Origin of the sequence: Halobacterium salinarum DSM 3754, from assembly GCF_008124605.1 — an archaeon.
Lineage (GTDB): Archaea > Halobacteriota > Halobacteria > Halobacteriales > Halobacteriaceae > Halobacterium > Halobacterium salinarum.
Genome location: NZ_VRYN01000002.1, coordinates 1 through 55526 on the forward strand (window position 1 = coordinate 1; position 55526 = coordinate 55526).

Annotated in this window: 53 protein-coding genes and 3 tRNA genes (1 of these 56 running past the window's edge); 26 read left to right on the top strand and 30 right to left on the bottom strand. The window is 68.2% G+C overall.

Going from position 1 to position 55526, the window contains the following annotated elements; genetic code table 11:
* Positions 1-92: 92 nt before the first annotated feature.
* The 4 genes from APQ99_RS12530 to dmsR form a co-directional block, all read right to left on the bottom strand.
* Positions 93-266 (bottom strand): hypothetical protein, encoded by a 174-nt coding sequence (locus APQ99_RS12530; protein ID WP_168731177.1) that lies wholly within the window; start codon positions 264-266, stop codon positions 93-95.
* 62 nt (positions 267-328) lie between these two features.
* Positions 329-2239, bottom strand: coding sequence for a molybdopterin-dependent oxidoreductase (locus APQ99_RS05060; protein ID WP_136361154.1), 1911 nt, complete (start codon positions 2237-2239; stop codon positions 329-331).
* Positions 2232-2471: a 4Fe-4S ferredoxin N-terminal domain-containing protein gene (locus tag APQ99_RS05065; RefSeq protein WP_010902579.1), complete on the bottom strand. Its 240-nt coding sequence runs from the start codon at positions 2469-2471 to the stop codon at positions 2232-2234. The genes APQ99_RS05060 and APQ99_RS05065 overlap by 8 nt, the downstream gene beginning before the upstream one ends.
* 80 nt (positions 2472-2551) lie before the next feature.
* Positions 2552-3226, bottom strand: coding sequence for a dimethyl sulfoxide reductase transcriptional activator DmsR (gene dmsR / locus APQ99_RS05070; RefSeq protein ID WP_136361153.1), 675 nt, complete (start codon positions 3224-3226; stop codon positions 2552-2554).
* 145 nt (positions 3227-3371) lie between these two features.
* Between dmsR and mobB the strand changes: the two genes are divergently transcribed.
* The 6 genes from mobB to APQ99_RS05100 all read left to right on the top strand — a co-directional run bounded on the left by mobB (position 3372) and on the right by APQ99_RS05100 (position 9221).
* Complete coding sequence (gene mobB, locus APQ99_RS05075) at positions 3372-3818, top strand: molybdopterin-guanine dinucleotide biosynthesis protein B (RefSeq protein ID WP_136361152.1); 447 nt, start codon at positions 3372-3374, stop codon at positions 3816-3818.
* A gap of 79 nt (positions 3819-3897) precedes the next feature.
* Positions 3898-4599: a molybdenum cofactor guanylyltransferase gene (locus APQ99_RS05080; protein ID WP_136361151.1), complete on the top strand. Its 702-nt coding sequence runs from the start codon at positions 3898-3900 to the stop codon at positions 4597-4599.
* Between the two features lie 63 nt (positions 4600-4662).
* Positions 4663-6315 carry a type II/IV secretion system ATPase subunit gene (locus APQ99_RS05085; RefSeq protein ID WP_012289232.1) on the top strand — a complete coding sequence of 551 codons (1653 nt, stop codon included), beginning with the start codon at positions 4663-4665 and terminating at the stop codon, positions 6313-6315.
* Positions 6316-6320: 5 nt separating this feature from the next.
* Positions 6321-8447, top strand: coding sequence for a type II secretion system F family protein (locus APQ99_RS05090; protein ID WP_244289016.1), 2127 nt, complete (start codon positions 6321-6323; stop codon positions 8445-8447).
* Positions 8444-9097 carry a class I SAM-dependent methyltransferase gene (locus APQ99_RS05095; RefSeq protein ID WP_136361150.1) on the top strand — a complete coding sequence of 218 codons (654 nt, stop codon included), beginning with the start codon at positions 8444-8446 and terminating at the stop codon, positions 9095-9097. Before APQ99_RS05090 ends, APQ99_RS05095 begins: the two co-directional genes overlap by 4 nt.
* A gap of 53 nt (positions 9098-9150) precedes the next feature.
* Positions 9151-9221, top strand: a tRNA-Gly gene (locus APQ99_RS05100).
* Between the two features lie 129 nt (positions 9222-9350).
* Here the strand turns inward: APQ99_RS05100 and APQ99_RS05105 are convergent.
* The 4 genes from APQ99_RS05105 to APQ99_RS05120 form a co-directional block, all read right to left on the bottom strand.
* Positions 9351-11036: a PKD domain-containing protein gene (locus APQ99_RS05105; protein ID WP_136361149.1), complete on the bottom strand. Its 1686-nt coding sequence runs from the start codon at positions 11034-11036 to the stop codon at positions 9351-9353.
* Complete coding sequence (locus tag APQ99_RS05110) at positions 11033-12751, bottom strand: glycosyl hydrolase family 18 protein (protein ID WP_136361677.1); 1719 nt, start codon at positions 12749-12751, stop codon at positions 11033-11035. Before APQ99_RS05110 ends, APQ99_RS05105 begins: the two co-directional genes overlap by 4 nt.
* A gap of 92 nt (positions 12752-12843) precedes the next feature.
* Positions 12844-14484: a glycosyl hydrolase family 18 protein gene (locus APQ99_RS05115; protein ID WP_136361148.1), complete on the bottom strand. Its 1641-nt coding sequence runs from the start codon at positions 14482-14484 to the stop codon at positions 12844-12846.
* Between the two features lie 193 nt (positions 14485-14677).
* A complete protein-coding gene (locus tag APQ99_RS05120; protein WP_012289230.1) occupies positions 14678-15688 on the bottom strand; it encodes an NADP-dependent oxidoreductase in 1011 nt (336 codons plus the stop codon).
* 136 nt (positions 15689-15824) lie between these two features.
* Here APQ99_RS05120 and APQ99_RS05125 point away from each other — a divergent pair, with 136 nt between their 5' ends.
* The gene (locus tag APQ99_RS05125; protein ID WP_136361147.1) at positions 15825-16457 is read left to right on the top strand and encodes an SDR family oxidoreductase; all 633 of its coding nucleotides are present in this window, start codon (positions 15825-15827) and stop codon (positions 16455-16457) included.
* Positions 16458-16476: 19 nt separating this feature from the next.
* On the opposite strand, the gene APQ99_RS05130 is transcribed toward APQ99_RS05125, so the two are convergent.
* Both APQ99_RS05130 and htr18 read right to left on the bottom strand, forming a co-directional pair.
* Positions 16477-17727 carry an ABC transporter substrate-binding protein gene (locus APQ99_RS05130; RefSeq protein WP_010902567.1) on the bottom strand — a complete coding sequence of 417 codons (1251 nt, stop codon included), beginning with the start codon at positions 17725-17727 and terminating at the stop codon, positions 16477-16479.
* A complete protein-coding gene (gene htr18, locus APQ99_RS05135) occupies positions 17724-20174 on the bottom strand; it encodes a chemotaxis signal transducer protein Htr18 (protein ID WP_136361146.1) in 2451 nt (816 codons plus the stop codon). Before htr18 ends, APQ99_RS05130 begins: the two co-directional genes overlap by 4 nt.
* 290 nt (positions 20175-20464) lie before the next feature.
* Between htr18 and APQ99_RS05140 the strand changes: the two genes are divergently transcribed.
* Entirely contained in the window at positions 20465-20788 is a 324-nt protein-coding gene (locus APQ99_RS05140) for a DUF7853 family protein (RefSeq protein WP_227970920.1), read from the top strand.
* Here APQ99_RS05140 and APQ99_RS05145 read toward each other — a convergent pair whose 3' ends face one another.
* Positions 20789-21346, bottom strand: coding sequence for a hypothetical protein (locus tag APQ99_RS05145; RefSeq protein ID WP_148265493.1), 558 nt, complete (start codon positions 21344-21346; stop codon positions 20789-20791).
* A gap of 112 nt (positions 21347-21458) precedes the next feature.
* Between APQ99_RS05145 and APQ99_RS05150 the strand changes: the two genes are divergently transcribed.
* Together APQ99_RS05150 and htr4 are read left to right on the top strand one after the other, a co-directional pair.
* Complete coding sequence (locus APQ99_RS05150) at positions 21459-22820, top strand: NAD-dependent succinate-semialdehyde dehydrogenase (RefSeq protein ID WP_136361144.1); 1362 nt, start codon at positions 21459-21461, stop codon at positions 22818-22820.
* Positions 22821-22975: 155 nt separating this feature from the next.
* Positions 22976-25312 carry a chemotaxis signal transducer protein Htr4 gene (htr4, locus tag APQ99_RS05155; RefSeq protein ID WP_136361143.1) on the top strand — a complete coding sequence of 779 codons (2337 nt, stop codon included), beginning with the start codon at positions 22976-22978 and terminating at the stop codon, positions 25310-25312.
* Positions 25313-25337: 25 nt separating this feature from the next.
* Here the strand turns inward: htr4 and APQ99_RS05160 are convergent, their stop codons facing one another.
* Positions 25338-26150 carry an HD domain-containing protein gene (locus APQ99_RS05160; protein WP_136361142.1) on the bottom strand — a complete coding sequence of 271 codons (813 nt, stop codon included), beginning with the start codon at positions 26148-26150 and terminating at the stop codon, positions 25338-25340.
* Positions 26151-26356: 206 nt separating this feature from the next.
* On the opposite strand from APQ99_RS05160, the gene APQ99_RS05165 reads away from it, so the two are divergent.
* Together APQ99_RS05165 and APQ99_RS05170 are read left to right on the top strand one after the other, a co-directional pair.
* Positions 26357-26647 (top strand): twin-arginine translocase TatA/TatE family subunit, encoded by a 291-nt coding sequence (locus APQ99_RS05165; protein WP_136361141.1) that lies wholly within the window; start codon positions 26357-26359, stop codon positions 26645-26647.
* A gap of 39 nt (positions 26648-26686) precedes the next feature.
* Positions 26687-26759: transfer RNA gene (locus tag APQ99_RS05170), tRNA-Arg, on the top strand.
* Positions 26760-26901: 142 nt separating this feature from the next.
* Here APQ99_RS05170 and APQ99_RS05175 read toward each other — a convergent pair.
* The 5 genes from APQ99_RS05175 to APQ99_RS05195 form a co-directional block, all read right to left on the bottom strand.
* Entirely contained in the window at positions 26902-27498 is a 597-nt protein-coding gene (locus APQ99_RS05175) for an ABC transporter permease (protein WP_136361140.1), read from the bottom strand.
* Entirely contained in the window at positions 27495-28196 is a 702-nt protein-coding gene (locus APQ99_RS05180; RefSeq protein WP_136361139.1) for an ABC transporter ATP-binding protein, read from the bottom strand. Before APQ99_RS05180 ends, APQ99_RS05175 begins: the two co-directional genes overlap by 4 nt.
* Before the next feature lie 63 nt (positions 28197-28259).
* The gene (locus APQ99_RS05185; RefSeq protein WP_136361138.1) at positions 28260-29528 is read right to left on the bottom strand and encodes a DUF7405 family protein; all 1269 of its coding nucleotides are present in this window, start codon (positions 29526-29528) and stop codon (positions 28260-28262) included.
* A gap of 59 nt (positions 29529-29587) precedes the next feature.
* Positions 29588-30805: a trans-sulfuration enzyme family protein gene (locus APQ99_RS05190; protein ID WP_010902556.1), complete on the bottom strand. Its 1218-nt coding sequence runs from the start codon at positions 30803-30805 to the stop codon at positions 29588-29590.
* 134 nt (positions 30806-30939) lie between these two features.
* The gene (locus APQ99_RS05195) at positions 30940-31413 is read right to left on the bottom strand and encodes a plastocyanin/azurin family copper-binding protein (protein WP_010902555.1); all 474 of its coding nucleotides are present in this window, start codon (positions 31411-31413) and stop codon (positions 30940-30942) included.
* Positions 31414-31817: 404 nt separating this feature from the next.
* Between APQ99_RS05195 and APQ99_RS05200 the strand changes: the two genes are divergently transcribed.
* Both APQ99_RS05200 and htr6 read left to right on the top strand, forming a co-directional pair.
* Positions 31818-32957 carry a BMP family lipoprotein gene (locus tag APQ99_RS05200; RefSeq protein WP_136361137.1) on the top strand — a complete coding sequence of 380 codons (1140 nt, stop codon included), beginning with the start codon at positions 31818-31820 and terminating at the stop codon, positions 32955-32957.
* Positions 32954-35323, top strand: a complete 2370-nt coding sequence (htr6, locus tag APQ99_RS05205) for a chemotaxis signal transducer protein Htr6 (protein ID WP_136361136.1) — start codon at positions 32954-32956, stop codon at positions 35321-35323. The genes APQ99_RS05200 and htr6 overlap by 4 nt, the downstream gene beginning before the upstream one ends.
* 290 nt (positions 35324-35613) lie before the next feature.
* Here htr6 and APQ99_RS05210 read toward each other — a convergent pair.
* A tRNA-Ala gene (locus APQ99_RS05210) sits at positions 35614-35685 on the bottom strand.
* Between the two features lie 224 nt (positions 35686-35909).
* On the opposite strand from APQ99_RS05210, the gene APQ99_RS05215 reads away from it, so the two are divergent.
* The 4 genes from APQ99_RS05215 to APQ99_RS05230 are packed head-to-tail and all read left to right on the top strand — an operon-like array spanning position 35910 to position 38344.
* Positions 35910-36377 (top strand): 30S ribosomal protein S15, encoded by a 468-nt coding sequence (locus APQ99_RS05215; RefSeq protein ID WP_010902552.1) that lies wholly within the window; start codon positions 35910-35912, stop codon positions 36375-36377.
* Positions 36378-36381: 4 nt separating this feature from the next.
* On the top strand, positions 36382-37485 hold the full coding sequence (locus APQ99_RS05220; protein ID WP_010902551.1) for a hypothetical protein: 1104 nt from the start codon (positions 36382-36384) through the stop codon (positions 37483-37485).
* On the top strand, positions 37482-37727 hold the full coding sequence (locus tag APQ99_RS05225; RefSeq protein WP_012289224.1) for a KEOPS complex subunit Pcc1: 246 nt from the start codon (positions 37482-37484) through the stop codon (positions 37725-37727). Before APQ99_RS05220 ends, APQ99_RS05225 begins: the two co-directional genes overlap by 4 nt.
* A complete protein-coding gene (locus tag APQ99_RS05230) occupies positions 37724-38344 on the top strand; it encodes a 30S ribosomal protein S3ae (RefSeq protein ID WP_136361135.1) in 621 nt (206 codons plus the stop codon). The genes APQ99_RS05225 and APQ99_RS05230 overlap by 4 nt, the downstream gene beginning before the upstream one ends.
* Before the next feature lie 60 nt (positions 38345-38404).
* On the opposite strand, the gene APQ99_RS05235 is transcribed toward APQ99_RS05230, so the two are convergent.
* Positions 38405-38854: a cupredoxin domain-containing protein gene (locus tag APQ99_RS05235; protein ID WP_136361134.1), complete on the bottom strand. Its 450-nt coding sequence runs from the start codon at positions 38852-38854 to the stop codon at positions 38405-38407.
* Positions 38855-38950: 96 nt separating this feature from the next.
* On the opposite strand from APQ99_RS05235, the gene APQ99_RS05240 reads away from it, so the two are divergent.
* The 3 genes from APQ99_RS05240 to APQ99_RS05250 are packed head-to-tail and all read left to right on the top strand — an operon-like array spanning position 38951 to position 42559.
* Positions 38951-39628: a protein sorting system archaetidylserine synthase gene (locus tag APQ99_RS05240; RefSeq protein WP_136361133.1), complete on the top strand. Its 678-nt coding sequence runs from the start codon at positions 38951-38953 to the stop codon at positions 39626-39628.
* A 52-nt stretch (positions 39629-39680) separates the two neighbouring features.
* Positions 39681-40982 (top strand): HEAT repeat domain-containing protein, encoded by a 1302-nt coding sequence (locus tag APQ99_RS05245; RefSeq protein ID WP_136361132.1) that lies wholly within the window; start codon positions 39681-39683, stop codon positions 40980-40982.
* A gap of 32 nt (positions 40983-41014) precedes the next feature.
* Positions 41015-42559, top strand: a complete 1545-nt coding sequence (locus tag APQ99_RS05250) for a phospholipase D-like domain-containing protein (RefSeq protein WP_244289014.1) — start codon at positions 41015-41017, stop codon at positions 42557-42559.
* Here APQ99_RS05250 and APQ99_RS05255 read toward each other — a convergent pair.
* Entirely contained in the window at positions 42556-44448 is a 1893-nt protein-coding gene (locus APQ99_RS05255) for a DHH family phosphoesterase (protein WP_012289222.1), read from the bottom strand. The genes APQ99_RS05250 and APQ99_RS05255 overlap by 4 nt on opposite strands.
* A 107-nt stretch (positions 44449-44555) precedes the next feature.
* Here APQ99_RS05255 and APQ99_RS05260 point away from each other — a divergent pair, with 107 nt between their 5' ends.
* Both APQ99_RS05260 and APQ99_RS05265 read left to right on the top strand, forming a co-directional pair.
* On the top strand, positions 44556-45041 hold the full coding sequence (locus APQ99_RS05260) for a Mov34/MPN/PAD-1 family protein (protein ID WP_010902543.1): 486 nt from the start codon (positions 44556-44558) through the stop codon (positions 45039-45041).
* Positions 45038-45478 (top strand): adenylyltransferase/cytidyltransferase family protein, encoded by a 441-nt coding sequence (locus APQ99_RS05265; RefSeq protein WP_136361131.1) that lies wholly within the window; start codon positions 45038-45040, stop codon positions 45476-45478. The genes APQ99_RS05260 and APQ99_RS05265 overlap by 4 nt, the downstream gene beginning before the upstream one ends.
* Before the next feature lie 19 nt (positions 45479-45497).
* Here the strand turns inward: APQ99_RS05265 and APQ99_RS05270 are convergent, their stop codons facing one another.
* Positions 45498-46637 carry an acyl-CoA dehydrogenase family protein gene (locus APQ99_RS05270; RefSeq protein WP_136361130.1) on the bottom strand — a complete coding sequence of 380 codons (1140 nt, stop codon included), beginning with the start codon at positions 46635-46637 and terminating at the stop codon, positions 45498-45500.
* A 159-nt stretch (positions 46638-46796) separates the two neighbouring features.
* Here APQ99_RS05270 and APQ99_RS05275 point away from each other — a divergent pair, with 159 nt between their 5' ends.
* Positions 46797-47645 carry an RIO1 family regulatory kinase/ATPase domain-containing protein gene (locus tag APQ99_RS05275; RefSeq protein WP_012289221.1) on the top strand — a complete coding sequence of 283 codons (849 nt, stop codon included), beginning with the start codon at positions 46797-46799 and terminating at the stop codon, positions 47643-47645.
* Between the two features lie 75 nt (positions 47646-47720).
* The gene (locus tag APQ99_RS05280) at positions 47721-49232 is read left to right on the top strand and encodes an aldehyde dehydrogenase family protein (protein ID WP_010902539.1); all 1512 of its coding nucleotides are present in this window, start codon (positions 47721-47723) and stop codon (positions 49230-49232) included.
* 252 nt (positions 49233-49484) lie between these two features.
* Here the strand turns inward: APQ99_RS05280 and APQ99_RS05285 are convergent, their stop codons facing one another.
* The 4 genes from APQ99_RS05285 to APQ99_RS05300 all read right to left on the bottom strand — a co-directional run bounded on the left by APQ99_RS05285 (position 49485) and on the right by APQ99_RS05300 (position 51480).
* Positions 49485-49895 carry an SRPBCC family protein gene (locus APQ99_RS05285; RefSeq protein WP_136361129.1) on the bottom strand — a complete coding sequence of 137 codons (411 nt, stop codon included), beginning with the start codon at positions 49893-49895 and terminating at the stop codon, positions 49485-49487.
* Between the two features lie 45 nt (positions 49896-49940).
* Positions 49941-50165, bottom strand: coding sequence for a DUF7123 family protein (locus APQ99_RS05290; protein ID WP_010902537.1), 225 nt, complete (start codon positions 50163-50165; stop codon positions 49941-49943).
* Between the two features lie 40 nt (positions 50166-50205).
* On the bottom strand, positions 50206-50385 hold the full coding sequence (locus APQ99_RS05295) for a DUF7525 family protein (RefSeq protein WP_010902536.1): 180 nt from the start codon (positions 50383-50385) through the stop codon (positions 50206-50208).
* A 66-nt stretch (positions 50386-50451) separates the two neighbouring features.
* Positions 50452-51480, bottom strand: a complete 1029-nt coding sequence (locus APQ99_RS05300; protein WP_010902535.1) for a phosphate signaling complex PhoU family protein — start codon at positions 51478-51480, stop codon at positions 50452-50454.
* 108 nt (positions 51481-51588) lie between these two features.
* On the opposite strand from APQ99_RS05300, the gene APQ99_RS05305 reads away from it, so the two are divergent.
* Positions 51589-51759, top strand: coding sequence for a DUF5786 family protein (locus APQ99_RS05305; RefSeq protein ID WP_012289220.1), 171 nt, complete (start codon positions 51589-51591; stop codon positions 51757-51759).
* 9 nt (positions 51760-51768) lie between these two features.
* Here APQ99_RS05305 and APQ99_RS05310 read toward each other — a convergent pair whose 3' ends face one another.
* The 5 genes from APQ99_RS05310 to APQ99_RS05330 all read right to left on the bottom strand — a co-directional run.
* Positions 51769-52845 (bottom strand): ATP-NAD kinase family protein, encoded by a 1077-nt coding sequence (locus APQ99_RS05310; protein ID WP_136361128.1) that lies wholly within the window; start codon positions 52843-52845, stop codon positions 51769-51771.
* Positions 52846-52935: 90 nt separating this feature from the next.
* Positions 52936-53562: an undecaprenyl-diphosphatase gene (locus APQ99_RS05315; RefSeq protein ID WP_010902532.1), complete on the bottom strand. Its 627-nt coding sequence runs from the start codon at positions 53560-53562 to the stop codon at positions 52936-52938.
* 228 nt (positions 53563-53790) lie between these two features.
* Positions 53791-54486 (bottom strand): competence/damage-inducible protein A, encoded by a 696-nt coding sequence (locus APQ99_RS05320; protein WP_136361127.1) that lies wholly within the window; start codon positions 54484-54486, stop codon positions 53791-53793.
* Between the two features lie 34 nt (positions 54487-54520).
* On the bottom strand, positions 54521-55246 hold the full coding sequence (locus tag APQ99_RS05325) for a DUF5803 family protein (protein WP_010902529.1): 726 nt from the start codon (positions 55244-55246) through the stop codon (positions 54521-54523).
* Positions 55243-55526: the end of a DUF2110 family protein gene (locus tag APQ99_RS05330; RefSeq protein WP_136361126.1), read on the bottom strand. 388 nt of this gene lie beyond the right edge of the window; only the last 284 of its 672 coding nucleotides appear in the window; the start codon falls outside the window, past its right edge; its stop codon occupies positions 55243-55245. The genes APQ99_RS05325 and APQ99_RS05330 overlap by 4 nt, the downstream gene beginning before the upstream one ends.

Consider the following 55526-nt stretch of genomic DNA (forward strand, 5'->3'; position numbering starts at 1 on the left):
CTAGGGTGTCATAGAACGATTCACAAGGGTTAGTTTCAGGCCATATGTATCGAATCACCCGCTAAGTGGGATTGCGGATTGAGCGAATTCGCCTACTCAGTATCCATGAATACACCAATAGTTCCGAGGAATCCGGACGCGAAAACCGTGAGCCCGACAACTGGATTGAAGTAGTGAGCAATAGCGAGACCAAGTAAACTGACCTGTGTACCCAAAATCATCATCTGCGTCCCGAGACGGTTGATATCGGCATCAGACTTCGGCACAGAAAAACAATAAAAAGGAGCCATGTTAAATATTGATAGAGCGTCAGTCTGTACTTAGCGATTCAACGAGAGCGTAGCAGCAGTATGGGAACTGTTCTATGACACCCTCTGTCATAGTCAATTCGGTCGTCGTTTGCAACGATCCGTTTGATGGCCTCTGTTTTGTCATGAACGAACTCGTCGCCGTAGCCAAGTCGTTTTGCCAATTGAACGATTATCCAGTAGTCATCTTTCGCTTCCCAGAGTGGCTCATGTACCGGCTGCCGGTAGTTTACGTGTGGATGGTTCGAACCACTGATGATGTCCTCTCTGGTGAACCAGTGGTTGGCTGGGAGAACGATGTCTGCATGTTGAACAGTTGGTGTGTGGTGCATGTCCGCAACCGCGATGAGATCCAGATTATCCGCCGCGTCAAGCCACCGCTTCCGGTTAGGCATCTGGTTGGCCAGGAAATTCGACGCCTGACTATACATCATCTTGATCTGGTAGGGGTCGCCAGACTCCATTGCCGTGATGATGTCCGACTGTTTTAGCGAGGTGGTTCCTGGCGCGCTATCACCAACTTCAAAGAAGTCTCCCGGGTTGTATCCACTTCCACTCGGATGTGAGGCATGGATCGTCCCGTGACGCCCGTAGTCACCCGTAAGGCTGAGCAGCGTAGCGTATGCCTGACCGAACACGTGTCCATACTTGTACCGGTCCGGGCCATATCCGGATGCAATCCCGCCAGGACCACGTGTGGCGAGCCATTGGACTGCGGTCCGGATATCCGTCGCTTGGAGCCCCGCACGTTCGGCGACCGCTTCAGCCGGGTACTCGGCGGCTTTCCGTTCCAGCGCTGTTAAACCAGTGTGCGTATTCACACCGTTAGTCGTGTATCGTCCGAAGAGCGCGTAGTTACCGTATGTTTCCGGGAGTAGCGGGACGGGTTCGTTGGTTTCTGCATCGATTGCGACTGGTGTCTCGGCGTCGCCGTCAGGGAAGACGTCTGCAGTTTTGACTAAGTCACCCGTGTTTTCGTTGACCAATGCGGGACCTAGCGTTCGCTTGCGGAGGAACGACGAATCATACAGTTCCTGGTCAAGAACAGTATGTATCATCGACATCGCCACGTGGGCGTCCTTGCCCGGTCGGATCGGCAGCCAAAGATCCGCTTTCGAGGCTGTGCCAGTGTACACTGGATCGACAACAACGAGCTTTGCCCCGCTCTCGATGGCGTCTAGCAGTATCGATGCGTCCTGCTGGAGGTTGCTGGCGAAGATGTCCGACCCCCAGACGATGACCGTGTTCGCGTTCTGCCAGTCCTCCCCGAAGTTCGTTTCGGCGTTAAAAAGCCCGGATCCAGTAACTCTTCGAAATCCCAGACCCGTGTTGATATCGATCGACCAGCTCTTCTGAGTCCCACCAAACAGGTCCGAGAGCTGTGACTGCATGGGGCCACTAAGCCCGCTGTCCCCGGATCCCGTCTCGAAGTAGACGCTTTTGGGGCTATATTGGTCACGGATGGTCGTCATCTTCTGGGCGATCTTTTCCAGTGCCTCGTCCCAGCTGATTCGCTCGAACTCCGCCTCATTGCCCCGCTTCGTTGGCTGTGGGTCTTTTAGCGACCAGCTGGAACGCTGCATTGGGTATTTCAGGCGTGTCGAATTGTAAACGCGCTGTGTGTGTGACAGCCCTAGCAGACAACCACGTTTGTACCGCTCATCCGCTGGGATGTTCGGCTGTACTTTCTTTATCTGGCCGTCTCGTACGAACGCTCGAAGAGTGCATTTCCCCCGGCAGTTCGGCGAGCAGGCGGTTTTGACGACCTGATCCTCGCCGAGGAAGCTCGTGACGGCGTCCCCAGCCGTGTCGGAGTCGTCGGCCTCCTGGAGCGTCGACAGCAGACCGCCGCCGCCGCTCAGCCCGACTGCGGCGACCGCGCCCGACTTGAGAACGTCCCGCCGGGTGGCGTTGAGGTCGGTGTCACTCATCGAAGTCCTCCGGTTCCGTGGGGCGGTCGTCGCACCCGAACTCCGCGGTCACTCTGTCGTGGTAGCGCTCGTGGAACGTGGCCTCGGAGAGGTCGCCGTTGGCGACGCGGATCGCGTCCGCGGCCATCTCCTTGCCGAGTTGTGCGTCGTAGCCACAGTCCGCGAGCATCGAGTCGGCCGTTTCCTCCCAGTCCGGAATCGGCTCGTGTGCGTCCGGCGTGTTGGGGGCCATACAGCTAGCCGTAGCGTTCCGGCGGGCATGGTGGTGGTGCTAAATAATTGCGGCCTTTATCTGTGGCAGTCGGGGCGGCGTCACGGCGCGGAGTCGGCTGACTGTTGGGCTTCGGTGAACGCACTCGTGGCGAGCTTGGACTCGACGGCGCTCAACCGCTGTGAAACCGCCGACTTGGAGATGCCAAGCGCCGTCGCGAGATCCGACAGGTCGGCACCCCGCGGCGTGGCGTAGTAGCCTTTGGCGACCGCCGCCGCCGCGGCCTCGCGCTGTTTGTCGGTGAGCTTGAAGAGATCGAGGGTCACGTGCGTGTGTGAGTCGCCCGACTGGTCGTCGGCGGCGAGCCGCGTCAGGTGGGTCAGCGAGACGGTGTTCGCGACCGCCTTGAGATCCGCCACGAGGTCCGTGAGCGTCGTGCGGTCGGCGAGATACGTTTCGACGGTGATGGTGTCGGCGGCGACGGCCGTGATCTGGGGGACGCAACCGTGATCGCTGAACACGCAACACAGGCAGCTCTCGGTGGTCTGGGTTGCGACGTGCATCACGTCGGATCGGTCGGCGTCCGGGCACGCCGGCGCGACAGTGACGTCGGCGTGGCAGTCGTCGCCGGTGTACTGGTGGCGGACGGCAGTGACCTCGCCGTCGATCTCTTCGAGGGGGCATGCGGCCGCATCGGAGAGCGCCACGTCGAGCACGACGCGCAGACGGCGCCGTGATCTGTCGGTGTTCGGCTGGCTGGCTGTGCGCTCTGACATACCGCGTGTTTGCGGGTGGCCGGTAAAGTACCGCGCGGCTGTTCCTACAGGGCTGGAACGACGCCGCGGCCGGCAACTCGGCGCGCACAGACCCACCGGCGCGAACAGCGCAGCGTTCTTGGGCGCTGGGCCGGACCGGTCCCGTATGCAGGTACTCGCCGTCGTGGGACCGTCGGATTCGGGGAAGACGACCGTTGTGGCGCGCCTGGCCGAGCGACTCGCCGCCCGGGGACCCGTCGCCACGGTCAAACACCTCACCCACGAGCCCGACATCGACACCGAGGGAAAGGACACGGCGCGCCATCGGGCCGGCGGCGCGTCCCGGACGATCGGGCTCACCGACGACGGCTCGTGGTTCGGAACCGGTGACAGCCGCGACCTCTCGGCTGTCCTCGGGAGTTTCGCGCCCACACACGACTACGCCCTGGTGGAGGGGTTCAGCGGCAGCGCCCTCCCGAAAGTCGTGCTCGGCGGCCGGGACGCGGCCGCGCCAGTGGCCGTGACCGCGGCGAGCGCCGACGCGCTGGACCTGGACGCGGCTGTGGCCGCGATCACGGATCCGGCGGCGGCCTACGAGCCCCACGAGCAGTAGCGTCGGCCGGCGGCGGGCGCGCTCCAAGGGCGTGGGATTCGGCGGGACGGTTTTCAGCGACCAGTGTGGACCGACACCCATGGTGATGGGCAGCGCGGCCGGGGGGCGGGCGGGGATCGTTCTCGCTGGGGGTCGCTCCACCCGTTTCGGGGATCGCGAGAAGGCGTTGGCCACGCTCGGGGGCCGCCCACTGCTCTGGCACGTCGTTGCGCGCCTCGGGACGGTGGTCGACAGTGTGGTGGTGAACTGCCGGCGCGACCAGCGCGCGGCGTTCCGGGCGGCGGTCACGACCACGGACACCGACGTGGCCTTCGCGGTCGATCCGGATCCCGGGCAGGGTCCGGCGGCGGGACTTTCGACGGCGCTGAACGCGGTTGGGGAGCCGGTCGTGGCGGTCACGGCGTGTGACATGCCGTTCATCGACCCCGCGTTTTTCGCGTGGCTGTGTGACCGGCGCGCCGACGCGGGCTGCGCCGGTGCAGTGCCCGTCGTTGATGGACACCCACAAGTCACGCACAGCGTGCTGGCCGCGGCCCCCACGCGGGTGGCTGTCGACGCCGCGGCGGCGGCCGGGAACCGGAGCCTGAGTGGCGTGGTCGCTCGGCTGCCGGTCACGCACGTTCCGGCGGCGCAGACACGCCACCGGACGGCACGCCACAGCTTCATGGACGTGGATACGCCGGCCGAACTGGCTGCGGCCCGGGAGCGCCACCGCGCCCCACGCGCCGTCGATCGCGCGCACGGCCCCGGTGAGACCGGTGTTTCGAACGCGGGTGACTGAGATGCGTGCCACAGCGCCGGACAGCTTTTTATGGTCACACGACTGAACGCTCCAGTAGGAGCGATGGCTGGGGATCTCTTCGCGGGCCTGGATGGCGGGTTTGATGCGCTACAGCGGCGCGCGAGCCGGATCGTCGAGGTGTTGCGCGGAACCGCCGTCGACGTTCCGCCGTACGACCCACAGGCCCACGGCCCGCTGGTCGAGTTTGACGGGGTGGCGGACTACGAGGAGGTCGACCGGTACTGGGTCAACGCCCCCTACGCGTTCGTGTTCATCGGGTTCGACGCCGAATCCGACACCCACTACTATCACGTCGTGGAGCCACACCTGGATGACTTCGAGCAGACGGTGTTGGACCAGCTCTACGACGACATCCGGGACGCGCTCATCTACGATGCCACCACCGATCCCGACGACCGCGAGGCGGTCCTGATCGCGCAGATGCAACGCCTCCTCTCGGAGTACAGCATCGACGTGACGCCGAACGCGTTCCACCGGCTGTTTTACTACTTACACCGCACCTTCGAGGGGTTCGAGAAGCTCGACCCCGTGATGCAGGACCCCCACATCGAGGACGTGTCGTGCGACGGCTACGGGCTGCCGCTGTTCGTCTACCACACCGACTACACGGACATCGAGACCAACATCACCTACGAGCAACAGGAGTTGGACAGCTTCGTCGTGCGCCTCGCCCAGCAGTCCGGCCGCCACATCTCCATCGGCGATCCGGTCACCGAAACCACCCTGCCGGACGGATCGCGCGCCGAGCTCGCGCTCGGCGAGGAGGTCACCCCGAGGGGGTCGGCGTTCACCATCCGGAAGTACAGCGAGGAGCCGTTCACGCCCGCAACCCTGGTCGACTACGACACGTTCAGCCTCGACCAGATGGCGTACCTCTGGCTGGCCATCGAATCCAACAAGAGCCTGCTTTTCGCGGGCGGTACCGCCTCGGGGAAGACCACGTCGATGAACGCCGTGTCGATGTTCGTGCCGCCGCGGGCGAAGATCCTCACCATCGAGGACACCCGCGAGCTTGCGCTGTACCACGACAACTGGCTGTCGTCGGTGACCCGGGGGGCGGACGGCGGCGGCGGAGACACCATCACGATGTACGATCTGCTGCGGTCGGCGCTCCGCCACCGCCCCGAGTACATCATCGTCGGCGAGGTGCGCGGCGAGGAAGCGATGACGCTGTTCCAGGCGATGAACACGGGCCACACGACGTATTCGACGATGCACGCCGACAGCGTGCAGACGGTCATCAACCGCCTCGAAAACGACCCCATCAACGTCCCGCGGGCGATGATCCAGAGCCTGGATATCCTGTGCGTGCAGACGCTCACGCACGTCGGTGACGAGCGCGTTCGCCGCAGCAGCGTGATCGCGGAGATCGAGGGGATCGACCAGCGCACCGGCGACCTCGATTACTCCACGGCGTTCGAATGGGACCCCACGCGCGACGACTTCGAGCAGCGCGACTCGAACGTCCTCGACGAGATCCAGGACGAGCGCGGGTGGTCGCGAAGCGACCTGCTCCGGGAGCTCAGGAACCGCAAGCGCGTCCTCCAGTATCTCGTCGAGCAGGACGTGACCGACTACCGCCGGTTCACGGCCCTGATCAACGAGTACTACGCGCAGCCCGAGCGCGTGGTCGCCCGCGTCACCGACGCGCTCGATTCGGACGTCGCGGCCGCCGCGCCGGGGGTCGTGGAGTGATCACGGTGGCGGTGTGGCTGCTGCCGCTGGCCGCGGTGCTGGCAGTCGACTGCGTGGTCGGCGCGGCCGCCATCACCGGCGCGAACCGCGTCGATCGCGTGCTCTCCCGGGTGGGGCGTGCGGCGTTCGGTGGGCTGGCCCGAGACCGCGAGCGCGCCAACCCCGAGCAGGTCGCGGCGCTCCAGGGTGCCCACGTCGCCCAGACGTACCGGACGTACGCCGCCCGCACGTACCTGTTCGCGACGCTCGCCGCGCTCACTGCCAGCATCCTGGGCGTGTATCTCGTTGCCGGCGTGCTCGTGTTCCTGGGCGGAGCGTCCGCCGGGGTCCGCAGCCAGTTCCCGGGGCCCGTGCGCGGCCTGTTCGTCGATAGCGTCGCCGCGTTCTCGCCGGGCGTGCTGTTCGGTGCGTTCGTCCTGTCGGGCGCAACGGTCGGCGTCGTCGCGGCCTACGGGACGTACACGGCACGCTGGCTGCGGCCGCGGTATGCGGCCGGCGAGCGCGCGCGCCGGATCGACGCGTCGATGGAGCGCACCGTGGCGTTCATGTACGCGCTGTCGCGCAGCGGCATGCCGCTGTCCGAGGTGTTGCGGATCCTGGCGCGCAACCAGCCCGTGTACGGGGCGGCGGCCGAGGAGATGGCGGTCGCGGTCACGGACATCGACAACTACGGCGCGGACATCATCACGGCCCTCGAACGGGTGGGGACTCGCACGCCGAGCGACGACCTCGCGGAGTTCACCGAGAACCTCGGGAGCATCCTCCAGTCCGGCAGCGACCTGCCGGCGTTCCTCAAACAGGAGTACGAGTATTACGCCGAGGAGGCCGAAGCCACCCAGTCGCAGTTCCTCGAGTTGCTGGCGACGCTGGCAGAGGCGTACGTGACGGTGCTGGTCGCCGGGCCGCTGTTCTTGATCACGATTCTGGTGGTGATCGGGCTCACGCTCGGCGGAACGCTCGGGTTCCTTCGACTGACCGCGTTCGTGCTGGTGCCCGGCGCGACGGCCGGGTTCGCGGTCTACCTGGACTCGATCACGGACGCGACGGTGGGCGGTCCCGGCGACGAGCAGTCCGTGGGCGGCGAGCAGTCCCGGTTCCAGTCGATCCCGTCGCCGTCGGCGGCGCTGTGTCCCGACGGCGGCGCTGACGCGGCCGTGGCACCGCTCGGATCGTCGCCGGAGAACCGCGCTCGGTTCGCGATCTCCGAGCGCCTGCGGCCGGTGTTGTACCGCCTCCGGAACCCCCTCACGGTGGTCCTGGAGACGCCGACGCTGCTGTTCTGGGTGAGCTGTCCGATCGCGGCCGTGTACCTCGGCAGCCAGTGGTGGGCACCACTGAGTGCGGGCGTGTTCGCGCCGGCCGCGTACGACGACGCGCTCGTGCATGCGACCGTGTTCGTCGTCGGGACGTTCGCCGTGGCATACGAGACGGCACGGCGACGGCGGAAAGCGATCGAAGCGGAGGTGCCGGACTTCCTGGATCGGTTCGCGTCCACGAACGAGGCGGGGATGGCCGCCGTCGAGAGCTTCGGGCGCACCGTTGATGGGGATCTGGGCGCGCTCACGCAGGAACTCGAACGCACGTGGGCGGACATCCAGTGGGGGGCCCGCATCGAGCACGCGCTCACGCGGTTCCGGGACCGCGTGAACACGCCGGCCGTCTCGCGGGTCGTGGCGCTGACGACGAACGCGATGGCCGCCAGCGGCAACCTCGGGCCGGTGCTCAGGATCGCCGCCAACGAAGCCACCGCCAGCCGGCGCTTGGAGCGGGACCGCCGCAACGAACTGCTCACGTACGTCGTCGTGATCTACGTGTCGTTTTTCGTGTTCATCGCGATCATCGTCGCCCTCGACACCATCTTCATTCCGAACATCCCCACCGGCGCGGCGACGCAGGCCGGGAGTGGCGCGAGCAGCGCCGTCGATAGCGGTGCGTTCTCGCAGTCGGCCGGCCAGCTCACGGCCGCCAAGAAGGCCGCCTACAGCACGGTGTTTTTCCACACCAGCCTGGTGCAGGCGGTCTGCTCGGGGCTCGTGGCCGGCCAGATGGGGGCCGGATCGGTGAAAGCGGGCGCGAAACACGCCACCGTGATGCTGGTGGTTGCGTACACGACGTTTCTACTCCTGGGATGACAGACACACCACACGCCGCCGACCGCGACGTACAGCGGACGTACAACCGGATCGCCAGCCACTTCGCGAAGACCCGCGAATACCCGTGGCCGGAGGTCGAGTCGTTCCTGGACGAGGAGTGTGCGGCGCCGGCGGTGGCGCTCGACCTCGGCTGCGGGAACGGACGCCACGCCGAGTTGCTCGCCGCGCAGGCCGCCGACGTGGTCTGCGTGGACGCCAGCACGGGGCTGCTCTCGGAGGCCCGCGACCGCGCGGCGGCCAACGGCTTCGACGCGACACTGGTCGCCGGCGACGCCGCCTGCGTTCCCGTTGCGTCGGGCACGGTGGACATCGCGGTGTACGTTGCGACGCTGCACCACCTCCGAGACCGGGACGCTCGCGTGGCCAGCCTCACCGAACTCGCGCGCGTGCTGGCCCCCGAGGGCACCGCGTTGGTGTCCGCCTGGAGCACTGCCCACGACCGCTTCGACGCCACCACCGGCTTCGACACGACCGTGGACTGGACGCTCCCCGGCGGTGAGACGGTGCCGCGGTTCTACCACGTCTACGACCCCGACGAGTTCGACGCCGACCTCGCGGCCAGCGACCTCCGTGTGGTGTCCTCAACCGTCTCCAGTGGCAACTGTTACGCGGTCGTTGCGCCGGCGTGACGCTGGCGGCGAAGGGAAACACCCATAAACGACGGCTGGAAAGCAGTGGGTGCGCGCCGGTAGTCTAGTGGTAGGACCTGAGCCTTCCAAGCTCATGGCCCGGGTTCAAATCCCGGTCGGCGCATTTCTGTCGAACGGAGTGCGACGAAACGCGTCGGGGAATCTGTACCCTGCGAGTCGCAGCCCGCGCAGCGCTGCGAGCCGGAACGCCTCGCATCGGTTCAAATCCCGGTCGGCGCATTCCTCGCGGTCGTCAGTTGCCGACGCGGTTGTACAGCTCGATGGCGTCCACAACGTCGTCGTTGCGGTCCATGTCGGTCTCCAACTCGACGTGGGCGGTGTCCGCGATCATGTCGACGGCGCGCTGGCGTTTCGCTGCCGTGTCGAATTTGTCCGCCAGCGGTTCACCGACGCTGACCTCAAGCGACCAGTACTGGTTGGGGTAGGCGGTGCGCATGTTGTACGGGGAGTCGTGGTACGCCAGCCGGACGGCGTACGCCGACAGCGACGACGCGACGTCCGAGTAGGCGTCGGGCACTCGCTTGTCGGGCAGCGTGATCTCGATGATGTCGCGCTGGGGGTGGCCGTATCCCGGCCGGGGGCGCTGCTCGTTGTTGTACGCGCCCGCGGACATCGTCTTCCCGAAGTTCGAGGGGCCGAGCCACCAGACGACCGCGCCGTCGAGGTGGTACGGCACGGGGCTGGTGTTCTTGAACAGCAACACCTGGTACCAGAACCAGCTGTCGCCGTGGATCTCCGTGGACAGCTCCATGGGCGCGGTGGCGGTGAACCCGTCGCCGCCGAGGGAATCGCCGGTCACCGGGTGGGTGTTGTTCTGGAGCGTGTCGAGGAGCGCGCTGTCGTAGTTGTCGAGATACGTGAAGTCGTCGCTCCACGCCGGATCGGTTTTGGCCTGCAGGTAGACGCGGTCGCGTTCTTCGACTTCGGCGTCCGCCTCGCCGCGGGCGTCCGTCGGCCACTGGGTCTGACAGAACACGTCGGGGTCGTTTGTCGCCGCGACCGGGCCGCCGGTTTCGTCCCAGGCGGCGGCCCGGCCGCTGCCCTGGAAGGTGGGTGGCTCCGTCTCGTCGGGCAACAGCATGAGCCGCGGCAGCAGTTGTGCGATGGCGTGATCCGGGACCTCGGTGTCCGCGCTGCGGAACGACTGCGCCCAGTCGAGGGCCTGGCTGCCGAGCGCGCCGAACGGCAGCGAGCCGTCCCGGACGGTGTTCCGGATGGCGTCCAAGTCCACGTTGAACGCCGCGGCCTTCTCGGCGTCCGTCCAGTTCACCGTGGCGCGCTCGACGCTGGCGACGCCGCCGCCAGCGCCGTTCTCGCCGGGCATGAAATCCAGGAACACGTCCGGAATGTGGCGCTCCTGGTAGGACGGCAGGAACTCCGCGAGCGTCGTGTCCGCGGTGAGCGCGGCGTCTTCGCCGTCGGTGACCGTGATCGTGGTGTCGGCGGACGCGGTGTCGCCGTCCGCACCGGTGACCGTGAGCGACACCGTCACCGAGCCGGCCGCAGCGAACGTGACCGTCGGCGTGGGGCCGGTGACGTCGTCCTGGTCGGGAAGCGTCCACTCGTAGCCGTCGATGTCGCCGGTCGACGCCGAGGCGTCGAGCGTGACTGACTCGCCGACCGACGGTGACGACGGACGCACCGTGATGGCGGCCGCGAGGGAGCCGTCACCATCGCCGTCGTCGACGGGGCGAAGCTGGTTCCACGGCCCCCACTCGTCGCTGCCCGGTTCGTCGCCTTTCGTCCACCACTTGGCCGCCCAGACGTAGCCGTCGAAGGTGACCTCGTCGCCCTCGGTGTACGCCGTGTCGGGATCCCACGCGGGTGGGCTGTCCGATGCCGCCGTTGCCGATGCGCTCGCGCCCAGCAGCGCGCCGACCGTGAGCGCGCCGCGCTGGATGTAGGTGCGTCGGTTCATGGTGTGTGTTGATTGATCGTTTCGAGTAGCGTGCCGTCGTAGTCCTGTGAGAGCTCCCAGATCATCACGCCGCCGAGGTCTTCGGCGACCGCCAACTCGACTTTCGCAGCGATCGAAGTCGGGTCGTCGTAGCTGATGAACACGCCCTCGCTGTCGTTCCAGAGGTAGGGGACCCCGCCCTGCTCGTTGCGCTGTTTGGTCCAGGCGTCGGCGCCCTCGTAGTTCGCGGCGAGGTCGCCGTAGTCGAACGCCCCCGTGTTGGCGTCGTCGGGGCCGCGGAGGTCGTTCCACGTGCCCGGCGGGATCACGTCGTTCTGGTACTTGGGGTCGCCTTGCTGCCACTCCGACAGCGAGAACGTGTCCCAGATGCCGTTCTCAACGTTGCAGCCGCGGCCGTAGAACGGCATCCCCAACACGAGCGTGCCGGGATCGTCGACGGGGTCACCGTGGTCCTCCCACTCCATCCAGTCCACCCAGTAGCCTTGCTCCTTCCAGATCGTGAGTGTCGTTTCCAGGGTGTACTGTTGGGCGTCCCCGGACGGCGGGTAGTCCGGGGGCGTCCCGTAGATCGGCGCGTTCAGCCCGGCGGTGCCGTGCCAGACGCCCGTGAAGTCGTACGCCATCATGTAGATGTCGTCGACCACGGCGGCGACCTCGCGGTGGTTGATCAGCGCGGCGTTCCAGTCCGACCCGCCGTTGGCGACCGAGAGGTCGTACGTGCGGCCGTCCTCGACCTCGGCGTCGTTGAGGCGGTCCCGAACGGTCTCCAGGAGCGCGACGTGGTTCGCGGGTCCCTGGGCGCTGCCGCACTCGCATTTCCCGCGGCGCGGCCCCGGGTGTTCCCAGTCGACGTCGATGCCGTCGAAGTCGTAGGTGCGCATGAGGTCGACGGCGGTGGTGGCGAAGCGCTCCCTGCTGGCCTGGTCGGCGGCGGCGTCCTCGAAGCCCGGGGACAACCCCCAGCCGCCGATCGAGAGCTTCAGCCTGGTGTCGGCGGCCCGGTCCTGCTTGAGGCTGGCGAACGACGCCAGCAGCGACTCGTGGTCCACGTCGCTGTCGGGGAGCACCACGGTGCCGTCGGGCTGCACGTCCAGGAAGGCGTACAGCACGTCGGTGACCTGGTCGAAGGGCACGTCGGCCGGGTAGAAGTCGTAGTCGTCGGTCCCCTTCCAGCTGGGGTAGTAGCCGACGACTTTGAACTCGTCGTCGCCGGGCGACGTGGTGGCGGTGATCTGCTGTGTCGCCGTGTCTGTGGTGCCGTCGCCGGTGGTGACGGTGAGCTCGATGGTGTACTCGCCGGCGGCGTCGTAGGTGTGGGAGGCCGTGACGCCGGCTGCAGTGGTGCCGTCGCCGAACGCCCACTCGTAGCTGTCGACGCTCCCGGTGGTGTCGCTGGCGTCGACGGTCACGGCGGTGCCCGGCTCCACCGTGGTGTCGGTGACCGTGAACGCGGCCGTGGGGCCGCCCGGCGACCCGTCGACGGGGCGGCGTTGGGTCCACGGCCCCCACTCGTCGGCACCGGGTTTGTCGCCTTTCGTCCACCATTTGGCTTCCCAGACGTAGCCGTCGAAGGTCGCCTTATCGCCGTCCGTATAGACGGTGTCGGGATCCCACTCGGGCGGGGTGTCGGCGGCCGATGTTGGTGTGCTCGCCGCGAGCAGCGATGCGATGACTGCTGATGACGTGCGGAGGTAGCTGCGTCTATCGTGGGGCATGCATTGGGGGGTGCGCGCGGAGCCGGTGGCGGCCACCACGGCGGTGGGTCGCCGCCAGCGCGTCCGTGTTCGGGGGGCGATGCATCGTATCGCTACTGCCAGGCGTCCCGGACGGTGTCCAGGAGGACTTCGTTTTTGTCGCCGGAGAACGTCCAGAACATCATCCCGCCGATGTCGTGCTGGGCGGCGTAGGCGGTTTTGGCCTCGACCGACCGGGGGCTGTCGTAGCTCACGAGCACGTTCTTCGACGGCGAGTACAACCACGGCACCTTCGCGGTGTCGTCCCAGAACGTCTCGTAGTCGCTGCTCGGGGCGAGGTTCTGGGTGATGTCCCAGTACTCCTTGATGCCGTTGTCCTGTCCCCACGTTCCGTCCGGCGTGCCGTCGAAGGGCTGGTAGAGGCCGTTGTTGTCGCTGCTGGCGACGTTCCCGAAGCTGCGCCCGTAGAACGGCAGGCCAAGCGACAGCTGGGCGGGGTCGAAGGCCGTATCCAGCCAGAAGGACATCGACGCGTCCACGTAGAACTCGTCGGCGTTCGGCGACGGATCGGCTTCGGTGCCGTACAGCGGTGCTTGGTGGTTGGTGTAGTCGTTGAACGCGCCGTGGTAGTCGTAGGTCATGACGTTCAGGAAGTCAAGCGCCTCGGCGTTGGCCGCGTGGTCCAGCCCGGTGTTCTTCTCCGGGTCGGCGGACAGCGCGGTTGTTAGCTGGTAGCGCTTGCCGTCCTCGTCCTCGGCGACGTCGAGCTTCTCGCGGACGGTCTGGAGGAGTTCCGTGTACCGCTGTTTGTCGCCGTCGCGAACGACGTTGCCGGAGTTCCCGCCGCCGCCGGGGTACTCCCAGTCGATGTCCAGGCCGTCGAAGTTGTGGGTGCGCATGATCTCGATGGCGGTGTCCGCGAACCGCTCGCGGCTGGCCTGCGACTGGGCGGCGTTCGAGAAGTACGTCGAATCGTTCCAGCCGCCGATGGAGAACAGGAACGCCGTGTCGGGGTCGTCGACGAGGTCGTCGAAGCCGGTGTGGTCGTGCCAGGATTTCGGTTCGAGCACGCGCATCGCGGCGTTCTCCTGGATGTAGTCCACGGCCCCGTCCTCGCGGACGGTGAGGAACGCGTAGTTGACGTGTGTGACCTTATCCAGGGGGATGTCGCCCGGGAAGTAGTCGCGGTCCCACTGTGCCCACTGCATGTAGTAGCCGACGACGCGCCCGTCAGCGGGCGCACCGCCGTCGGCGACCAGCAGCGTCGCCGATGTCGTGTCGATGGTGCCGTCGCCGGTGGTGACAGTGAGCTCGATGGTGTACTCGCCGGCGGCGTCGTAGGTGTGGGAGGCCGTGACGCCGGACGCGGTGGTGCCGTCGCCGAACGCCCACTCGTAGCTGTCGACATCGCCGACGGTGTTGCTGGCGTCGACGGTCACGGTGGTTTCGGGCTCGATCACTGATTCGCTGGTGGTGAACGATGCGGTCGGCCCGCCGGGATCGGTGGGGCTGTCGTCGACGGGGCGAAGCTGGTTCCACGGCCCCCACTCGTCGGCACCGGGTTTGTCGCCTTTCGTCCACCATTTGGCTTCCCAGACGTAGCCGTCGAAGGTCGCCTGGTCGCCGTCAGTGTAGACGGTGTCGGGGTCCCATTCGGGTGGGGTGTCGGCGGCCGATGTTGGTGTGCTCGCCGCGAGCAGCGATGCGATGACTGCTGATGACGTGCGGAGGTAGCTGCGTCTATCGTGGGGCATGTGTGAGGCGTGTCGGCCACGCCCGCAGGGGCGGGTCCTGTGCTGCGTGGCCGCGTGTCATCGCTACGCGGGGTCCGCCCTAATCAGTTTTTGCCACACAGTGACTTATAATAAATAATACGTTCGGGCGTTGGGTATAACGCCCGGCTTGACCCAACGAGGGCCGTCGATGCCGACCGGCTGACGGCTGGTGTTACTCCGAGACGCCGACGACCTGCTTGCCGATGTTGTCCCCGGAGAACAGCCCGAGGAACGCGTCCGGCGCGTTTTCGAGCCCGGAGACGACCGTCTCACGGTGCTCGATGTCGCCGGCCGCGACCCACTGCCCGAGCTGTTCGCTGGCTTCGCCGAACCGGGTGGCGAAGTCCCCAACGAGCAGCCCCTGGACTTTCGCGCGGGGCGCGATGAGCTGGGGGAGCTTCCGCGGTCCCGTCGGCACGTCCTCGTTGTTGTAGTGTGCGATCTGCCCACAGACGGCGACGCGCGCGTCGACGTTCAGTTTCGTGAACACCGCGTCGCTGATCGGGCCGCCGACGTTGTCGAAGTAGACGTCGACCCCGTCGGGGGCGGCGTCATCGAGGGCGGCGCTGTAGTCGTCGACCTGCTTGTAGTTGATCCCGGCGTCGAAGCCGAGGTCCTCGGTGAGCCAGTCGACTTTCTCCTCGGAGCCGGCGAACCCGACCACGCGGCAGCCGTTGTGCTTCGCGATCTGGCCGACCACGGAGCCGACTGCGCCCGCCGCGCCGGAGACGACCACCGTGTCCCCGGGCTTCGGGGCGCCGACCTCAAGCAGGCCGAAGTAGGCGGTGCGGCCGGGCATCCCGAGCACGCCGAGGTACGCCGGCAGATCCGCGACCGACGGGTCGACCGGCGCGACGTTGGCGGCGTCGAGGAGGCTGTAGTCCGCCCAGGTGCCGTTGCCGGACACCAGGTCGCCGGCCTCGTAGGCGTCGCTCTCGCTTTCCACGACTTCCCCAACGACGCCGCCGCTGAGGGGTTCGCCGACCGTCCACGGGTCCGCGTACGAATCGGAGTCCCGCATCCGACCGCGCATGTACGGGTCGACGGAGAGATACCGAACGCGCACCAGCAGTTCGCCGTGGCGGGGCTCGGGAACGTCGCGCTCGCGGAGTTCGAAGCTGTCCATGTCGGGTTCGCCTTCGGGTCGCTCGGCGAACACCCACTCGCGGGAAGTGTCTCGCATACAATCATCAACAACCCCCAGGGGGAGGGTAGTTACGCTTCCAGCAGCGCCTTCCGGTGTGCGCGAGCGCGCACCGAGAACAGGCACGCCTGGCAGGCACCCGTAGGTATTCACCGCAGCACGGTCATGCATCCGTATGGACGTACTCGTTGCTGGCGCGCACGGACGTGTCGGCCAACACCTCACGGAACGACTCGCTGACGACGGCCACCACGTCCGCGGAATGATTCGGGACCCCGCACAGACCGACACCATCGACGGGCTGGGTGCCACCCCCGTCGTCGCGGATCTGACCGACGACGTGGCGGACGCGGTCGCGGGCTGCGACGGCGTGGTGTTTGCGGCCGGGTCCCGCGGGGAGGCGCTCGACGCGGTCGACCGGGACGGCGCGATTCGGCTGCTGTCGGCGGCCGAAGACGCCGCCGTCGACCGCTTCGTGATGCTCAGCTCGATGGGAGCCGACGACCCGTCCCGGGGCCCGGACGACCTCCGATCGTACCTGGCGGCGAAAGCCGACGCCGACGCCCGCCTCCGGGAGAGCCCCGTAGCGCACACGATCGTGCGCCCGGGCAGCCTGACCACCGACGCGGGCACCGGGCGTGTGACGGTCGCGGACACACTGGACCCGGCGGCCGGCTCGATCCCCTGTGCCGACGTGGCGCAGACGCTGGCGGCGGCGCTCACCGCGCCGGCGGCCCGCGACACGACGTTCGAAGTGCTGGCCGGCGACACCCCCGTCGCGGAGGCGGTTGCGTCCGTGGGCGATTGAGCACCGCGCCGACGGGCGCTCAGCCGGTCGCTTCGGCTTTGGCGTCCTCCCAGACGGAGACGAGCCGGTCCAAGTCGGGCACGCCGGTGTAGAACCGCGACTTGTCGATGATGTCCTGGAGGTCGTCGATCCGCAACACCGTCCGCTGTCGCCGGTTGAGCCGGTCGATCGAGGACTGATGGGGCACCACGTTGGTTCCGCCGACCGTCGGCCACATCAGGTTCTTCGCGGTGATGCCGTGTTGCATGTACGCCAAGTAGTTGGTGGACACGCTGGGGTGGCTGCCTTTCAGCATCGTCGTGGTCTCCACCCAGATCACGCCGCCCTCGTCGGGAACCCTGGCTTCGTACTCGAAGCGCCCGCCGCGCCGGAGGCTGCCGTTGATCCAGTTCCCGGAGACGAACGCGATGTCGATGTCGCCGGCCGCCAGCGCCGTGTTCAGCGACCCCACGTCGGCGTAGACGCCGGCCGCGTTCTCGAACAGCGCGACCGTCGCCTCCCGGATCCGCTCGACCTCGGCGTCGGTGTGGGTCGCGTACGGGTCGATGCCCTCCCGCAGCATCACGATCTGCACCCCCCAGAACGGGAGGTCGTAGACGCCGACGTCGTACTCGTCGGCCCACGCCGCGTCGTAGCTGCGGGCGTCCGACTCGCTGACGACGTCGGTGTTGAGCGCGAACGACGCCCACCCGAACCGCTGGGGGACGCCGTACAGCTGGCCGTCGGCGTCGAAGTTGTAGTCCTCATCGAGGAACGCGAACTCGTAGCCGTTCTCGCGCTGGAACAGGTCGGTGTACTTGTCGAACGTGTACGGTTTCCACGCCTCGTAGTCGAGGGGACGAATCAGGCCGGCTTCAGCCAGGTCCGGGAGCCACGCCATGTCGAACGTGGCGTGATCGAACTCCCGCCAGGCCCCGTCGTCTAAGCGGTTGAACGCGTCCAGGTTGGACGTGAACAGGTCGACCCCGGTCTGGCAGTCGAACTTCTTCTCGAAGGGACGCTGGACGTTGGCGGCCTCGTAGCCGCTCCACGTGAGGTGGCGGATCGTCTCGCCGGACGACTGGGTGTTGTCGGCGCTGTACAGCCTGTCGTCGGGTGCGGCCGGCACCGCTGCCAGCTCCGCGTCCCGCCACGCGCCGTCGTCGCCGGTGCTCGCGTCCCCGCCGTCGTCGAGTCCGCCCATGCAGCCGGCAAGCGCCGTCGTGGCGGCCGCACTGAGCGCGGCCGTTTTGACGTACTGGCGCCGGGAGAGATCAGTGTGGTCTGTCATGTGTCGTGGTGTGTCGCGTCTCGTGAGTGGTCAGTGCTGGCGGATCGAACGAACGCGCCAGTGGTGTTCTCCGCGCCGCCGTCGGCCACGGCGTGGTCCTCCCGAACGGTGAAATCCGAGAGCAACTCGTAGAGGTCCGTGGACTGATCGGAGAGGTCTTGGATCCGGTTGGTGACCTCCGTGAGGGAGGCCGTCTGTTCTTCTGCCGCGGCGGCGGCGTCCTCGGCTCTGGCGGTGGTGTCGTCGCTGATCGAGCCGACCTCGTCGACCATCGTCACGACCTCCTCGGTGGTCGTTGCCTGTTCGTCGGTCGCGGTGTTGATCGTCTGCACGCCACCGTTGGCCTCCTCGATGCGTTCGACGATCGTGTCGATCGTCTCGACGGTGTCCGTGACTGTCGACTTCCCCTCCGAGAGCCGGTCGCCCATCTCCTGCATGTCCGTGACCGCGTCGGTGGTCGAGTCCTGAACGTCGGCGATCAGCGACTCGATCTCCTGGGTGGCTTCGGTCGTCTCCTTGGACAGGGATTTGATCTCGTCGGCGACGACCGCGAACCCTTCGCCGGCCTCGCCCGCGCGGGCTGCCTCGATCGACGCGTTGAGCGCGAGCATGCTGGTCTGCTCGGCGATGTCGTCGATGAGCGTGACGATCTCCCCGATCTCGGTCATCTCGTCGTCTAGGGCTTCCATCTCGGCGATGGTGCGTTTGGCCTGCTCGTCGACGGCGTTCATCTCCTCGATGGCGTCCTGGGACCGGGCCCGACCCGACTGGCCGACGGAGACGGCGTCGTTGGATTTGGCCGCGACCTCGTCCGAGGAGGACGCGATCTCCTCGATGGTGGCAGAGAGGTCCGTCATTTCGTCGGACACGTCCTGCACGATGCCGTTCTGCTGGCGGGCGTCCGCGGACATCTCCTGGACGGACTCGCTGACCTGGCCGCTGGCGCGCTTGACCTCCTCGGCGCTCGTGGTGATGTGGTCGCTTGACTCGGCGACGTCCTTCGAGAAGCGCTGGATCCGGTGTATCGTGCCTTCCAGCTCCTCCAAGAGGCTGTTGAGGGCAGTCGCGATGGCCGCCATGGACTCGTGGTCGGTGTCCGTCTCAAGGCGCTGCGTGAGGTCGCCATCGGCGGCGTGTTCGACGGTTTCCCGGATGTCTTGGGCCTGTGATTCGAGGGCTGCCGCGAGCGCTTCGGCGTCTTCGCGGGACTGTTCGGCTTCCTTGCGGGACTGCTCGGCGGTCTCCTGGGCGTCTTCGAGGTCCGCGATCGCGGTTTCGAGATCCCAGTGCATCGTCTCCAGGGATTCGCCCAGGCGGCCGGGGACCGATTTGTCGAGCGCGTCCGCGTCGAAGTCCTGCTCGGCGAGGGCGTCGGCCTGCCCCGCCACGGTCTGGAGGTACTCTTGGATGTCGCGGAACGAGCGCTTGAGATCCCCGACTTCGTCGATGCGAGTCGTCTCTTCGATCGCGGTGTCGATGTCCCCGGCCGCGATCGCCTCCGCGCAGTCGGACATGTCCGTGAGCGCGGTCAGCGCGTCCCGACCGATCACGAGCACGAGCGCGCCGAGGCCGGCGACCGCGGTGACGATGAGCACGACGATGTTACGCTGTACGTCGCCTTCGAGCGCGTACGCGTTCGACGTGGGGGCGTGCTTGAGGAGCACCCAGTCGGTGCCTTCGACTTTCGCGTGGCCCACGAGCAACCCGTCCCGGGTTTCGATGCCGCTGTTCGTGGTGAGTCCCGTTGCGATGACTGGTGCGTCCCGGCCGGCACCGTACGCGCTGCTGATCGCCGACTCGTCGGCCGCGATCTGGACCGTTCCCTTGATGTCGACGACCTGCGTGTAGCTGCCGTCGATGTTCCGGCTGAACGCCTCGCCGCGGGTCTCGACGCTGTGGAAGACGAACACGGCGTTGTCGGAGCCGGGCTGCTTGCTGGCGAACGCCATGACGGGGGTGCCGCGGTAGTTGAACACGCTCGATGTGATGACGTCACCGCCCCCGTAGAAGCTGAGGCCTTCGCCGCGCCAGGGGATGGAGTACGACGTGTACGTGTCGCCCTCGACGGCGGCGTCGGTCGAGGCCCGGATGGTGTCCGTCGAGAGGTTCACGTAGTGGAGCGCTGCGGCGGTCTCTGTGAGCCCCGAGATCCGCGTGGAGAGGACCTCTGATTTGTCGGCTTGGGGGGCGGACTGGATTGCGTTGTCCTGTGAGAGGTACTGCGTTGCCGATCGCTGGCGACCGATCCATTCTTCGAGTGCTTCGGCTTCCTGTTCGGTGCTTGTGAGCAGTTCCGTGTCGCGTTGCTCGGTGACTTGTGTGGAGACTGCTTGTGTCGTGAATACGCCGACGCCGACGAGGACGAGCATGATGGTGACGATGACCACTGCCGCTTTTCGCAGCAGACTCGTCCGTATCGCTGTCGGAACGTACGTGCCCAGCGCCATAGTTGTGTTATGTGTTCACACACGTAAAGACCCTTCTCCGGGATCAGCAGAACCTGTCCGCTACCGCCGACTGAGGCCATAAAAAGCCGTTGCCGTGGTCAGTGCTCGACGTGATCTGGCCCACTGACGAACCACTGTGTCGGGGTGCACCTGGCTGGTAGCCCGCCATCCGTGCGCTTTCGGCGAGACACTCACCGGATGGTAACGTGGTTTCGTACGGTATGCCATATGTTTACATACCTCATGCCCCATGTATGTACTGTCGGCACCCCAACTGGAGGTCACGCACAATGTCCACCGAATCCAACGACACATCCGAGACGGCGTTCGAGTTCAGCCTTCCCGAGCAGTGGGCGCTTCACAGTGCTGTCCGCAGCCACACCAAAGACGCCCTCGACGAGAGCAGCAGACTCCCGTACCCGGCGGTCGAACTCGCCATCCTCGGGCGCATCGAGGACGGCGAGTTCACGTTCACGGCCTTCGAGTGCAGGCGACTCGCTGCCCTCCTCTCGCAGTACGCCACGCACGACCAGACGCCACGGATCGACCACGACCCCGCGCGCGCCATCGCCGGGCAGCTGCGCGACCACTGCCAGCCGCCGCGCCACCGGTGATCACGACTGCGCGTCGTCGCCGCTGCACGCGAAAATTTCTTCGCGATCAGCCAGAAACGACGACACACCATCGAACGCGTCGATCTCCGAGAGGTGGGCGTACGCCCCGCGGTGGTCGTGCAGCAACTCGAGCTCCGCCAGCCGGCGCTGCACCGGCGTGATCACGTCGGCGAGACGCTTGTGGCCGGGGTTGTGATCTACCGTGTCGCCGGCCGGCTCGAACGCAACGCGCTCGGTCGCCGTGATGTAGACCGTGCCGTCGCGGTGGCTGCCCCGCACCGCGTAGGTGAACGGGTTGCTGCCCAACGGGCGTCGGTACACCGCCCGGAGCCGGTAGTCCGTCGCGCCGTCAACGCTGACGTGGCCGTTGAAGCGGAGCCGCAACACCGCCTCCGTCAGCTCGTACTCGAATCGCAGCTTCGCCACGGCGGCGTCCTCCCCGAAATACGTCTTCACGCGGTTCGCGCTGTACAGCTGCTCGCCCCCGCGCTGGTACGGGCGCGACACTGCAGCCGCCGCCGCGCCGATCCGGTGGCGAGTCAACCCCCCTTGAGTCACGACCCCGGATATGCGTGACGGGGATAAAAGTTTGGCGTCGAAACGGAGGCCGCCCACCCTGGGTGGTGGCTGGTGCAGAAGGCGCAAACCCGTCGGGAAACAACGCCACCACATGGACGACATCAACCCCGCAACCGGGGCCCGGATCGACACCTACGAGACGGACACTGCTGCCGACATCGAGGCCGCGCTCGCCCGCGCCGCGGACGCCGCCGACGACTGGCGGGACCGCCCGATCCGGGAGCGCGAGCGCCACGTCGCGGCCGCAGGGGACGTGCTCCGGGAGAACACACAGACGTACGCCGAGTTGATCACCGCGGAGATGGGGAAGCCGATCACGCAGGCCCGCGCGGAGATCGAGAAGTGTGCGGCGGTCTGTGACCATTACGCGACGCACGCCAGCGCGTACCTCCAGCCCGACGGCCACCCGAGCCCCGCCGGCGCGGACGTGCAGACCGTCTACGAGCCCCTCGGGCCGGTGCTGGCGGTGATGCCGTGGAACTTCCCGTTCTGGCAGGTGTTCCGGTTCGCCGCGCCGGCGCTCGCGGCGGGCAACGTCGCGCTCCTGAAACACGCCTCGAACGTGCCCGGGTGTGCGGAAGCCATCGCGGACGTCTTCGAGGCGGCGGGGCTGCCGGCGGGCGTGTTCCAGACGCTGCTCGTCGGCGCGGACGCCGTCGAGGACGTGATTCGGGACGACCGGGTGCGCGCCGCGACGCTCACCGGGAGCGAGCCCGCAGGCAGCGCGGTCGCCGCGACCGCCGGCGAGACACTCAAGAAGACCGTGCTCGAACTCGGGGGCAGTGACCCGTTCGTGGTGCTCGACGACGCCGACGTGGCGGCGGCCGCGGCCAGCGGCGCGTGGGCGCGCACCCTCAACAGCGGGCAGTCCTGCATCGCGGCCAAGCGGTTCATCGTTCACACGGACGTCTACGAGGCGTTCCGCGACGCGTTCGTCTCCGAGATCGACTCACTCACCGTGGGCGATCCGACGCGCGAGGAGACCGATGTCGGCCCGCAGGCCAGCGCCGCTGGGCTGGACACCATCCACGAGCAGGTGCGGGCGTCCGTGGACGCGGGCGCGACCGTGGTGACCGGCGGCCAGCCCAGTGACCGCGAGGGCGCGTTCTACGAGCCGACGGTGCTCACCGACGTGCCGGCGGGCTGTCCCGCCGACACCGAGGAGCTGTTCGGGCCGGTGGCGGCGGTCTTCGAGGTGCCCGACGAGGCGGCGGCGATCGCGAAGGCCAACGCCACGGCGTTTGGACTCGGGGCCAGCGTGTGGACGGCCGACCGGGATCGCGGCCGCCGGGTCGCCCGCGCCATGGACGCCGGCTGCGCGTACGTGAACCAGCCGGTGACCTCCGACCCCCGAGTTCCGTTCGGCGGGATCGGACGCTCCGGGTACGGCCGCGAGCTGGCCGGTGCGGGCATCCGGGCGTTCGTCAACCGGAAGACGCTGTGGGTGGAGTGAGTCGCCGGTCCGGGCCCGGCGCGCAAATGGCCACAACAATCATGAAGACGACGTGGCCCCGTGAGTCATGCGCTTATCCGTGCGCCGTCAGGCGTTTTCAGGCGTGAGACTCCTGGGTGTGGTTTTATATACGAGACGCGTTTGACCGGAGAGTAATGTCGATACGATCGTTTGCGCATCGAATACTGCGGCGGGCGCTGCCCGGGTTCGTTCGCCGGAGCTATCTCGCGAAGTTCGGTGTCGCGCTTCTCGCGGTGGTCGTCTGTATCAGCGCCGCGGGCGGCGTGATGTATCTGAACACCTCCGAACACCTCCAACAGAGCTCGCGGACCGAACTCAAGAAGGCCGCCGAGCTCAGCTCGTCGGCGGTGGATAACTGGCACGACGAACGCACGAACAACGCCAGGATGCTCGCTCAGTACGGCGTCTTTGACAACGACAACGTCACCGAGGTCCAGCAGTTCTTCACCGACGAGCAACACCACCTGCCAAGCGACGTGCGTGACATCCACTACGTGAGCCTGACCGACGCCCGGATCATCACGAGCACCGACTCGGGGCTTCGAAACGCGTCCTTTGGCTCCGAGGCGGCCCCGTGGAGCCGCCAGCAGCTCACCCCGGGCGACGACGGCGTGTTCGTCTCCCAGCCGTACGTGAACGACGGGATCACGGAGGTCGCGTACGTCGCACGCGTCTCCAGCACCCCGGGCCGGCGCACCGCGGTCGTGATGACGGCGAGTCTGGCGGCGATCTCGTCGAGCTTCTGGGATCCGACGCCCCACAGCTTCACGCAGCTCGTCGACGGCACCGGTTCGGTGATCGCCGACGACAGCAAGCGCGCCACCCGGCAACCGTACGTCGAAAACGCCACGTCGCCGATCGTCGGGGCGAGGGCTGTTGGCTTCCAGCCGGCGGCCCAGGCGGTCAAAGAGATGGACCAGGCCCACGAGACCGCGTACGCACCCGTCGACGGCACCCCGTGGGTGGTGACCCTGCACGTGCCGACCAGCGAAGCCTACGGCCTCGCGTCGAACATGGCGGAGAACGTGTTGCTGATCTTGGGGATCGCGCTTGCTGGCCTGGTGTTCATCGCGCTCACGCTCGGTCGCGGCACCGTGCGCGCGCTGAACGACCTAGAGGCGAAGGCCGCCGCCCTGGAGCGCGGCGAGTACGACACGGACCTGGACGTCGCCCGTGTGGACGAGTTGGGGCGGCTGTTCGAGGCGTTCGCTAGCCTCCGGGACACCGTTCAGGCGCGGATTCGGGACGCCAACGGGCAACAGGCGGACGCGGAGGCGGCGCGGTCGGAAGCCGAGGCCGCACAGGCCGACGCGGAAGCCGCGCAAGCCGAGGCGGAGGCCGCACGCGAGGAGTCCGAGGCGCAGGCGCGCCGCCTGGAGACGACCGCCGAGGCGTTCTCGGAGACGATGCGTGCGTACGCCGCCGGCGACCTGACGGTGCGCCTGGATGCGGACGTCGAGCAGGCGGCGATGGCGGACATCGCGGCGGCGTTCAACGAGATGGCGGCGGACATGGAGGCGACGATCGCGGACGTGGTGGCGTTCGCCGACGAGGTCGCGACCGCCAGCACCGACGCCTCCGACAGCGCGGCAGCCGTCGAGCAGACCGGCCGCGACGTCTCCGACGCCGTCGGTCGGATCCGCGACCGGGCGGCCGACCAGCGCGACCAACTGGAAGCCGTGGCCAGCGAAACCGACGAGATGTCGGCCACCATCGAGGAGGTCGCGGCGAGCGCCGACCAGGTCGCGGAAACCTCCCAGCGCGCGGCCGCGCTGGGCGACGACGGCCAGGCGGCGGCACAGGACGCGGTCGCGCAACTCGAAGAGATCGAGGACGAGACGCAGGCGGCGGCGACCGCGGTCGACGACTTGGAGGCGAAGATGAGCGAGATCGAGACGATCGTAGCGGCGATCACGGACATCGCCGAGCAGACGAACATGCTGGCGCTGAACGCCAACATCGAGGCCGCCCGCGCCGACCAGGACGGTGACGGCTTCGCCGTGGTCGCCGACGAGGTCAAGGACCTCGCCGACGAGTCGAAGGCGTCGGCCGCCGAAATCGAGGCGCTCGTCGCGGAGGTGCGCGCACAGACCGAGACCAGCGTGGCGGCGATGGACCGCATCCAGGAGCGGGTTTCCGACGGCGTCGAAACCGTCTCGGAGACCGAACGGTCGCTGTCGGAGATCGCCGGCCGGATCGCGGAGGCGGACACGGGCGTCCAGGAGATCTCGAACGCGATGGACGACCAGGCGGCGTCGGTGTCGGACGTCACGACCGCAGTGGGTGACGTGGCGGCGCTGGGCGAGGAGACGGCGACGGAGGCCGAATCGACGGCCGACGCGGCGGCCGAGCAGGCAACGACGCTCTCTGACGTGGCGGCCCAAACGGAGACGTTGGCCGAGCACGCGGTCGCCCTGCGCGAGCACGCCGCCCAGTTCGAAGTGGCCGCCGACAACGAGCGCGCGGAGTGACTCGGCGGGACGCTCAGGCAGCCGCCTACAGCTCGATGCGTTCGACGAGCGCGTCGCCCTCGCCCGTCGAGTTCAACGCGACGATGCGCACGTCGTCTTCGATGCCCGAGCGGTGGAGTTTCTCCTTCAGGAGGTTGTCCACCTGGTAGACGCCGGCGGCGTTCTGCATCTCGATCTCCACGAGCACCGGCGCGTCGTCGCCCTCCTGGAGGGCGACCCGGCTGATCGCCTGGCTGGACAGCGTGTTGATGCCGCGGCCGCCGCGCTCGTAGGGCAACCGCGACCGGCCGTGCTCCATGTCGAGGCCGTCGGCAACCCGGATGACACCGGCCTCGGTCGTCAACGGGGTTTCTTCGGTGTGGTGGCAGAGGATCGCGTGCAGCACCTCGCCTTTCACCCGGACGGCGTCGGCGGGGTCGTAGAACTCCGGCAGGATGCGGTCCAGGACGTCCGCGGCCAGCGGGATCGAGTAGTAGGCGTGGTCGTCGCGGTGGACGACGTGCCCGATGTCGTGGAGCGTGGCCGCCAGCGCCACGATCACCGGCTCGTCGGCTTCCGACAGCCCCTGGTCGGTGGCCCCGTTGAACGGGACGCCGCCGCGCTTCAGGAGGGCGTACAGCCGCAGCGCGCGGTTGCGCACGATCTCGATGTGTTTCGCGCCGTGGTCGTTGTACCCCTTCCGGGTGACCGGGTTGACGTTCTGGGCGGTGAGGTACGCCGTCACCGCCTCGTCGTCGAGCACGTACTCCAGAACATCGTTCAGGCGACCGTCCGGGAACGCGTGGGACTGCGCCGGATCGTACGCTCGCGTCGGATTCGATTGGTCGGGCTGTGTCATCTCCGGCAACGTTGGATGGCTGCCAGGAAAAAGCCGGCGGGGGAATCGGGTGCAGACGCCGGGGGCCGGAGCCACCGACATCCCACGCAAGGAGAACACCACCAGCCGGGGTGGGTTGCGCGCATCCGGGGCCGAATCGGCCCGTGACCACCCGCCTGGAGCGAGCATAAAGCCTATAGTCAAGAGATGGGTATCCGTAGGTAGAGATGCTCACCAGCACCCCACTGTTCATTGGTGGCTTTCCCGGCGGGATGGAGTTAGCGGTCGTCCTGCTCATCGCCATTCTGCTGTTCGGGGCGAACAAGATCCCGAAGCTCGCCCGCTCCAGCGGCGAGGCGATCGGCGAGTTCCAGAAGGGCCGCGAGGAAGTCGAACAGGAGCTCCAGGAGATCAAATCCGAGTCCGCGCCCGACGCGAGCGCGGACGCCACCGCTGACACGACCAGCGACACGACCACGGACGCGACCAGCAGCGCCGACGACACGGCGACCAACTAACGCAACTGATTTTCGCCGTGGGACCCACGCCGGACGTGTGGGCGTGTGGCCAAGCGGACACGGCGAGAGGTTCCTAACCTCTAGATCGCGGGTTCGAGTCCCGCCACGCCCGTGCAGCGAGGAGCGAAGCGACGGGCCAACCGGCATGACCGGATTCGAAGCACGCGGGACGCGCACCTCGGGGTCACGTCCCGCCACGCCCGGTTCTTCGAGTACGCGCTGACCGGTGCCGAAGTCGAGTTCCGGAGCCGCGCTTAGGTCGCTCGGAACGCGGTGGCGGGGTCGGTGCGTGCGGCGCGCCATGCCGGATACAGGCCGGCGACCGCACCGAGAAGCGCCCCGGCGGCGACGGCACCGCTGCCCCACTCCACGAGCACCACGGTAGGCACCCCGGCGGAGGCGGTGACAGCGGCTGTGGCGAGCGCGCCACCCACAACGCCGCCGACACCCCCGAGGCCGCCGCAGAGCGCGGCCTCCACGACGAACAGGTGCGCGATGTCAGCGGGCTGCGCGCCCGCGGCCCGCATGACCGCGATCTCGGGGGCGCGCTCGACGGCCGCCACGAGCATGACGGCGGTGATCGCGACCGCACCCACGCCGGCCCCGAGGACGGCCACCATGGCTGCGAGCACGCCGCCAGGGACACCCCAGACACGGGCGAGTGGAACGTCGGCGGGCGACCCCGCGCCGAGCCAGTGGACGCCGAGCGTGGTGTCGAAGCCCGCCGCCACCCCTACGAGCGTGAGCGCCGTGCCCGTGCTGGCTGCGACGCCGAGCGCCGCCAGCCCCGATCGGCGCGGGTGGCCGCGGATCGCGCGCAGCCCCATGCGAACGCTCTCGAACTGGTTCATGCCGTGTCACCGTCGGGATGCCGGATGGCGCCGTCGTGGAGCGCGAGCCGGCGGTCAGCGTGGTCGGCGACGCGCGCGGTGTGCGTCGCGACGAGCACCGTGGTGTCGGCGTCCTGTTGGTCGGTGATCGCGGCCATGATCTCGCGGCCAGCGTCGGCGTCGAGCGCCGCGGCGGGCTCGTCGACGAGCACCACCGCGGGGTCGGCGACCAGTGCGCGCGCGAGTGCCACCCGGTGGCGGTGGACGCCCGACAGCGTCGCGGCTGGCCGGGTGGCGTGGCTGGCCGGGAGGCCGGCCCGCTCTAGGGCAGTGGTGGCGCGTCGCCTGCGCTGTCGGCCCGGCACCCCCTGGAACAACAGCGGGAGGGCGGCGTTTTCGACGGCACTGCGCCGCGGCAACACGGTGGTGCCCGGGAACACCACGCCGATGGTTTCGGCGCGGAAGTCGGTCCGCGCTGTCGGGTCAAGCTGGGTGACATCGGTGCCGTCGACGACCACGCGGCCGCTCGTGGGGGCGGCCAGGCAGCCCAGGACCGCCAGCAGTGTGGATGCGCCACAGCCCCGCGGCCCGACGACGGCGGTGTACGAGCCACGCGGGAGGCGGAGGGACACGTCGCGGAGGGCGTGGACTGGCTGGCCGCCGCGCTGGTAGGTCTTGTGGACGGCGTCGAGTGCGACCGCTGGGGCGACCTCGCTCATCGGCGGTCACCCGGGCTGCGGTCGGCGCTGGCGTGGGTGCGTCGGGGCACGATCGGGGCGTGATTACGCGTCCGGCTTCGGGAGCGCGCGCTTGGGGCGGGGCGGCACCAGGAAGTTCCCGCGGTTGGTGACCGAGAGGTACTGTCGGATGCCGTTGTTCGCCGTGCGGCCGACGGCGCTGTCCGCGGTGACATCAGCGCCGTTCATCGCCTCGCGCGTGCGGACGAAGTCGCTGATCGCTGACTGCAGCGCGAGGAAGTGCACGCCGGCCTGTCCGCCGTCCGTGGAGTCGAAATCGCGGCGGAGGATGATCGGGCGGCCGTCCTCGCGGACGACCTGGAGCTTCTGGCCGTGGCCAACCATGCCGTCCTCGCGGGCGGACTCCGCCGGCGCCGGTGAGCCGTCCAGTCCGGGGGCAGCACCGAGGTTCTCGCCCGTGCCTTCGATGCGGTCGTCGGCGGCGTGGGCGGGACAGAACATCTTGGCCTCGCGGTCCTCGCGGTCGTCCTGGCCGTACCACTGCTGGAGGTTGAGCGTGATGTGGGAGACGTGCTGGGTGGTGCCGCCCGCGAACGGACCGTCGTCGATCGTGACGCGGTCTTCGGTGGCCTGACTCCCTTCGAAGTCGGATTTGAACCCCATGTAGAGGGGGGCGTCCTCGGAAACGGGGGCGTCCTCGGGAACGCCGCCGGTGTCCTGGTTGTCCGCGGGGAGTCCGGCACCGACGAACCCGGTCCGGCGGTCGACCACGTCGAACACCGACGTGAGCGTGGCGTCGATCGGCTCGTCGTTCGCGGCGTCGCGGTCGCCGCGGAGCGCCGCCTCGGCTTCGAGCACCGCGTCGGCACGGTCGCTTGCGAGATGGAGGATCGCGTCGGGCTCGTCGAGCGTGGGGGATTCGAGTTCCGAAAGCGCGCGCGGGCGGGGCAGATCAACCCCCGTCGGAGTGGCGTCCAGCGCGTCGAAGTACGCCGGCGAGTAGCCGATGGTGAACAACAGCCCTTCGTTCGACCATTCGTAGGCGCGTTCGAGCGCGGTGAGTGCAGCCGTGACTGCCCTGCGGTCGGCGTCGGTGGTGGCCGCTGGGCCGGCAGGAAGTGACAAGTGCAGCAGGACGTGGTGGCGGGGTGGCAACACGTTCCCGGCGTCGTCGCGTGCGGCGTGGTCGTTCCACGCGTGCTGTCGCGTGGGGAGCGTGGTCGGGTCGGCAACGCCCCCGGGGATCGGGTCGTCGGTGCGTCCGAGGCACGCCGACAGCGCGCTCGCGCCGCCGATGGCGACGGCGGCTTTCAGGAACTCGCGCCGCGGGACGCCACGCTGGTCGGAGTTCATACGTCCCGTAGGGGCTGGCGGAGTTAATGGATTCTGGTCGCCGGGGTGGCACGGCGGCGTTAGGCTGTCGGGGTGGTCGATCGGACCGCCTCGAAGCCGCGGTCGAGATCCGCGATGAGGTCCTCGATGGCTTCGATGCCGACGGACACGCGGATCAGCGAATCCGTGATGCCCATGGCTTCGCGGTCGGGCTTCGGGATGGGTTCGTGGGTCATGCCCGCGGGGAGTTCCACCAGTGATTCGACGCCGCCGACGCTGACCGCGAGGTTGAACTCGTCGAGCGCGTCGAGGAAGCGCTTGGCGTCGGCGAGGTCGCCGTCGAGTTCGAACGAGAGGATGCCACCGTAGCCGGACTGCTGGGCGTCCGCGAGGTCGTGTTGCGGGTGGGAGTCGAGGCCGGGGTAGTGAACCGCGGTCACGCGGTCGTGGTCGGCGAGGTATTCGGCGATGGCGAGGGCGTTGGCCTCGTGGTCGCGCATCCGCGGGGCAAGGGTTTTGATGCCGCGCAACACGAGGTAGGCGTCGAACGGCGCGAGCATGTTCCCGAGGCCGACCTGCTGGAGGAACTCGACGCTGTCGGCGAGCGCGTCGTTGTTGGTGACGAGTGCGCCGCCGACGGCGTCGCTGTGGCCGTTGAGGTATTTCGTCGTGGAGTGGGCAACGACGTCCGCGCCGAGCGCCAGGGGCTGTTGGAAGTAGGGGCTGAGGAAGGTGTTGTCGACACCGAACAGGACGCCGGCGTCGTCGGTGATGTCGGCGATGGCGGCGATGTCACAGAGCTTGATGCGTGGGTTTGTGGGGGTCTCCATCCAGACGAAGGCGGTTTCGGGACGGATCGCGTCGGCGACGGCGTCCGGGTCGGTGGCGTCCACGAACGAGACGGCGACACCGAGGTTCCCCTCGAAGAGGGTTTCGAGCATGCGCCGTGTGCCGGCGTAGAGGTCGTCGAAGGCGACGACGTGATCGCCGGGTTCGACGGCGGCGAAGGCGGCGGTGGCGATGGCGGCGGTGCCGGAGCCAAACGCGAAGCCGTGGTCGCCGCCTTCGAGGGCTGCGAGGCGCCGTTCGAGGGCGTGTCTGGTCGGATTGTTGAGGCGCGAGTACAGGAACTGCCCGTCGTCGGGGTCGACGCCCTCCAGGCTGAGGTCGGTGTCCAACTCCTGGACGGCGTACGTCGAGGCGAGGTGGATGGGCGAGACGACATCGCCGTGGCGCGTCTCGCGCGGTGATTCGCCGTGGCTGACGGCGAGGGTTTCGAACGCAGGTGTGTCGTCCATACGGGGTGGTTCGGACTACACGGCAAAAACGTTTCGAACAGTTGATAATTATCCGGCGGCGATGTATTACCCCCAAGAATATCAGGTGGGAAGCAACCCGCACCGCGGTGCGTCACCCGGCCGAGCGGGCTGGCTTACTCCTCGACGACGACGGTTCCGATCATGCCAGATGCGACGTGTGGCATGCAGACGTAGGTGTACTCGCCGGCCGTCTCGAACGTGTGTTCGAGGGTCTCACCGGCGTCGACAACCGCGAACTGGTTCCCGTCTTTGTCCATGGTTCCGAACCCGGATGCGCCATCGGGGATCGAGATCTTGTCGTGCATGTCCGGCCACGCGCTCACGTTGTGACTGGACTCCTCGAACTCCCACGTGACCGTGTCCCCGACGGAGACGGTGAGCTCCGACGGCTCGAACTTGAACCCGCCATCGGGTGCGACCGCGATCGTGTTCCCACCGCTCTGGCTGGCCTCCTCGCCGCCGCCGGCCTCGTTTCCGGTGGCCTCCTCGCCGCTCTCGGAGTCGCTCTCATCGTCGCCGGTGTCGCCGCCACCGGAACAGCCAGCGAGAAGGGTCGCAGTCACCGCTGCGCCGGTAGACTTCAGCATTGTTCGACGGTCAAGTCGGGTGTCACGAGACATCACTACCGACTCAGGACTGGGCACGTTTAAGAAGCGCCACTTCTGCGTGATCCTGGGAGTGGGGCACAGATACAAATCCCGTTTATCCGTGCCGCCCGGCGACCGGCGGCCCGCCGCGGGACGGACGCCGATCACGCAACTGCCCGACCGGACAGCCGGACGACAGAAACCCCACAGAACGTCCCTCGAACCGGCACCTTCATATACCAACTGTGCGTCTCGGTCGCTTCGCGCCCAGTTTTCGACCACACTAAATCGTGGTTTTTCGACAGTTCCAGCTGGTTTCCGGCCCTGTGACGACGTTATCACTCGCGAGAAGCTGGCCCCGACGTTTTTACCAGCGGCTTTTGCTTACTCTGATAGAGGACACCGTGCCCACGCCACACCTCACGAGACGACAACTGCTTGCGGGTGCCAGCACAGCGACCGTCGCCGCGGTCACCGGCTGCCTGGGACGGCGCGGCGGTGGTGAATCGACCGGTGGCGGTGGCGCACCCGCCGAGCAAGCGCGGGCCACCGACGACGCCCCAGCCACCGTCGGAATGGTGTACGCGCTGGGCGGCCTGGACGACCGGTCGTTCAACGACGCGGCGAACCGGGGTGCCCAGCGCGCCCGGCTCGACCACGGGATCGCGTACACGAACCACGAACCCGACAGCATCGCCGAACTCGGGGAGACACAGGCGACGCTCGCCGCGTCGTCGAACCCGGCGTACGATCTGGTCTGCTGTGTCGGGTTCCGGCAAGCCGACGGGCTCGAGAGCGCCGCCGCGGCTGCCCCCGACCAGCAGTTCATGATCGTCGACACCGCCGTCGACGCGTCGAACGTCGCGAGCTACGTCTTCGAAGAGCAGATCGGCTCGTTCCAGGCGGGCCGCCTCGCGGCCCTCCTGACGACACGGGACATCGACGCCGGCGGCGGTGCCACGAACCCGGACGCACGCACGGTGGGGTTCGTCGGCGGGGTCGACGAGCCGCTCACGCACGGGTTCCACGCCGGATTCCAGGCGGGAGTGACACACACCGCCTCCGACATCGACGTGCTCGCGGCGTACATCGGCGACTTCGAGGACGTCGAGGCGGCGCGGACCGCCGCCGCAGCCATGTACGACGCCGGCGCTGACATCGTCTACCACGCCGCCGGCGGTGCCGGCGTGGGCGTGTTGCAGGCCGCCCAGGCCAACGGCCGGTACGCCATCGGCGTCGACTCCGACCAGTCGCGCAGCAATCCACGGTACGCCGACGTCGTCCTCGCGAGCATGGTCAAACGCATCGACACGGCGGTCTACGACGCCATCGAAGCGACCATCGACGGCGACCTGCCGGCGGGCGACGTGGTGTCGCTCGGCCTGGCGACCAACGGGGTCAGCGTCCAATACGGCACCCAGTTGGGGCCGGCGATCCCCGACGCCGTCACGGACGCACTCGGGGAGACACGCGAGGCGCTCGTCGCGGGAGACATCACGGTGCCGACCGAGCGCCCGCAGTCCGCCGGCGGTGGTGGCGTATGAGCGACGGCATCACTGGCGCACTCCGGAACGCCGCCAGTGTCGTCGCGCCTGACGCCATCAGACGCCGGTTCGGCGCGAAGTTCGCCGTCGCGTTCATCGTCGTGTTGGTGGTCATCGCGGGGGCCGGCGTGTTCGCGTTCCAGTCGACGGAGACGACCGTCGAGCACCAGACCACCCGCCAGCTGGCCGAATCCAATCAGCTGGAGGCCGACGCCATCGGGGCCTGGATGGAGCAACAACGGACGCACGCGCGGTCGGTGTCACAGGACGAGGCGCTACGCGACGACCGCCGCGCGGCCCCCTACATCCTGCTCAAAGACCAGTTGCTGCCCGCGGACGTGGTAAGCATGCATCTCGTCAACGAGACGCGGGGAACGGTGGTCGCGAGCACGGAGCTGGCCATCGAGGGCCGGTCGCTCGCAGAACTCGACGCGCCCTGGACGACCGCAGCCGTCCCCGAGGGCCCGGGCAACGACAGTGCGGTGTGGGCGACCGAGCAGTCGTACCGCTCCCCCGTGCTCAACGACGAGCCGGTGATGGCGTTCGCCAGCTCGGTGCCGAAACGCGAGGGCGCACACCTCGTGGTGGTGACCCGCATCCAGCCCCAGGTCGACCGGCTCTCGGACGCGAACTCGACGCGCCGCACCACGATCCTGAACACCGACGACGAGCCCGTACTGGATTCCAACAGTCGATTCGATGCCGGCGCGCTGACCGACAGCATCGCGGCCGTTCGGAACGACACCACGGCGGCCACAACGACGGTGTCGAACGGCCGCGTGTACGCGCTTTCGGCGACGCCACACACCGACTGGGTGACCGTGACGAGCGTCGACACCGGGGAGGCGTTCGCGGTCAGAGACACCGTCGGCCAGACGGTGACCGTGCTGGTGGTGCTTGCAGTCATCTCGCTGGCGATCGTCGGGGTTGCGCTCGGCCGCCACACGGTCACGCCGCTGAAGCGGCTCCGGAACCGCGCCCAGGACATCGAATCCGGGACCTTCGACGTCGACCTCTCGACGCGGCGCATCGACGAAGTCGGACGCCTCTACGGGAGCTTCGACGACATGCGTGTGTCACTCCAGGACCGCATCCAGGAGGCCGAAGCCGCCGTCGAGGAAGCCAACGCAGCGAAAGCCGAAGCCGAGGAGCTGCGCACCGACGCCGAGGACGCCCAGGCGGAGGCCGAGCGCGCGAAGGCAACGGCGGAAGCCGCCAGCGAACGCCTCCAGGAGCGGGCGGCCGACTACAGCGAGGTCATGCAGGCGGTCGCGGACGGCGACCTCACCGAGCGCCTCGACGAGGACGCCGACGAGGAGGCGATGCGGGCGGTCGCCACCGAGTTCAACGCGATGCTCGACGGCCTGGAGGCCACCATCGCCCAGGTCGCGGGGTTCGCCGACGAGGTCGCCGACGAAACCCTGCAGGTCGCCACCGGCGCCGAGGAGATCGAGACGACCAGCCAGACCGTCAGCGAACGCATCCAGGAGATCGCCGACGGCGCCATCCAGCAACACGACGACCTCGAACGCGCGGCCGGCGAGATGGACGAGCTGTCCGCCAGCATCCAGGAGGTCGCGGCGTCCTCCGCGACAGTCGCGGAAACGGCTGCCGACGCCGTCGAGCGCGGCGAAGCCGGCCGCGACGCCGCGGAGTCAGCCATCGACGACATGGCCGAGATAGAGTCACTGTCCGCCGACGCCGTCGATCAGATCCTCGCGCTCCAGGAGCGCATGTCGGACATCGGTGACATCATCGAGTTCATCACGGACATCGCCGAGCAGACGAACATGCTGGCGTTGAACGCCAACATCGAGGCCGCCCGCGCCGACAAGGACGGCGACGGCTTCGCCGTGGTTGCCAACGAGGTCAAGGATCTCGCCGAGGAGACCAAGCAAGCCGCCGCCGATATCGAATCCGAGATCCAGGCTGTGCAGGCCGAGACCGACGAGACGGTGGCGGACATCCGCGCCACCAGCGAGCACATCGACGACGGCGTGTCGACGGTCGAGCGGGCCGCAGCCGCCATCGAGGACACCGTCGACGCGATCGAGGACGCCAACCACGGCATCCAGGAGATCTCGGACGCCACCGAGGACCAGGCCGACGCCACCCAAAGCGTGGTGCGGCGCGTCGACGACGTGGCCGACATCAGCCAGCACGTCACCGAGGACGCCGAGCAGGTGTCGGCCGCCGCCGAAGAGCAGTCCGCGTCGGTTGCGGAGATCGCGCGCAGCGCCGACGACCTCCGCGATCGCGCCGACGCACTGGCCACGACGGTCAACCAGTTCGAGACCCGCGATGACGCCGACGAGCCCGATGCTGACACCACGGTGGACGCGTCCGCCGACGACACCGGCGACTGAACCCCCGGGTCGCGGCACGCGGTGGCACGCGTGAGAGGAACACAACGGGCCGTTCGCCGGGTTGTGATCTGGACTGAGAGAGGGAAGCAACAGTGGGGGGCGCGAGCCGGAGACGGTGATAGCGCGCTGTCCCACCCGCCACCGAAAGGACGGCAAGCAGCTCAGATGGCGCTGACCCACACGGTCCTGTTGCACTCGCTTCCGTGCGGGCGTTGCCCCAAACGCGACGAACGCGTCTCACGGAACGTACCGTGCGGTGTCGGGAACTGAGGACAGCGAAGGAACGGGAGTGGACTCGTCGGGATTTGAACCCGAGGCCTTCCCCGTGCCAGGGGGATGATCTACCACTGATCTACGAGCCCGCGAACGCATCCATTCGTTGCCGGGGGTCGTTGATAAACCCCGCGATTCGAGCGCCTCGGCGGGATGGAAACGTTTTACCAGGCGGACCGTCTCCGACGGTGTAGGGAACGCACGGCCGTAGATCCGACACGCCCGCCGGTTGGTGGGCTTGGGACTGCGGTAGTGTCGCGGCACCAGCTGGTGCCGGCAGCGTCTCGTGTTGTTCCAATCCAGATCGTAAACAATGGCACGAATGCACACACGCCGTCGCGGGTCCAGCGGTTCGGATCGCCCGACGGCAGACGAACCGCCGGAGTGGAGTGACGTAGATGAGGACGCCATCGAGGAGCGCGTCGTGGAGCTCGCCGAGCAGGGCCACGACCCCTCCCAGATCGGCTTGAAGCTGCGCGACGAGGGCGTGCAGGGCACGCCGGTGCCGGACGTGAAGCTGGCGACCGGCAAGAAGGTCACCGAGATCCTCGAAGCTCACGACGCCGAGCCGGAGCTGCCCGAGGACTTCCGGAACCTCCTGGAGAAGGCGGTCCGGCTCCACGAGCACGTGGAAGCCAACGGCCAGGACCACCAGAACAAGCGCGCGCTGCAGAACACGCAGTCGAAGATCCGCCGCCTCGCTGACTACTACCGCGGGGACAAACTCGACGAGGAGTTCGCGTACTCCTACGAGACGGCGCGCGAGATCATCGAGGAGTAACGGCATGGCGACGACGGGACGCAGCAGCAACGACAGCGACGGCGTGCGGGACGTCGCTGGCGTGGTGTCCGGTGCGGAGTTCGTCCGCGTGACAGCGGCGCCGACCGGCGGATGCGTTGTGGCCGCGGGACTGCTTGCCGGCGTCTGTGACGAGGTGGGCGTGCCCTCTCAGGTGCGCGTGGTATCCGAGCCACCGTCGCACAGCGGCGCTGCTGACGGTTCGCAGGCAGCCACGCCGACTGCGTCCCACGTGACCGTGGGCTGTGAGGCGGTGGCTGCCGACGCCTCCGTGACCGGCGTTGCGGACGCGTTCGCGCTCGCTCGCGAGGTCGGGACCCACCCGGATCCCGTCGTCACCGCTGCGGGCGCGGTCGCGGACGGCGTCGAGCCGCCCGCCGACGTGCGGGCGGCAGCCGAGGCGTGGACGCGCCGCCCGGGCGTCGGCGTTCCGACGGCCGACCTGGCCGCCGGGCTGGCGCATTCGACGCTCGTACACGCGTCGTTTTCCGGCGACGAGCAGGCAGCCGGGGCGTTCCTCGCCGAGCTCGGGCTCCCACCGGAGCCCGACGCGGCGGCGCGCCGACGGCTCGCGTCGGCGGTGGCCTTGGACGCCACCGCTGATGCGCCGCCGTGCGCCGCTGACGCGGTCCACGACGCGCTGCGTCCGCGCGCCACCCCGGACGGGATGATGGCGACCGTCGAGGGGTACGCCGACGTGTTGAACGCGGTAGCGTGGGCAGCGCCCGGACACGGGGTCGCCCTGGGGCTCGGCGTTGCCGACCGCACCGCGGTGCTGGCGGCGTGGCAGGCACACGCAGCGCCGTCGCATGCGGCCGTCCGTGCGGCGTCGCTGGCGCGCCACCGCGGCGTCGTGGTTGCGGACGTCCCCACGGCCAGCCCGACCGTTGCACGGCTGCTCCGCGACTATCGGGCCACGGAGCCGGCAGTGCTTGCGGTGGGCACGGAGACCGCTGCGCTCGCGACGACCGATGCCGACGCGCACGCCGTACTGCCGGGCAGTGTCGGGACCCGTCGGCGCGCCGTCACCACGCTCGGGGACAGCAGCGACGCGGACGCAGTGATCGAGACCGTGCGGGGTGGACTGTGACGCGCACGGCGACGATCCGCACCGCCGTCGACACCCCGGCGTTGGTCGCTGCCTGCGTGCGCCCCGACAACACCGCGGAGATGACCACCACGGTCGACGACACCGGCGACACCGTCGTGACGCGCATCGAGCGCGCGGACACCGCAGGCATGCAGTCCACCGTCGACGACTACGTCGTGAACCTCACCGTTGCGGCGACGGTTGCACAGACAGCAAACCAACACACCACACATCAATCATGAGCGAACGTTCAGTTTCCAAGCAGGACCAGGAGAAGCGGTGGTACACCGTGCTCGCGCCCGAGGAGTTCGACCGCGCGGAGCTCGGTGAGACCCTGGCAGAGGAGCCAGATCAAGTATACGACCGAACCATTCAGGCCGCACTGTCGGACATCCGGGACGGCGGTGACAACAACATCAAGCTGACCTTCCAGATCGACGACGTGGGCAGCGACAGCGCGTCCACGCAGTTCGTGCAGGCCGAGCTGACGCGGGACTACCAGCGCAGCCTCGTGCGCCGCGGGTCGTCGAAGGTCGCAGTGACGGTCACGGTGTTGACGACCGACGACTACCGCGTGCGCATCCAGCCGGTGGCGTACACCACCAAGCAGGCCGACCAGAGCCAGCAGCACGCGATCCGGCGGACGATGATCGACCTCGTGGAGGAGGCCGGCGAGGAGCGCACCTTCGAGGCGCTTTTGAACTCCATCATCGAGGGACGGCTGTCGTCGGCGATCTACGACGAGGCGAACACGATCTACCCGCTTCGCCGCGTGGAAGTCGAGAAGGCGACCCTGGAAGCCCACCCCGAGGAGGTCCACGAGGAAGAGGAGACGGCAGTGGACTTCAGCGGCGAGTAACTCGCGGTCGCCGATCACACACACCTGGTTTTTTCGCGCGTCGACGCGTCGCCCAAGCGTTCAGTCGTCGACGATGAGTTTCCCGCGCATGCCGGCACCCTCGTGGGGGATGCAGAAGTAGTAGTACTCACCGGGAACAGTGAGCGTGACCTCGTAGGTGGCGCCGGGTGAGATGTTGCCGCCGCCCTCGACGTTGTCCTGCCAGGCGCGCCTGGCGTCCGGCTCAGTGTCGAAGCCGCCGGACGCGAAGTACGACGCCCCCTCGGGCAGTCCGCTCCCATAGGCGGTGACGGTGTGGTTCCGGGAGCCCGTGTTCGCCCACGTGACCGTGTCACCGGCGGTCAGCTGGTGGGTGGCCATGTCTTCGTCCTCGACGGGCTCCTGTGGGACGAACCCGTTCGACACCATGCCGATGTCGTAGTCGGACTTCGAGACCGATGGGCCGATGCAGCCAGCCAACACGCCCACTGAAAGGGTGGTTCCGCCGGCGAGAAACGCCCGACGATGCATGTCACATGGTTGGGCTGTGGCGTATTTATTTGCCGCGGTCGCGGGTGGGTCGCGGATGTAAACACGTAAGGACGGGCCACGTGTTTGGCGAGTCGTATGCAACCGCGCTTCGTCGGTCGGTTAGGGGTGGCCGACGCCGTGACCACGGCGAACGCGGCGCTGGGGTTTCTCGCGGTCGTCACGGCACCCAGCAACCCCCGGCTCGCCGCCCGGATCGTGCTGGTGGCGGCGATCGCCGACGGCCTCGATGGGGTTGTGGCGCGCCGCCTCGGCTCGACGCCGGCGGGCAAACACCTCGATTCGCTTGCCGACGTGGCGTCGTTCGGCGTTGCGCCGGCGTGCATCGTGGTCGCCGCCACGGGGAACACCTGGCAGGCGGGGGCACCGGTGGGGATCGGGGCGCTCGTCGTCGGGGCGGGGTTCGTCGCCAGCGCGGTCGTCCGGCTGGGCCTGTACACGGCCTACGACACCGGCCACGAGCACACGGAGGGCGTGCAGACAACGCTTGCCGCCACGCTGTTGGCGGCGGGCGTGCTCGCGGGCGTCGAGCAGCCGACGGTCATCGTTGGGGCTGCGGGGGTGCTGGCTGTGTTGATGGTGTCGACGATCGAGTACCCAGATCTGTTGGTTCGGGACGCGCTCGCGATGGGCGTCGTGCAGGCGGGCGCGGTGGTTGCGCCGGCGGCGCTGGCGGGCGCGTTCCCGAAGGCGTTGCTCGGGTGGGCGGGCGCGTACCTGGTGTTCGCACCGCGGTTCTACTGGCGAGCGGCGTAGCCAGCGCCCCCGAAGGGAAACGCTCATAGGCGCGCTGGCGGAACGCACGTGTATGAGCGACGGGGACGAGGAACCCGCGGAGACGACCGAGGAGGCCGGTGAGGCGGCGGACACGACTGCCGTTGATCCGGACACGCTTGAGTCCCGGCTGGACGACGCCGAGGCGGCGCTTGAGGCGGCCAGCACCGAGTCCGACCTCGACGACATCGAGGCCAGCCTCGACGCTGTCGCGGCCGACATCGAGGCCGCCGAGCTCCCCGAACCGGACGACGACGACGAGGAGAGCCGCGAAGCGGCACTCACCGATCACCTCGCCGAGGTTCGCGACGGTGTCGACGACCAGCGCGGCCCGTACACCAGCGACGCCGCCGAGACCGTCGACGCCGCGCAGTCCACGATCGCGGAGACGCGGTGGACCGACCAGGGCGAAGACGACCTCGCGGCCGTCGTCGCCCAGTTCCGTGAGGCGGCCGGCGACGCCCTGGGGGAGACGTTCGACGAGACCGGTGATCTCGGTGCCGACCTTGCGGCGGTCAGTGAGCGGATCTCGGCGGCGGGGTTGGACGCCGACGCGGACGCGGACACCATCGAATCCCTGGTCGCGGCCACCGACAGCCTGGACGAGGGCGTCGCGGACGCCCAGGAGTGGGACGACCTCTCAGTCCGCCAGAAGCTCCGCGCGGAGGGGTATTATGAGGTGATGGGTGACAAGCACAAGGACTTCCCGCCGGAGTGGACCGCCCTCAAGCAGTGGGAGCAACGCGGGAACGTCGAGATGATCCTGCTGTGCATGGAGCATTTGGACGACTCGGAGTTCATGCAGCGCCACTGTCTGGACGCGCTGTTGCACGTCGCGAAGCCGGCGGCACTCGACGCGGTCGGGCAACTGGCTGCCCGCCGGGACCCGAAAGCCATCGAGGTCGTGGGGAAGATCGGCGTCGAAGACGGCCTCGAACACATCGAGGAGTACGTGGCTGAGGACGGCAGCCCGAACCTCAGGACGACCGCGCTGAAGGCGGTCGGGGAGATCGGCAGTCGTGAGTCCACGCAGGTCGTCGCCGACCAGCTCGTCGCCGAGCGGGCCGACGTTCGCAGCCAGGCCGCCCGCGCGCTCGGACTGATCGGCGACACGCGCGCGATCGCGCCCCTCGTGGACATCCTGGAGAGCGACGACTCCGAGACGGTGCGGGCGTCGGCGGCCTGGGCGCTCGTCCAGATCGGCACCGAGGCCGCGCTGGAGGCGGCCGCCGAGTACGCCGACGACCGGGCGTACGTCGTCGAGCAGGAAGCCACGAAGGCCGTGACCGCGCTTGACCATCGTGACGCTGCCGACGCTTCGACGGGGAGCGCGTAAGTTCAAGTAGGGACGCGCGGCCAGCAGGGCGTGTGTTCGCTCGATTGGCCGTGGCCGCGCTGCTCGCATCGACGACCATTGTGGGAGTGGCACCGAACCCGGCCAGCGACGGCGACGCCGGCGAGTTCGTGGTCGTCTCCTTCGGGACGCCCACGAACACGACCGGGTGGACGATCACCGACAGCCACCACCGCGCCGCGTTCCCGAACCGGACGCTCTCCGGAACCGTGGCGGTCTCAACCGCGCCGGCCACGACGAGGTCCCGGACGCCCCATCCGGTCGTCGAGGTGACCGGGTCGTTGTCGCTGTCGAACGCCGGCGACCGGGTCACGATCCGCACGCGACACAACCGGACCGTCGACGCGCTGTCGTACGGGCGTGCGCCCACGGCGGAGCGCTGGGACGGCGACACGTGGACGCCGCTGGGGGCGACGGATTTCCCGCCGGTCACCGCGACGAACGTCTCGCTGTCGGCGTTCGTGCTCCCCGACGACCCCGGGCAGCCGGTGGCCGCGATCGCCGACGCCGACCGGCGGCTCTACCTGGCCGGCTACACGATCACGTCGACGCGCGTCACGGACGCGCTGGTGGCCGCCGCGAACGCCGGCGTGGACGTGCGGGTGCTCGTCGGCGGCAGCGTCGCCGGTGGCGTGCCCCGCGCCGAGATCACCCAGGCAGACCGGCTCAGTGCGGCGGGGGTAGACGTGCGCGTGCTTGGGGGTGAGCGCGCCCGCTATCGGTTCCACCACGCCAAGTACGTGGTCGCCGACGACCGCGCGGTCGTGCTCTCGGAGAACTGGAAGCCGTCCGGGAGCGGCGGCCACGCCAACCGCGGGTGGGGCGTGTCGGTGGCCGACGCTCGGCTGGCCGCCCACCTCGCGGCCGTGTTCCGCGCCGACACCGGGTGGCCGGACGCACGGCCGTGGGCGGCGGCTCGGGACACCCTCACCGCCCGGAACCGGTCCGTGGCCTCCGGCGAGTTCGCCACCCGGTTCCCGCCGGTCACGACCCAGGCTGACCGCGCGGTGGTGCACGTTGCACCGGACAACGCCCGCCAGGGCGTGCACGCGCTGCTCGACAACGCCACCGAGTCGGTGGTCGTCGAGCAGCCGCGCCTCGATCCACACGGCGAGTTCACGACCGCGCTCGTTGACGCGGCCAAGCGTGGGGTCCGGGTGCGCGTGCTGCTGTCGGGGCGGTGGTACAACGAAGCCCAGAACCGCAACACGACCCGGCGACTGAACGCTGTTGCTGACGCCCACGAGCTGGATCTGGCGGCGGCGATCGTCGAGCCGCGGTCGCGCTTCGAGAAGGTGCACGTGAAGGGCGCGGTCGTCGACGGCGAGCGCGCGGTCGTCGGCAGCCTGAACTGGAACACGCAGGCCGCCACGAAGAACCGGGAGGTGGTCGTGGTGATCGACGATCCCGCCGTCGCAACGTACTACGGGCGGGCGTTTCGCGCCGACTGGCGGGGCGGCGCGTGGCGGCTCCCGGTCGGCGTCGCGGTGGCGTGTTGTGTCGCCGTCACTGCCGGCCTGCTCGCGGCGGCCGCCCGCATCGAATTCGAGGCGGGTTAGCGCTGTGGGGCGCTCCGGAGGTCGGCGTCGAGTTCGGCGTCGGCCATCTTCTCGATGAGCGCGTCCAGCACCGCATCACGCATCCCGGGGACGAACCGGATCGAGCCGACGACCAGGTGGCCGCCGCCGGAGACGCCGGCCCCGGGGAGTTCGGCGTTGAGTTCTTCGACCATCGTGGGGATGTCCAGGCGCACCCCGTCCGACCGGAGCACCGCGAAGTCCGGGCCGTAGCCGATGGTGATCACCGGCTCCCCGGTTTCCTCGACCTTGCGGTCGTGGATCTCGCCGGTTGTTTTCCCCGGCGCGGGGTACGTAAAGCGGTGGGCGTGGTTCTCCACGTCGATCCGGTAGAGGTTCGCGCCGCTGGCGACGCGCTCGTGTTCGACGTGGCTCCGCGTGGCGTCCAGTTGCTCGGCGACGGCTTCGCTGGCGAGCCGGTCGAGGAACGGCACGAGTTCGCGGTGGCGCTGCGCGTCGCCGTCCACGTTCAGGATGTCCGCGATGACCTGGGTGCCGTGGTCGTACCGGAGCATGTACGCCTCGTAATCGAGGGCCTCGCTCATCTGCTGGAGGAACGACTCGTCGTAGCCGGCGTCCCGGGCGAGGTCCAAGTAGTCGGTCATGGCGTCGGCCTTCGAGCGGTCCGAGAGGCCGGCAACCGCGGGCACGTGTTCGAGGTCGCTCGTGATCCCGGGGTAGATCATGCGCGCGAGCTCCACACACAGCATCCCGGTGGTGATGCGGTAGTCCTCGCCGTGCAGGTAGGGGTTGACGTGTTCGTCGACCAGCGGGTCGACGGCCCCCGGATCGGGGTGGTGGTGGTCGACGACGACGATCGGGATGTCGTAGTTGTCCAGGGTCTTGTATGCGGGTGTGTCCTCTTCGGTGCTGCCGTTGTCAAGCATCAACAACAGCGGGAGCTTCTGGCCGTGGCGGGCGCGATCCTCCAGCGCGAAGTTGAGGTCGCGGGTGGCGTCCTCCATCTCGTAGTAGGGGGCCTTGCTGGGGAGGCGCTTGAGGAGGTGGCGGGCGGCGTCCTCGTCCTGGTGGGTGTCCTCGATGAACTGCCGGAGGGCGTACTGCACCGGGAGGCTGGCGCACATGCCGTCGCCGTCTGCGTGGTGGCGCATCCGGATGGGACGGCCCTCCAAGACCGCGCGGCGGAGTGTCCGCGCGACCGACCGGAGGTCCGGCAGGAGCTGTTCGAGCGCCGGCCAGTCGACGAGCGCGTCGACATCGACGGGGTCTGCTTGTTCGGCCAGCGCCGCGTCGAGGCGGCGCGCGACGTCGGCGCTGTCGCCGCCCGACAGCACCTCGAAAGCGTCCACTTCGAGTTGGGTGGTTCCCTCGCGGTCGTCGGCGTCGCCGCTGACGTGGACGATGTCGCCGACCTCGACGCCGGGGTGGGCGCGCACGCCGGCGTCCTCGAAGGCGGTGCAGGGGATGGCGCTGGTTTCGTCGCGCACCCGGAACACCGTGGGGCCGGCGGTCTGCTTGATCTGGACGACCTCGCCCTCGATGTGGACGGTGTCTCCGATCCGGGACCCGACGGCGTCGGCGGTGGTGCGCTCGTAGGCGTGGCTGCGCTGTTCGGTCCGGTACTCCTCGGGGTCGACGAACTCGAAGCTCAGGTCGCCGTTGTCGCGGACGGCCGACAGGTGCACGATCACGTCGTCGTCGACCGCCAGGTCGGGATCGCCGGAGTACGTCGATTCGTGGATCAGTCCGGAGACGTGCTCGGAGAGGTCGACGAACGCGCCGTACTCCACGACACCGTTGACGGTGGCGTGGTAGTATTCGCCGGCTTCGACCTCCTGGGTGGTGCAGGAGGCGTCGAGACGGACGACGGTTGGCGCAGCGGCCTCATCGCCCACAGTGGCGTCAGTCATCTTGTCTAGGGATTGGCGGCGGCAGTTTTAACTCCTGCGAGGTTCGGCCTCGGCTGTGCCGGCAGCGAGTCGGAACCCTCAACTTCAGCGGGCGCGGACACCACGGTATGTTGTTCGGTGGCCGGCCGTCCGTACTCGGCATCGCCGAGGACGCCCTGGAGTTCGCCCGGGAGGCGGCCCAGGACTCTCACCCCGACGAGTACCTCGGGCTGTTGCGGGCGACGCCCGCGTCGGCGTTCGATCTGGACGCCGACGACGGATACGTCGTGACCGACGTGCTCGTGATCCCGGGCACCGAAACCAACCCCGTGAGCGCCACGTTCGGGTCGACACAGGTGCCCAACGACATGCGCAACGTCGGCAGCATCCACTCCCACCCCAACGGCGTGCTCGCGCCGTCGGACGCCGACCGGTCGATGTTCGGGAAGGGGCAACTCCACATCATCCTCGGCCACCCCTACGGGCCGGACTGCTGGCGGGCGTTCGACAGCGAGGGCGAACCCCGCACGACGACGGTGCTCGACGTCGACTTGCCGGACCCCGAGTCGTTTTTCGACTTCACACAGGCCGACATCGACGAGGAGTTAGAATGACACGCGTCGTCGCGCAGGGAACGTTCGACCTGATTCACCCCGGCCACGTTCATTACCTGGAGGACGCGGCCGCGATGGGCGACGAACTGCACGTCATCCTCGCGCGCCGCGAGAACGTCACGCACAAGGACCCGCCGGTGTTGCCGAACCGCCAGCGCCGCGACGTGGTGGCCGCGCTCGACCCCGTCGACCACGCCCGGATCGGCCACCCCGAGGACATCTTCGCGCCGATCGAAGCCATCGACCCGGACGTGATCGCGCTGGGGTTCGACCAGCACCACGACGCGGCCGCCATCGAAGCCGAACTCGCCGACCGCGGCCTCGACTGCGCGGTCGAACGCGCGTCCCCCCGCGAGGCGCGCTACGACGACGAGGTGCTGTCCTCGGGCGACATCGTCGATCGGGTGCTCGCCCAGCGCGGCGACTCGGATCCGTGAACGGCCGGGCAGCGTGCGCTCACAGCCCGAGCTCGCGGCCGATGACGAGGTGCTGGATCTCGCTGGTGCCCTCGCCGATCTCCATCAGCTTGGCGTCCCGGAAGAACCGCTGGGGGGCGAAGTCCGTGGTGTAGCCGTAGCCGCCCAGCGTCTGGACGGCGTCCTCGGCGACCTCGCGGGCGGCCTCGCTGGCGTCGAGCTTGGCGAGCGCGGACTCACGGGTGACCGACTCGCCGGCGTCGTATTTGCTGGCGGCGCGGCGTGTCAGGAGCCGGGCCCGCTCGATCTTGCGGTGCATGTCGACCAGCGTGTTGCGGACGGCGTCGAACCGGGAGATCGGCTGGCCGAACTGCTCGCGGTCGGTGGCGTACTCGCTGGCAGCGGTGTACGCGCCCTGTGCGAGCCCGGTCGAGAGGGCGGCGATCGAGATGCGGCCGCCGTCGAGTGTTTTCTTGGTCTGCGTCCAGCCGTCGCCTTCCTCGCCGAGCAGCCGGTTGGCGGGGATGCGGCAGTTGTCGAAGGAGATCTCACAGGTGGGTGAGGCGTTCAGCCCCATCTTGTCCCATTCGGCCGTGACCTCGAAGCCGTCGTCGGCGGGGTCGACGATGAACGTGGAGATGCCGTCGTAGCCGGCGTCCGGGTCGGTGACGGCTTTGACGACGACGCTGCCGGCGACGGAGGCGTTCGTGATGAACTGCTTGGTGCCGTTGAGCACGTAGTCGTCGCCGTCGCGCGTGGCCGTGGTGGACATGTCGCTGGCGTCGCTGCCGCTGGTTGGTTCCGTGAGCGCCCACGCCCCCAGGTAGTCGCCTTCGGCCAGCGGGCGCAGCCACTCGCGTTTCTGTTCGGCGGTGCCGAACAGTTCGATGGGTTTCGCGCCCAGGGAGACGTGGGCGGCGTACGAGAGCCCGATCGAGCCCGAGACGCGGCCGAGCTCCTCGGTGACCGTGGCGTACATGAGCTGGTCGCCCCCGAGGCCGCCGTACTCGTCGCTGATCGGCACCCCGAGCATGTCGAGGTCCGCGAGCGCGTCGAAGATCTCCGTGGGGAAGCGATGCTCGGCTTCGATGTCGCCGGCGATCGGCTCGATTTCCGCCGCGCAGAACTCGCGGACGGTCTCCTGGATGAGTGCGTGCTCGTCGGGCAGCTCGTGGTTCATGCGTCAACGTTTGGCACAACCATGATAAACGCACCGAAAACATGTACTTGTTACAATGGCTGTGTGGGCGGTCCCAGTCGACCGGCCGGACACCCCCGGCGCCGTGCCGACAAACCGCGATGGCGTTGGACATTTGACTCGGGCCGCCGAACCCCCAGTGTGCGCATCCGCCAGCTCGTTCGCGGCACCGTCCCATGGGAGTCACTGGAAGCTGTCGCCCGCGAGCTCGGCGCACGCTACGACCAAGACACCGTGCGGGTCGTGTTCCTCGACGCCGACAACTGGTTGTCGACGCCGTGTGTCGTCAACGACCGCTGGTTCGTGAAAGTCATCTCCGAGCAGAACGCGCTCGTGCACGCGGTGTTCACCGGTGCGCGGAACCTGGGGATGTTCTCCAGCGGCACCGAGGGGTTCTTCGAGCGCTTCGACGGCCCGGTTGCGATGGCCGAACACGAACGCGACGCCACCCGCGATCTCCGGGCGCTCGGCGTGAACGCGCCGCGGCCGATCGAGGCCTTCGAGGTCGACGGCTTCGGCGTGCTCGTGTTGGATTACCTGCCGGCGTTCACGCCCCTGGACGAAGTGCCCGCGGCGGACGTGGCCGCCCACGCGCCGGCGGTCTTCGAGGCGCTGTCCACGATGCACGCCAACGGGGTCGCACACGGCGACCTGCGCGCCGAGAACGTGCTCGTGTCCGACGGCGACCTCTACTTCATCGACGCCACCAACGTCGACACGGACGCCATCGCCGACGCCCGCGCGTACGACCTCGCGTGCGCGCTCGCCGCCCTGGAGCCGCTCATCGACGCCCAGACCGTGGTGCGGATCGCCCGCGAGTCGTACACCGTCGACGAGGCCGCGGCGGACGTCTCCACCACGATGGACGCGCTCTTGCGCGCCCAGGACTTCCTGGGGTTCGTCCAGCTTCGCCCCGACCACGACTTCGACACCGCGGCGCTGACCGGCCACATCGGGATGGCCGCAACGAACGCCCAGCGCGGCCTGTGACACCATGTGACAGTGTACGCGCTATCGTCCATAGAAGACCCATCTTTTTCACGCAGTACAACGCAGACTCTCCCGATGACGTACCAACATTACATCAACGGCGAATGGGTCGACGGCGACGGCACCGAGACCTTCGACAGCAGGAACCCCGCGAACGGCGAGACGCTGGGCACGTTCCAGCGTGGCACGACGACCGACGTCGAGGCGGCGATCGCGGCCGCCGACGACGCCGAGGACGAGTGGCAGTCGCTGTCCCGCATCGACCGCGCGGAGTACCTCTGGGACATCTACCACGAGCTCAAAGACCGCCACCAGGAGCTCGGTGAGGTCGTCACCAAGGAGTGTGGCAAGGAGATCAGCGAGGGGAAAGCCGACGTAACCGAAGCCTGGCAGATGGTCGAGTGGGCGGCCGGCGACGCCCGCCACCCGAAAGGCGACGTGGTCCCCTCCGAGATCCCCGAGAAGGACGCCTACATGCGACGCCAGCCGCGCGGCGTCGTCGGCTGCATCACGCCGTGGAACTTCCCGGTCGCCATCCCGTTCTGGCACATGGCCGTCGCGCTGGTCGAGGGCAACACCGTCGTCTGGAAGCCCGCCGAGCAGACGCCGTGGTGTGGCCAGATCATCGCCGAGATGTTCGCGGACGCCGGCATCCCCGACGGCGTGTTCAACATGGTGCAGGGCTTCGGCGACGCCGGCGCCCGCATCGTCGACCACGACGACATCGACACCGTGCTGTTCACCGGCTCCGCCGAGGTCGGCGAGGAGGTCGCACGGACGGTCGCCGACGACCCCGGCAAGCTCGCAGCCTGCGAGATGGGCGGCAAGAACGGCATCGTCGTCACCGAGAAGGCGGACCTCGACATCGCCGTTCACGCCGCGGTCATGAGCTCGTTCAAGACGACCGGCCAGCGCTGTGTGTCCAGCGAGCGCCTCATCGTCCACGAGGACCTCTACGACGAGTTCAAACAGCGGTTCGTCGAGATCGCGGAGTCGGTTGCAGTCGACGACCCCCTCGACGAGGAGACGTTCATGGGGCCGGCCATCGAGCCCGCCCACGTCGAGAAGATCCAGACGTACAACGACATCGCCCGCGAGGAAGCCGAGAACGTGCTCGTCGACCGCACCGAGCTCGGCGACGACGAGATCCCCGACGGCCACGAGGACGGCAACTGGGTGGGGCCGTTCGTCTACGAGGTGGACTACGATCCGGACCTGCGCTCGATCACCGAGGAGGTCTTCGGCCCGCACGTCGCGCTCATCGAGTACTCCGGTGACATCGAGCGCGCCGTCGAGATCCACAACGACACGCCCTACGGGCTCGCTGGCGCGGTCATCAGCGAGGACTACCGCCAGATCAACTACTACCGCGACAACGCCGAAGTCGGGCTGGCGTACGGCAACCTGCCGTGCATCGGCGCGGAAGTCCAGTTGCCGTTCGGCGGCATGAAGAAATCCGGGAACGGCTACCCCAGCGCGCGCGAGGTCATCGAAGCGGTCACTGAGCGCACCGCGTGGACGCTGAACAACTCCAAGGACATCGAGATGGCGCAGGGGCTCTCAGCGGACATCAACACCGACGAGTAAGCCGTCGTCGCGTCGGAACACACGTTTTTTACGAAGAGGCGGATGGTGGCGAGTGGCCACGAGTCCCGGAATCGTGGCCACGCGCCGATAGCAGCGGTGGTGGGGTGGGTGCGGACGCGGAGCGATGTTGTGATGCCGTCACGACGAGAAAAGCGTCGTTTCCGGCAGTGCACAGTACTGGCTCCGACTACTTAAACTCACGTGTCGGTGGGTGCGTGTGCCGGGTCTCGACCTGCCCGCCCGCCACACCGGCTATGCGTCGGCAAGCTTGCGCTGCAAGCGGTCCAGTTCGTCGTCGAGGTTGCGCTTGAAGAACTGCTCGACGCCGGGCACGGAGCCATCGACGACGAACCGGTTCGTGAGCGTCGATCCGTCGTCGGCCGGCTCGATCTCGTGTTCGCCGGTCACGTCGAACATGCCCGACTTGCCGATGAACTTCACGAACGTCGGCGGTCGTACGTCCACGTCGCGTGTCTCCACGTCGATGGTGCGCCGGACGACGGGGATCGGCAACTCGACGTGCCACGTCGTCGTGTCACCGGTGGTCGTGTAGCTATCGACGACGCTGATGGCGTCGGCGCGCTTCTCCGGGTCGGAGATAAACGCCCAGACGTCCTCAGGGGGCACCGCCAATTCGAACGTGCGCTCGACCCGAACGGTCATACGCGGAGTTTCGGTGCCGTCAGGAAAAAGCCGCCGATTACCGGACTACGCGGGCTCGACCCGCCACGTCGTCGATTTCGACCGGCTCCACTTCTCGATGTCGACTTCCTCCGATTTCTCCGCCAGCTCCGGGAGCCGAACACCGACCTGCTTCGAGGAGAGCCCGAGATGGTCCGCGATGTTCTTCGACCGGAAATACCGTTCACCCCGGTCGACGCTCTCCCGAAGGTAGTCGAGGATGCGGCGTTCCTCGTCGGTGTAGTCGCTCATCACTTGCTGTTGTGGCTTCGTCGGCTTAATGGTTTTCCGGCTACCCCCAGAGCTGGATCGCGCCGACGGACAACGCCGCAAGCACCATCGCCGCGCCGAACCCGATCGCTGTCTGGAACTGCCCGGACGATACGAAGGCGTACGCGGCGGCCGCAGCCGTCAGCAAGCCGAACACGATGCCCACGCCAACACCCTTGTCGGTTTCGTCGGCGGACTGCATAGTCACACGCCAGGGTTGCCGGTGGCGGCCCTTAACTGATTCTACTCGGCGGCCCGGGGGCGTCGGTCACGTGAGTGTGGTGTGTGCGGACTGCTCGTTCAACGCGAGGTTCGCGGCAATCTCGGCGTTGCGCATCGAGTACTGTGCGGACTGCTGGAGGCTCACCAGCACCTCCCGGGCTTCGAGCAGGTCGGCGTTGTTCATCTCCGGGAGGTCAGCCAGGATGTCGGCCTCGCGGTCCTCGATCGCGCTGAACTGCTCGCGCACCGCCACTGTGGCGTCGTAGTCGCGGTTGACCGCCGCCGAAACGGCGCTGGCGGCGACGTCGTCGACGGCGTCGGTGAACTCGCGGATGCGGCGCATCGTCGCCTGATCGACGTCCAAGGTGTGGCCGTCCGTCGCCATGACGATCTCCGCGATGTCTTCGGCGTTGTCCGCAACGAGTTCGAGGTTCTTCGCGACGCTCCGGTAGCCGACGAGCGGGAACCCCTCGTCGAGCCCGACCGTGCGCGCCAGCCCGGGGTCGTGGTAGGCGGTGAAGATGAGCCGCAACAACAGCACGAAGATCTTGTTGGCCTGTCGCTCCCGGTTGAGCGCGCGCTGTGCGAGATCCGGGTTGCCGTGGGCGAGCGCCTTCACGGCCTCCCCGCGCATCGTCGACCCGGTGTTTTCGAGGCGCTCCAGGAGGTTGTTGAGGTCGAAGTCAGCCGGATCGACCGAACACCGGATGGTGATCCTGGCGGGGGTTTCTTCGACCACCCCCAACCCCATGAGCTGGGTTTCGGCGCTGTAGACCGCGTTGATGTGCGCCGAGTCGAGGGCGGCTTCGCTCTCGACGTGGATGATGCGCCGCCCGAGCACGTACTGGCCGACGATGGCGCGCTCGACGGCGTCGGCGTCGAAGTCCGTGGCGTGGATCGTGGCTTCCGTCTCCCCCTGGCGGGCCGACGCCGGGGTGACAGTCAGCGAGCCACGTCCCCCCTCGCGGACGGTCACCTCGTCGCCTTTCACGACGTCCTGGCTGCGCGCCCATTCGGCGGGCAGCGTCATCGCGAGCGTCGACGGGCCGAGTTGCTGAACTTTCCGTGTCCCCATGCCGTACGCAAGTTCGTGCGCGCCCTTAGTTTCGACCCACGGCCGGCTGCATCCCCACAGACACTGTGATCCGGCGTGCTTTTCCGTGACCCAGTCGTATAGATGCACATGGGTTTTGGTAGCTACGATGAGTCCGAGCAGAAAGATCAGAGCGTAGATACGGACGAAGACAAGGGCGTCAGCGTCCACGAGAACGACCACGATGGGGAGGTGTCGTTCGACTCCGAGGCCGACAGCGAGGAACTCATCGACCAGCTCAAATCGATCAAAGACGAGTAACCGCCGTCCTCACACCACGTTCACGAGGCGCTTCTCGAAGCGGCCGGTTCTGACCCGCTGCCAGCCTCGCAGCGACGCGTCTGTGTCCTCGCTGCCGGTATCGACGCGCAACACGCCGGTCTGATCGAGTTTCTGCGGTGAAGCGACGACGCGGACCTCGCTGCGGTCGATGATCGCCGGGGAGATCTGATCGTTGCCGCGCCCGAACACGAACCCCTGGCCGCCGATCGGGGAGACGTACACGACGTTGTCGGTGCCAAGCGCCGCGGTGATCTCGCTGGCGCTGCCGTCGCGCACAACGAGCGCGCCGTCACGGTACACGTCCACACCGAGCGGCGATCCGGAGACGCCGAGCGCGTCGGCGATCTCGGCGAGCGTGCCGCCGGGCCCCAGGACGTACGTCACCCCGTCGCGGACGCTGTCGGCGACGCCAGCGGCCAGCGCGCCGGTGGTGCCGGCGTAGGCTTGCTTGGCGGGCTGGAGGGCGTCGGCCCCCTCCGTGACAGGGGTTGCAACGACGCCACGGAGCGTCGTCTGCACCTCGCCGTCGCGGTACGCGCCCTCGTCGATGTCGCTGACCTCCCTGGTGGTGGTGTCTTCGAAGGTCGCCGCAACCCGGCCGGCAGCGGCCGGCTGGACCGCGAACACGGCGGAGTACACCTTCACGCCGGCCGGCACGCCGAGGACGGGCACCGACGCGTCGTGGGCTGTGACCGCGGTCGCGACGTCGGTTGCCGTCCCGTCGCCGCCCACGAACAGGATCACGTCCACACCGTGGTCGATGAACGCCTCGACGGCCGCCCGCGTGTCGGCCGCCGTCGACGCCGGCGTGGTCGGGTGACCCACCACGGTGGGCGTGAACCCGGCGGCCGCGGCGACGCCCCCGCCCATCGGCTCGTCGTAAGTCACAACCGACACGTCGCCGGCGGCGTCACGCAGCGCGTCAAGCGCCGTGCGCGCTCGCTGGGGGGCTCGTTGGTCCGCGCCGCGCTCGCGGGCCTCCGCGACGTTCCCATCGGTGCCTTTGAGGCCGACTCGGCCGCCCATCCCGGCGATCGGGTTCACGACGACGCCGACAGTGCGCATGCGTGACACTGCGACAGCGACCACAAAAAGCCACGCGGTCGCGGCGGCTGGCGTGCGCGAGCGCCCCGCGACGCTCCGCCGCCCGCAGGCTCACCGACCCCCGAAGACAACGCCCAGCAGCCGTGCCTCAACCCGAATGCAGCGGTCCGCGAACGCCGTGACCAGCGGCTGGGCCGCGTAGACGGCCCCGAACCCGAGCACGGACGCAGCGATGCCGCCGGCGATGTCGACGGGGTAGTGGACGCCGACGTAGACGCGGCTGTAGCCTACGAGCGCCGCGACCGCCACGCCGACAACCACGGCCCGCCACCGGTCTTGGAGAGACGCCAGCGGCCACGCGAACGCGAACATGACCGTCGTGTGTTGGCTCGGGAAGGAGTTCTCCGGCGGGCCGGCTAGCAGCGTCTCGTAGCCGGCGGCGTACGGTGCGGGGTGACTGTGGAGTGTGCCCATGCCGTACGAGATCGCGAGCGCGACGACGATTGTGGCGAACACGAACACCGATTTTTGCTTCCCGTCGTGGGTCGTGATCCCGAGCCCCGCGAGGGCGGCTTCGAGCACGGGGATCGGGCGATCGACACCGGGAGCAACCCAGAGAACCACGAGCACGAGCGGCACGAGGAAGACGGCGCGCTCGGCGAGGAACACCATAGCCTCGTTGAGAACCGGCGTGCCCGCGTGGGGCGTGATGAGAGACGCGGCGGGTGGCGGGGTCATGTGGGCGTGTGGTCGCACGCACGCGATTAAAAGCGTCGTGGTCCGGTGGACCGTCGCCGTGCTCGGACCCAAGGGTTAAACACGGTCACGACGGAACCACAAGACATGTTCACACCGCTTGAAGCTGGCGCGTCACTCCCACCGAATCTCACTGGCTGGGCGGTCACCGTGCTCGGCCTCGCGTTGGTTGTCGGGTGGCTTGCAGCCTTCTACCGGTGACCCGGCGTTTCACTCCCGAGACACTGCGGTGACGCGGTCCCGGAACCAGTCGGCGGCGGCGCGGACGGTGTCCGCATCAGAATGCTGTATTTTCACGCGGACCCGGTCGCCGGGGTAACTGCCGACGGTCACGTCGTATGCCTCCTGGAGCGCCGCGATCGTGTCGATGAGCGCGCTCTCGGGGGCGTCCACCGACACCTCTTCGGTGTACACCTGTTCGCCGGTGAACTCGTCGGCGACGGTCTCGAACATGCCTTTCATCTCGTCGGGCACGCCCGGCAGCACGTAGACGTTGTTCACGGCCGCACCCGGCGCGACGCCCCGGGGGTTTTCCAGCAGTCGGGCGCCCGCGGGGAGGTGGGTCGTGCCGGTGGTGAGGTTAGCCGCCGAGTAGGTGTCGTGGCGCTGGAAGTACGCCACGGCGTCGGCGTGCTCTGTGAGCTCGCGGTCGAACGCGGACGCGACGGCGTCCATGGTCACGTCGTCGTGAGTCGGCCCGACGCCACCGGTCACGATCACGGCGTCGTACCGCTCGGACAGCGCCGCAACGTCGGCCTGGATCGTCGCCACCTCGTCAGGGATGACGATCGTCCGTGCGACTGTCGCGCCGCGCTCGTGAAGCTGCTGGCCGAGCCACGCGGCGTTCGTGTTCACCGTGTCGCCGGCGAGCAATTCATCTCCGACGGTCACCAACGCCACCTGCATGCAGTCGGGTAGGGGCCGCGTGGAGAAAAGCCCCCTACTTTTCGAGGTCGACCTCCGACGCCACGCGCTCGGACTCGAGCTGCCGGATCTGGAGCCGATAGTAGATGACGCCGCCGGCCCCGACGAGGCCCAACAGGACGGCGAGCCCGGCGAACAGCATGGCGTTGCGCTGGCTGTAGTAGCTGATCCGGATCCGGTCGGCGGGCACCGAATCCCACGCCAGGCGCACCCGATCGTCGTCGATCCGGCGGTCGTATCCGCCGGGCTGGACGGAGCTGATGATCGGGAGCGAGGCGCGCATTCCACGGGGTAGTGTCACCGAATGCGATCCGTTGACGACCACCGGGATCACGGTCTGTGATCCGTCCGCGGGGGCCGTGTACGCGAACGTACCGTTGGTCGCGGGGAACGTCGCGACCAGCGCGGAGTCCGTGGTCGAGACGTTGATCGCGTCGCTGCCGACGACTGTGCCGTTGGGGTGTCGGAACGCGACCGCCGAGATGTCCGTCGGCGCGGCGTCACCACGCCCGGCGGGCCGACCGATGGTCACGTTCTGTCGGTCCGTGACCGACGCCACGACGGTGTACGTGTCACGGGACATGTTCACCGCGACCGGGGCGGTGTGTGACCACTCGTAGGTGGCGTTCTGGGCGAGCTGCTCGTCGGACGGGGTGGCAGCCGACTGGGGGCCGCCGAAACCAGCACAGCCGGCGGTGACGGCGAGCGCGGCGACCGCGAGCGCGACCCAGAGCGCCCTCATGGCACGACGGCAAGGAGCTCCGACGGGAGGTGTTGGCCGATCGCGGCCAGCAGTCCCGGCGGATCAGTGGAGTCCTTGCAGATGACGCTCTGTTCGAGCAGCCCGATTCGCTCGACGGTGACGATGTCGCGGGCGTGGCCCGCGCGGTTGACTGTCGCCCGCACCTCGCCGCGGGTGGCGCTGTTCACGTTCAGCCGCCCCGACCCACGGGTCCACTCGTAGAGACGGTCGCGCTCGGCGTCCGCGAGCGCCGCCGGCCCGTCGTCGTCGTGGACGAACC

Bases quoted from the DNA above. Each gene is read 5' to 3' on its own strand.
- APQ99_RS05060 (WP_136361154.1), bottom strand. From the start codon at position 2,239: ATGAGTGACACCGACCTCAACGCCACCCGGCGGGACGTTCTCAAGTCG.
- APQ99_RS05065 (WP_010902579.1), bottom strand. From the start codon at position 2,471: ATGGCCCCCAACACGCCGGACGCACACGAGCCGATTCCGGACTGGGAG.
- dmsR (WP_136361153.1), bottom strand. From the start codon at position 3,226: ATGTCAGAGCGCACAGCCAGCCAGCCGAACACCGACAGATCACGGCGC.
- mobB (WP_136361152.1), top strand. From the start codon at position 3,372: ATGCAGGTACTCGCCGTCGTGGGACCGTCGGATTCGGGGAAGACGACC.
- APQ99_RS05080 (WP_136361151.1), top strand. From the start codon at position 3,898: ATGGTGATGGGCAGCGCGGCCGGGGGGCGGGCGGGGATCGTTCTCGCT.
- APQ99_RS05085 (WP_012289232.1), top strand. From the start codon at position 4,663: ATGGCTGGGGATCTCTTCGCGGGCCTGGATGGCGGGTTTGATGCGCTA.
- APQ99_RS05095 (WP_136361150.1), top strand. From the start codon at position 8,444: ATGACAGACACACCACACGCCGCCGACCGCGACGTACAGCGGACGTAC.
- APQ99_RS05105 (WP_136361149.1), bottom strand. From the start codon at position 11,036: ATGAACCGACGCACCTACATCCAGCGCGGCGCGCTCACGGTCGGCGCG.
- APQ99_RS05110 (WP_136361677.1), bottom strand. From the start codon at position 12,751: ATGCCCCACGATAGACGCAGCTACCTCCGCACGTCATCAGCAGTCATC.
- APQ99_RS05115 (WP_136361148.1), bottom strand. From the start codon at position 14,484: ATGCCCCACGATAGACGCAGCTACCTCCGCACGTCATCAGCAGTCATC.
- APQ99_RS05120 (WP_012289230.1), bottom strand. From the start codon at position 15,688: ATGCGAGACACTTCCCGCGAGTGGGTGTTCGCCGAGCGACCCGAAGGC.
- APQ99_RS05125 (WP_136361147.1), top strand. From the start codon at position 15,825: ATGGACGTACTCGTTGCTGGCGCGCACGGACGTGTCGGCCAACACCTC.
- APQ99_RS05130 (WP_010902567.1), bottom strand. From the start codon at position 17,727: ATGACAGACCACACTGATCTCTCCCGGCGCCAGTACGTCAAAACGGCC.
- htr18 (WP_136361146.1), bottom strand. From the start codon at position 20,174: ATGGCGCTGGGCACGTACGTTCCGACAGCGATACGGACGAGTCTGCTG.
- APQ99_RS05140 (WP_227970920.1), top strand. From the start codon at position 20,465: ATGTCCACCGAATCCAACGACACATCCGAGACGGCGTTCGAGTTCAGC.
- APQ99_RS05150 (WP_136361144.1), top strand. From the start codon at position 21,459: ATGGACGACATCAACCCCGCAACCGGGGCCCGGATCGACACCTACGAG.
- htr4 (WP_136361143.1), top strand. From the start codon at position 22,976: ATGTCGATACGATCGTTTGCGCATCGAATACTGCGGCGGGCGCTGCCC.
- APQ99_RS05160 (WP_136361142.1), bottom strand. From the start codon at position 26,150: ATGACACAGCCCGACCAATCGAATCCGACGCGAGCGTACGATCCGGCG.
- APQ99_RS05165 (WP_136361141.1), top strand. From the start codon at position 26,357: ATGCTCACCAGCACCCCACTGTTCATTGGTGGCTTTCCCGGCGGGATG.
- APQ99_RS05175 (WP_136361140.1), bottom strand. From the start codon at position 27,498: ATGAACCAGTTCGAGAGCGTTCGCATGGGGCTGCGCGCGATCCGCGGC.
- APQ99_RS05180 (WP_136361139.1), bottom strand. From the start codon at position 28,196: ATGAGCGAGGTCGCCCCAGCGGTCGCACTCGACGCCGTCCACAAGACC.
- APQ99_RS05185 (WP_136361138.1), bottom strand. From the start codon at position 29,528: ATGAACTCCGACCAGCGTGGCGTCCCGCGGCGCGAGTTCCTGAAAGCC.
- APQ99_RS05190 (WP_010902556.1), bottom strand. From the start codon at position 30,805: ATGGACGACACACCTGCGTTCGAAACCCTCGCCGTCAGCCACGGCGAA.
- APQ99_RS05195 (WP_010902555.1), bottom strand. From the start codon at position 31,413: ATGCTGAAGTCTACCGGCGCAGCGGTGACTGCGACCCTTCTCGCTGGC.
- htr6 (WP_136361136.1), top strand. From the start codon at position 32,954: ATGAGCGACGGCATCACTGGCGCACTCCGGAACGCCGCCAGTGTCGTC.
- APQ99_RS05215 (WP_010902552.1), top strand. From the start codon at position 35,910: ATGGCACGAATGCACACACGCCGTCGCGGGTCCAGCGGTTCGGATCGC.
- APQ99_RS05220 (WP_010902551.1), top strand. From the start codon at position 36,382: ATGGCGACGACGGGACGCAGCAGCAACGACAGCGACGGCGTGCGGGAC.
- APQ99_RS05230 (WP_136361135.1), top strand. From the start codon at position 37,724: ATGAGCGAACGTTCAGTTTCCAAGCAGGACCAGGAGAAGCGGTGGTAC.
- APQ99_RS05235 (WP_136361134.1), bottom strand. From the start codon at position 38,854: ATGCATCGTCGGGCGTTTCTCGCCGGCGGAACCACCCTTTCAGTGGGC.
- APQ99_RS05240 (WP_136361133.1), top strand. From the start codon at position 38,951: ATGCAACCGCGCTTCGTCGGTCGGTTAGGGGTGGCCGACGCCGTGACC.
- APQ99_RS05245 (WP_136361132.1), top strand. From the start codon at position 39,681: ATGAGCGACGGGGACGAGGAACCCGCGGAGACGACCGAGGAGGCCGGT.
- APQ99_RS05255 (WP_012289222.1), bottom strand. From the start codon at position 44,448: ATGACTGACGCCACTGTGGGCGATGAGGCCGCTGCGCCAACCGTCGTC.
- APQ99_RS05260 (WP_010902543.1), top strand. From the start codon at position 44,556: ATGTTGTTCGGTGGCCGGCCGTCCGTACTCGGCATCGCCGAGGACGCC.
- APQ99_RS05265 (WP_136361131.1), top strand. From the start codon at position 45,038: ATGACACGCGTCGTCGCGCAGGGAACGTTCGACCTGATTCACCCCGGC.
- APQ99_RS05270 (WP_136361130.1), bottom strand. From the start codon at position 46,637: ATGAACCACGAGCTGCCCGACGAGCACGCACTCATCCAGGAGACCGTC.
- APQ99_RS05280 (WP_010902539.1), top strand. From the start codon at position 47,721: ATGACGTACCAACATTACATCAACGGCGAATGGGTCGACGGCGACGGC.
- APQ99_RS05285 (WP_136361129.1), bottom strand. From the start codon at position 49,895: ATGACCGTTCGGGTCGAGCGCACGTTCGAATTGGCGGTGCCCCCTGAG.
- APQ99_RS05290 (WP_010902537.1), bottom strand. From the start codon at position 50,165: ATGAGCGACTACACCGACGAGGAACGCCGCATCCTCGACTACCTTCGG.
- APQ99_RS05295 (WP_010902536.1), bottom strand. From the start codon at position 50,385: ATGCAGTCCGCCGACGAAACCGACAAGGGTGTTGGCGTGGGCATCGTG.
- APQ99_RS05300 (WP_010902535.1), bottom strand. From the start codon at position 51,480: ATGGGGACACGGAAAGTTCAGCAACTCGGCCCGTCGACGCTCGCGATG.
- APQ99_RS05305 (WP_012289220.1), top strand. From the start codon at position 51,589: ATGGGTTTTGGTAGCTACGATGAGTCCGAGCAGAAAGATCAGAGCGTA.
- APQ99_RS05310 (WP_136361128.1), bottom strand. From the start codon at position 52,845: ATGCGCACTGTCGGCGTCGTCGTGAACCCGATCGCCGGGATGGGCGGC.
- APQ99_RS05315 (WP_010902532.1), bottom strand. From the start codon at position 53,562: ATGACCCCGCCACCCGCCGCGTCTCTCATCACGCCCCACGCGGGCACG.
- APQ99_RS05320 (WP_136361127.1), bottom strand. From the start codon at position 54,486: ATGCAGGTGGCGTTGGTGACCGTCGGAGATGAATTGCTCGCCGGCGAC.
- APQ99_RS05325 (WP_010902529.1), bottom strand. From the start codon at position 55,246: ATGAGGGCGCTCTGGGTCGCGCTCGCGGTCGCCGCGCTCGCCGTCACC.